General features: G+C 69.2%; 58 protein-coding genes and 2 pseudogenes (2 of these 60 only partly in view). 25 read left to right on the top strand and 35 right to left on the bottom strand.

The annotated features are described in order from the left end of the window. The 3 genes in view from AD72_RS00985 to AD72_RS00995 are tightly spaced (at most 26 nt apart) and all read right to left on the bottom strand, a layout consistent with a single transcriptional unit that may run on beyond the window. On the bottom strand, positions 1 to 863 hold the 5' portion of the coding sequence (locus tag AD72_RS00985) for a hydantoinase B/oxoprolinase family protein (protein ID WP_031464413.1). It extends 790 nt beyond the left edge of the window; the window shows 863 of its 1653 coding nt (coding positions 1–863); its start codon is at positions 861 to 863; the stop codon falls past the left edge of the window. Further along, positions 854 to 2923, bottom strand: coding sequence for a hydantoinase/oxoprolinase family protein (locus tag AD72_RS00990; RefSeq protein WP_031464414.1), 2070 nt, complete (start codon positions 2921 to 2923; stop codon positions 854 to 856). Before AD72_RS00990 ends, AD72_RS00985 begins: the two co-directional genes overlap by 10 nt. A 26-nt stretch (positions 2924 to 2949) precedes the next feature. Then, positions 2950 to 4089, bottom strand: a complete 1140-nt coding sequence (locus AD72_RS00995) for an FAD-dependent oxidoreductase (protein WP_031464415.1) — start codon at positions 4087 to 4089, stop codon at positions 2950 to 2952. Between the two features lie 45 nt (positions 4090 to 4134). Between AD72_RS00995 and AD72_RS01000 the strand changes: the two genes are divergently transcribed. Next, positions 4135 to 5010, top strand: coding sequence for a MurR/RpiR family transcriptional regulator (locus AD72_RS01000; RefSeq protein WP_031464416.1), 876 nt, complete (start codon positions 4135 to 4137; stop codon positions 5008 to 5010). Positions 5011 to 5042: 32 nt separating this feature from the next. Here the strand turns inward: AD72_RS01000 and AD72_RS01005 are convergent, their stop codons facing one another. Further along, positions 5043 to 5993 carry a LysR family transcriptional regulator gene (locus AD72_RS01005; protein ID WP_231644700.1) on the bottom strand — a complete coding sequence of 317 codons (951 nt, stop codon included), beginning with the start codon at positions 5991 to 5993 and terminating at the stop codon, positions 5043 to 5045. Positions 5994 to 6163: 170 nt separating this feature from the next. On the opposite strand from AD72_RS01005, the gene AD72_RS01010 reads away from it, so the two are divergent. Together AD72_RS01010 and AD72_RS01015 are read left to right on the top strand one after the other, a co-directional pair. Then, complete coding sequence (locus AD72_RS01010; RefSeq protein ID WP_031464418.1) at positions 6164 to 6571, top strand: hypothetical protein; 408 nt, start codon at positions 6164 to 6166, stop codon at positions 6569 to 6571. Between the two features lie 28 nt (positions 6572 to 6599). Then, a complete protein-coding gene (locus AD72_RS01015; RefSeq protein WP_031464419.1) occupies positions 6600 to 7460 on the top strand; it encodes an alpha/beta fold hydrolase in 861 nt (286 codons plus the stop codon). Here AD72_RS01015 and AD72_RS01020 read toward each other — a convergent pair. Continuing rightward, a complete protein-coding gene (locus AD72_RS01020; protein WP_051897667.1) occupies positions 7348 to 9486 on the bottom strand; it encodes an FUSC family protein in 2139 nt (712 codons plus the stop codon). The genes AD72_RS01015 and AD72_RS01020 overlap by 113 nt on opposite strands. 139 nt (positions 9487 to 9625) lie before the next feature. Here AD72_RS01020 and AD72_RS01025 point away from each other — a divergent pair, with 139 nt between their 5' ends. Further along, the gene (locus AD72_RS01025) at positions 9626 to 10534 is read left to right on the top strand and encodes a LysR substrate-binding domain-containing protein (RefSeq protein WP_037344465.1); all 909 of its coding nucleotides are present in this window, start codon (positions 9626 to 9628) and stop codon (positions 10532 to 10534) included. 15 nt (positions 10535 to 10549) lie between these two features. On the opposite strand, the gene AD72_RS01030 is transcribed toward AD72_RS01025, so the two are convergent. The 5 genes from AD72_RS01030 to AD72_RS01050 are packed head-to-tail and all read right to left on the bottom strand — an operon-like array spanning position 10550 to position 15782. After that, positions 10550 to 11770, bottom strand: coding sequence for an MFS transporter (locus AD72_RS01030; protein WP_051897670.1), 1221 nt, complete (start codon positions 11768 to 11770; stop codon positions 10550 to 10552). Further along, positions 11771 to 13210 (bottom strand): aldehyde dehydrogenase family protein, encoded by a 1440-nt coding sequence (locus tag AD72_RS01035; protein ID WP_031464423.1) that lies wholly within the window; start codon positions 13208 to 13210, stop codon positions 11771 to 11773. Positions 13211 to 13237: 27 nt separating this feature from the next. Beyond that, positions 13238 to 13828: a maleylpyruvate isomerase N-terminal domain-containing protein gene (locus tag AD72_RS01040; RefSeq protein ID WP_031464424.1), complete on the bottom strand. Its 591-nt coding sequence runs from the start codon at positions 13826 to 13828 to the stop codon at positions 13238 to 13240. Beyond that, entirely contained in the window at positions 13825 to 14658 is an 834-nt protein-coding gene (locus AD72_RS01045; protein WP_031464425.1) for a fumarylacetoacetate hydrolase family protein, read from the bottom strand. The genes AD72_RS01040 and AD72_RS01045 overlap by 4 nt, the downstream gene beginning before the upstream one ends. Beyond that, entirely contained in the window at positions 14655 to 15782 is a 1128-nt protein-coding gene (locus tag AD72_RS01050; protein WP_031464426.1) for a cupin domain-containing protein, read from the bottom strand. The genes AD72_RS01045 and AD72_RS01050 overlap by 4 nt, the downstream gene beginning before the upstream one ends. Before the next feature lie 48 nt (positions 15783 to 15830). Between AD72_RS01050 and AD72_RS01055 the strand changes: the two genes are divergently transcribed. Together AD72_RS01055 and AD72_RS01060 are read left to right on the top strand one after the other, a co-directional pair. Beyond that, entirely contained in the window at positions 15831 to 16586 is a 756-nt protein-coding gene (locus AD72_RS01055; protein ID WP_031464427.1) for an IclR family transcriptional regulator, read from the top strand. Positions 16587 to 16940: 354 nt separating this feature from the next. Beyond that, positions 16941 to 17558, top strand: a complete 618-nt coding sequence (locus AD72_RS01060) for a hypothetical protein (RefSeq protein WP_031464428.1) — start codon at positions 16941 to 16943, stop codon at positions 17556 to 17558. Positions 17559 to 17997: 439 nt separating this feature from the next. On the opposite strand, the gene AD72_RS01065 is transcribed toward AD72_RS01060, so the two are convergent. After that, complete coding sequence (locus AD72_RS01065; protein WP_037344468.1) at positions 17998 to 19881, bottom strand: potassium transporter Kup; 1884 nt, start codon at positions 19879 to 19881, stop codon at positions 17998 to 18000. Positions 19882 to 20004: 123 nt separating this feature from the next. Between AD72_RS01065 and AD72_RS01070 the strand changes: the two genes are divergently transcribed. From AD72_RS01070 to AD72_RS01085, 4 genes are all read left to right on the top strand, one after another. Next, a complete protein-coding gene (locus tag AD72_RS01070; protein WP_031464430.1) occupies positions 20005 to 20715 on the top strand; it encodes a GntR family transcriptional regulator in 711 nt (236 codons plus the stop codon). Positions 20716 to 20829: 114 nt separating this feature from the next. Further along, positions 20830 to 21960 carry an N-methyl-L-tryptophan oxidase gene (gene solA / locus AD72_RS01075; RefSeq protein WP_031464431.1) on the top strand — a complete coding sequence of 377 codons (1131 nt, stop codon included), beginning with the start codon at positions 20830 to 20832 and terminating at the stop codon, positions 21958 to 21960. 18 nt (positions 21961 to 21978) lie between these two features. Beyond that, positions 21979 to 23418, top strand: a complete 1440-nt coding sequence (locus tag AD72_RS01080) for a sodium:solute symporter family protein (protein ID WP_031464432.1) — start codon at positions 21979 to 21981, stop codon at positions 23416 to 23418. Beyond that, positions 23415 to 24581 (top strand): NAD(P)/FAD-dependent oxidoreductase, encoded by a 1167-nt coding sequence (locus AD72_RS01085; protein ID WP_031464433.1) that lies wholly within the window; start codon positions 23415 to 23417, stop codon positions 24579 to 24581. Before AD72_RS01080 ends, AD72_RS01085 begins: the two co-directional genes overlap by 4 nt. Before the next feature lie 62 nt (positions 24582 to 24643). Here AD72_RS01085 and AD72_RS01090 read toward each other — a convergent pair whose 3' ends face one another. The 10 genes from AD72_RS01090 to AD72_RS01135 are packed head-to-tail and all read right to left on the bottom strand — an operon-like array spanning position 24644 to position 32976. After that, positions 24644 to 25855 (bottom strand): acetyl-CoA C-acetyltransferase, encoded by a 1212-nt coding sequence (locus AD72_RS01090; protein ID WP_031464434.1) that lies wholly within the window; start codon positions 25853 to 25855, stop codon positions 24644 to 24646. Between the two features lie 31 nt (positions 25856 to 25886). Beyond that, positions 25887 to 26531: a 3-oxoacid CoA-transferase subunit B gene (locus AD72_RS01095; RefSeq protein ID WP_031464435.1), complete on the bottom strand. Its 645-nt coding sequence runs from the start codon at positions 26529 to 26531 to the stop codon at positions 25887 to 25889. Next, entirely contained in the window at positions 26528 to 27280 is a 753-nt protein-coding gene (locus AD72_RS01100; RefSeq protein ID WP_031464436.1) for a CoA transferase subunit A, read from the bottom strand. The genes AD72_RS01095 and AD72_RS01100 overlap by 4 nt, the downstream gene beginning before the upstream one ends. Next, positions 27273 to 28052, bottom strand: a complete 780-nt coding sequence (locus tag AD72_RS01105) for an alpha/beta fold hydrolase (protein WP_031464437.1) — start codon at positions 28050 to 28052, stop codon at positions 27273 to 27275. Before AD72_RS01105 ends, AD72_RS01100 begins: the two co-directional genes overlap by 8 nt. Next, complete coding sequence (locus AD72_RS01110; RefSeq protein WP_031464438.1) at positions 28049 to 28528, bottom strand: nuclear transport factor 2 family protein; 480 nt, start codon at positions 28526 to 28528, stop codon at positions 28049 to 28051. The genes AD72_RS01105 and AD72_RS01110 overlap by 4 nt, the downstream gene beginning before the upstream one ends. Beyond that, a complete protein-coding gene (catC, locus tag AD72_RS01115) occupies positions 28525 to 28812 on the bottom strand; it encodes a muconolactone Delta-isomerase (RefSeq protein WP_031464439.1) in 288 nt (95 codons plus the stop codon). Before catC ends, AD72_RS01110 begins: the two co-directional genes overlap by 4 nt. Before the next feature lie 8 nt (positions 28813 to 28820). After that, positions 28821 to 29942: a muconate/chloromuconate family cycloisomerase gene (locus AD72_RS01120; RefSeq protein WP_031464440.1), complete on the bottom strand. Its 1122-nt coding sequence runs from the start codon at positions 29940 to 29942 to the stop codon at positions 28821 to 28823. A 27-nt stretch (positions 29943 to 29969) separates the two neighbouring features. Further along, positions 29970 to 30818 (bottom strand): catechol 1,2-dioxygenase, encoded by an 849-nt coding sequence (gene catA / locus AD72_RS01125; RefSeq protein ID WP_031464441.1) that lies wholly within the window; start codon positions 30816 to 30818, stop codon positions 29970 to 29972. 26 nt (positions 30819 to 30844) lie between these two features. Continuing rightward, complete coding sequence (locus AD72_RS01130; RefSeq protein ID WP_051897675.1) at positions 30845 to 32407, bottom strand: 4-hydroxyphenylacetate 3-hydroxylase N-terminal domain-containing protein; 1563 nt, start codon at positions 32405 to 32407, stop codon at positions 30845 to 30847. Between the two features lie 32 nt (positions 32408 to 32439). Then, positions 32440 to 32976: a flavin reductase family protein gene (locus AD72_RS01135; RefSeq protein WP_031464443.1), complete on the bottom strand. Its 537-nt coding sequence runs from the start codon at positions 32974 to 32976 to the stop codon at positions 32440 to 32442. A gap of 114 nt (positions 32977 to 33090) precedes the next feature. Here AD72_RS01135 and AD72_RS01140 point away from each other — a divergent pair, with 114 nt between their 5' ends. Both AD72_RS01140 and AD72_RS01145 read left to right on the top strand, forming a co-directional pair. Continuing rightward, on the top strand, positions 33091 to 33888 hold the full coding sequence (locus tag AD72_RS01140; protein ID WP_031464444.1) for an IclR family transcriptional regulator domain-containing protein: 798 nt from the start codon (positions 33091 to 33093) through the stop codon (positions 33886 to 33888). A gap of 165 nt (positions 33889 to 34053) precedes the next feature. Next, positions 34054 to 34239: a YhcB family protein gene (locus tag AD72_RS01145; RefSeq protein ID WP_231644701.1), complete on the top strand. Its 186-nt coding sequence runs from the start codon at positions 34054 to 34056 to the stop codon at positions 34237 to 34239. Positions 34240 to 34373: 134 nt separating this feature from the next. Here the strand turns inward: AD72_RS01145 and AD72_RS37460 are convergent. From AD72_RS37460 to AD72_RS01150, 3 genes and pseudogenes are all read right to left on the bottom strand, one after another. Next, positions 34374 to 34589: pseudogene (locus tag AD72_RS37460) on the bottom strand (alpha/beta hydrolase fold domain-containing protein); the annotation flags it as partial. Beyond that, entirely contained in the window at positions 34543 to 34800 is a 258-nt protein-coding gene (locus tag AD72_RS38085; RefSeq protein ID WP_343123692.1) for an alpha/beta hydrolase fold domain-containing protein, read from the bottom strand. The gene AD72_RS38085 and the pseudogene AD72_RS37460, both read right to left, overlap by 47 nt. Before the next feature lie 47 nt (positions 34801 to 34847). Continuing rightward, entirely contained in the window at positions 34848 to 35843 is a 996-nt protein-coding gene (locus tag AD72_RS01150) for a TIGR03560 family F420-dependent LLM class oxidoreductase (protein ID WP_031464446.1), read from the bottom strand. A 62-nt stretch (positions 35844 to 35905) separates the two neighbouring features. On the opposite strand from AD72_RS01150, the gene AD72_RS01155 reads away from it, so the two are divergent. The 3 genes from AD72_RS01155 to AD72_RS01165 all read left to right on the top strand — a co-directional run bounded on the left by AD72_RS01155 (position 35906) and on the right by AD72_RS01165 (position 38230). Next, positions 35906 to 36394 carry an Lrp/AsnC family transcriptional regulator gene (locus AD72_RS01155; RefSeq protein ID WP_063890692.1) on the top strand — a complete coding sequence of 163 codons (489 nt, stop codon included), beginning with the start codon at positions 35906 to 35908 and terminating at the stop codon, positions 36392 to 36394. A 72-nt stretch (positions 36395 to 36466) separates the two neighbouring features. Next, a complete protein-coding gene (locus AD72_RS01160) occupies positions 36467 to 37177 on the top strand; it encodes a helix-turn-helix transcriptional regulator (protein ID WP_156365004.1) in 711 nt (236 codons plus the stop codon). 144 nt (positions 37178 to 37321) lie between these two features. After that, positions 37322 to 38230 (top strand): cutinase family protein, encoded by a 909-nt coding sequence (locus AD72_RS01165; RefSeq protein WP_051897679.1) that lies wholly within the window; start codon positions 37322 to 37324, stop codon positions 38228 to 38230. 71 nt (positions 38231 to 38301) lie between these two features. On the opposite strand, the gene AD72_RS01170 is transcribed toward AD72_RS01165, so the two are convergent. Further along, positions 38302 to 38565: a RidA family protein gene (locus AD72_RS01170; RefSeq protein WP_197284849.1), complete on the bottom strand. Its 264-nt coding sequence runs from the start codon at positions 38563 to 38565 to the stop codon at positions 38302 to 38304. Between AD72_RS01170 and AD72_RS37895 the strand changes: the two are divergent. Both AD72_RS37895 and AD72_RS37900 read left to right on the top strand, forming a co-directional pair. Next, a pseudogene (locus AD72_RS37895) lies at positions 38558 to 38602 on the top strand (winged helix-turn-helix transcriptional regulator); the annotation flags it as partial. The gene AD72_RS01170 and the pseudogene AD72_RS37895 sit on opposite strands and share 8 nt — an antisense overlap. A gap of 121 nt (positions 38603 to 38723) precedes the next feature. After that, the gene (locus AD72_RS37900) at positions 38724 to 38954 is read left to right on the top strand and encodes a hypothetical protein (protein WP_255357128.1); all 231 of its coding nucleotides are present in this window, start codon (positions 38724 to 38726) and stop codon (positions 38952 to 38954) included. Here AD72_RS37900 and AD72_RS01175 read toward each other — a convergent pair. Then, positions 38861 to 39784 (bottom strand): NmrA family NAD(P)-binding protein, encoded by a 924-nt coding sequence (locus AD72_RS01175; RefSeq protein WP_031464451.1) that lies wholly within the window; start codon positions 39782 to 39784, stop codon positions 38861 to 38863. The two genes, AD72_RS37900 and AD72_RS01175, sit on opposite strands and share 94 nt — an antisense overlap. A 102-nt stretch (positions 39785 to 39886) precedes the next feature. Here AD72_RS01175 and AD72_RS01180 point away from each other — a divergent pair, with 102 nt between their 5' ends. Further along, complete coding sequence (locus AD72_RS01180; RefSeq protein WP_031464452.1) at positions 39887 to 40453, top strand: TetR/AcrR family transcriptional regulator; 567 nt, start codon at positions 39887 to 39889, stop codon at positions 40451 to 40453. Between the two features lie 19 nt (positions 40454 to 40472). Here AD72_RS01180 and AD72_RS01185 read toward each other — a convergent pair whose 3' ends face one another. Continuing rightward, positions 40473 to 41306, bottom strand: coding sequence for a helix-turn-helix transcriptional regulator (locus tag AD72_RS01185; protein WP_031464453.1), 834 nt, complete (start codon positions 41304 to 41306; stop codon positions 40473 to 40475). 118 nt (positions 41307 to 41424) lie between these two features. On the opposite strand from AD72_RS01185, the gene AD72_RS01190 reads away from it, so the two are divergent. The 5 genes from AD72_RS01190 to AD72_RS01210 all read left to right on the top strand — a co-directional run bounded on the left by AD72_RS01190 (position 41425) and on the right by AD72_RS01210 (position 44985). Further along, on the top strand, positions 41425 to 42501 hold the full coding sequence (locus AD72_RS01190) for an aldo/keto reductase (RefSeq protein ID WP_031464454.1): 1077 nt from the start codon (positions 41425 to 41427) through the stop codon (positions 42499 to 42501). 69 nt (positions 42502 to 42570) lie between these two features. Beyond that, positions 42571 to 43062 carry a VOC family protein gene (locus tag AD72_RS01195; protein WP_031464455.1) on the top strand — a complete coding sequence of 164 codons (492 nt, stop codon included), beginning with the start codon at positions 42571 to 42573 and terminating at the stop codon, positions 43060 to 43062. Between the two features lie 50 nt (positions 43063 to 43112). Next, positions 43113 to 43586, top strand: a complete 474-nt coding sequence (locus AD72_RS01200) for a carboxymuconolactone decarboxylase family protein (protein ID WP_031464456.1) — start codon at positions 43113 to 43115, stop codon at positions 43584 to 43586. After that, positions 43583 to 44626 (top strand): pirin family protein, encoded by a 1044-nt coding sequence (locus AD72_RS01205; protein ID WP_031464457.1) that lies wholly within the window; start codon positions 43583 to 43585, stop codon positions 44624 to 44626. The genes AD72_RS01200 and AD72_RS01205 overlap by 4 nt, the downstream gene beginning before the upstream one ends. Further along, complete coding sequence (locus AD72_RS01210) at positions 44623 to 44985, top strand: GNAT family N-acetyltransferase (protein WP_031464458.1); 363 nt, start codon at positions 44623 to 44625, stop codon at positions 44983 to 44985. Before AD72_RS01205 ends, AD72_RS01210 begins: the two co-directional genes overlap by 4 nt. Positions 44986 to 44989: 4 nt before the next feature. Here AD72_RS01210 and AD72_RS01215 read toward each other — a convergent pair whose 3' ends face one another. From AD72_RS01215 to AD72_RS01250, 8 genes are read right to left on the bottom strand one after another with little or no spacing between them, the layout of a single operon-like run. Further along, positions 44990 to 45826, bottom strand: a complete 837-nt coding sequence (locus AD72_RS01215) for a fumarylacetoacetate hydrolase family protein (protein WP_031464459.1) — start codon at positions 45824 to 45826, stop codon at positions 44990 to 44992. A gap of 8 nt (positions 45827 to 45834) precedes the next feature. Continuing rightward, positions 45835 to 46647, bottom strand: a complete 813-nt coding sequence (locus AD72_RS01220; protein ID WP_031464460.1) for an SDR family NAD(P)-dependent oxidoreductase — start codon at positions 46645 to 46647, stop codon at positions 45835 to 45837. Beyond that, entirely contained in the window at positions 46644 to 47486 is an 843-nt protein-coding gene (locus AD72_RS01225; protein WP_031464461.1) for an amidohydrolase family protein, read from the bottom strand. The genes AD72_RS01220 and AD72_RS01225 overlap by 4 nt, the downstream gene beginning before the upstream one ends. Continuing rightward, positions 47483 to 48670, bottom strand: coding sequence for a mandelate racemase/muconate lactonizing enzyme family protein (locus AD72_RS01230; protein ID WP_031464462.1), 1188 nt, complete (start codon positions 48668 to 48670; stop codon positions 47483 to 47485). The genes AD72_RS01225 and AD72_RS01230 overlap by 4 nt, the downstream gene beginning before the upstream one ends. Position 48671: 1 nt before the next feature. Continuing rightward, positions 48672 to 50015 (bottom strand): aspartate aminotransferase family protein, encoded by a 1344-nt coding sequence (locus tag AD72_RS01235; protein ID WP_031464463.1) that lies wholly within the window; start codon positions 50013 to 50015, stop codon positions 48672 to 48674. A 17-nt stretch (positions 50016 to 50032) separates the two neighbouring features. Beyond that, positions 50033 to 51013, bottom strand: coding sequence for an NAD-dependent epimerase/dehydratase family protein (locus tag AD72_RS01240; RefSeq protein ID WP_051897681.1), 981 nt, complete (start codon positions 51011 to 51013; stop codon positions 50033 to 50035). Continuing rightward, positions 51010 to 52350 carry an MFS transporter gene (locus AD72_RS01245; protein ID WP_063890693.1) on the bottom strand — a complete coding sequence of 447 codons (1341 nt, stop codon included), beginning with the start codon at positions 52348 to 52350 and terminating at the stop codon, positions 51010 to 51012. Before AD72_RS01245 ends, AD72_RS01240 begins: the two co-directional genes overlap by 4 nt. A gap of 24 nt (positions 52351 to 52374) precedes the next feature. Further along, a complete protein-coding gene (locus AD72_RS01250) occupies positions 52375 to 53133 on the bottom strand; it encodes an IclR family transcriptional regulator (RefSeq protein ID WP_051897683.1) in 759 nt (252 codons plus the stop codon). A gap of 133 nt (positions 53134 to 53266) precedes the next feature. Here AD72_RS01250 and AD72_RS01255 point away from each other — a divergent pair, with 133 nt between their 5' ends. Then, positions 53267 to 54280 (top strand): LacI family DNA-binding transcriptional regulator, encoded by a 1014-nt coding sequence (locus tag AD72_RS01255; RefSeq protein ID WP_031464467.1) that lies wholly within the window; start codon positions 53267 to 53269, stop codon positions 54278 to 54280. A gap of 105 nt (positions 54281 to 54385) precedes the next feature. Continuing rightward, positions 54386 to 55660: the 5' portion of a sulfatase-like hydrolase/transferase gene (locus tag AD72_RS01260; protein ID WP_031464468.1), read on the top strand. It continues 189 nt past the right edge of the window; only the first 1275 of its 1464 coding nucleotides appear in the window; it begins with the start codon at positions 54386 to 54388; the stop codon falls past the right edge of the window.

Raw genomic sequence — 55660 nt, forward strand, 5'->3', positions numbered from 1 at the left:
AACACCGTGGCCTCCAGCGCCGGGCGCACCACGTTGATCCCGACCGGGGACTGTGGCCCGGTTCCGGCGAAGTCCAGGGCGATCGACTGCCCGTCCACGGTGACCCGCACCCGGATCTCGGTCGGTTCGCCGCCGTCGTCGGGATCGAGCACATCGGTGAACGTGTAACTGCCGTCCGGCACCTCGGCCACCGCGGCGGCGAGCCGGTTGCGCGCGTGCTCCAGCAGATAGTCGGTGGCCGCGGCCACGGTTTCGGTGCCATAGCGGGAATGCAGTTCGAGCAGCCCGCGCTCGCCGAGCTCCACCGAGGCCAGCTGGGCGAGCATGTCCCCGCGCCGCTCGGCGGGCAGCCGCGAGTTGAGCGCGATGAAGGCCAGCGGGGCGTGTTCGGTTCCCGCCGCGGTGGCGAACCGGACCAGCGGGATGCGCAGCCCCTCCGCGTACAGCGAGGTGGAGTCCCCGGCGTTGCTGCCCGGCACCCGGCCGCCGATGTCCGAGTGGTGCGCGATGTTGGCGCTGTAGCCCACCAGCCGCCCGCCGGAGAACACCGGTTTGACCATGGTGATGTCCGGCAGATGGGTGCCGCCGCCGTAGTAGGGATCGTTGGTGATGAACACATCCCCTTCGCGCACGGTCAGATCCGCGGCGAGCAGGGCATCGATCAGCCCGGTCATCGAACCCATGTGGATGGGCATGTTCTCCGCCTGCGCGACCAGCTTTCCCTCCCGGTCGAACAGCGCGGTCGAGCAGTCACTGCGTTCCTTGATGTTGGTGGAATAGCTGGCCCTGCGCAGCGCCGCGCCCATCTCCTCGGCGATGCTCACCAGGGACGCGCCGATGACCTGCACGGTGATCAGGTCCATGAGTGCCCCTCCAGTTCGATGAGGATGTTGCCGTACTCGTCCACCCGGGCGTGCGCATCGGGTGTGATCACGGTGGTGGTGTCCATCTGTTCGACGATCGCCGGACCGTCGAACCGTGCTCCCGCGCCCAGATCCGCGCGCCGGTACACCGGGGTGCGCACCGGATCCCCGGCGTCGAAGTCGACCATGCGGTGCTCGATCGGTTCGGTGGCACCGGTTTTCCCGGGAAGCCGCGGGATCACCGGCCGGGGGACCTCGGCGGTCGCGGTGAGCGCGAGCTCCACCAGCTGCACGGTGGCCTGTTCGTGCGCGTAGCCGTAGGCCTTGGTGTGCGCGGCATGGAAGGCGGCGGTGAGCTGTGCCAGCTCTGGACCGCCGAGTGCCGCAGAGTCCACGATGGACTGTTCGAGCGGGACGGTGAGTTCGAAGTTCTGCCGCGCGTACCGCATCCGGGCCACCCCGGTGATGGTGCGCGTGGCACCTTCGGGAGCCTGCTCGTCCAGCCAGCCCACCGCCGTGGCCCGCAATCCGGCCAGTACCTCGTTCACCGCGCCCAGCTCCCGCTCCCGCGCCTCGGCGAGCACGGCATGGGTGAACTCGCCGCGGATATCGGTGGCCAGCAGGCCGAGCGCGCACAGGGTTCCCGGGTTCGGCGGCACGAGCACGGTGGACATCCCGACCTCCCGCGCCACTTCCACGGCGTGCAGCGGGCCCGCCCCGCCGAAGGCCACGAGCACGTATCCGCGCGGGTCCTCCCCCGCCTCCACCGAGACCTTGCGCACCGCACCGGCCATGTTCACCGCGGCGATGCGCCCGATCCCGCGGGCCGCGGTGGCGTTGTCCACCCGCATCCCCTGCGCGACCTCGGCCACCGCGCGTTCGGCCGCGGGATAGTCGACCGCGAGCGCCCCGCCGAGGATGAACCGCGGATTGAGCCGCCCGCGCAGCACGTTCGCATCGGTGACCGTCGGCCGTTGCCCGCCGCGCCCATAGGCTGCGGGCCCCGGCTGGGATCCGGCACTGGCCGGACCGACCTCGAGCGCCCCGCCGCCGTCCACCGAGGCGATACTGCCGCCGCCCGCGCCGACGGTGTGAATGTCCAGCGAGGGAGTGCGCACCGGGCGCCCGTTGATGCTGCGCTGCGCGCTCGGGGTGGCCTCCCCGCCCGCGACGAGGCACACATCGGTACTGGTGCCACCCATGTCGAAGGTGATCAGATCGCGGTATCCCGCGGTGCGCGCCAGGTGCACCGCACCGACCACCCCTGCGGAGGGACCGGAGAGCAGGGTGCCGACCGGATAGTTCCGTACCGCGTCCAGTGTGGACAGACCGCCGCCGGAACCGATCACCCGCGGTTCGACCGGAACCCCGAGCTCGGCGATGCGCCCGGCGAGCCGGGAAAGATAACGCTCGATCCGCGGCCCGACATAGGCGTTGACCACCGTGGTGGAGAACCGCTCGAATTCGCGGAACACCGGGGCGATCGCCGCCGAGGAACACACATAGGCCTCGGGGAACAGTTCACGCAGCCGCCGCACCGCCGCCGCCTCGTGCTCCGGATTGCGGTAGCTGTGCAGGAAACAGACCGCGATCGCCTCCGGCGCGTACTCGGCGATGCGCCGCGCGGGACCGGTCAGCGCGTCCTCGGTGAGCGGGACGAGCACCTTCCCGTCCGCGTCCACCCGTTCGGCGACCGGGTACACCTGCTCCCGCGGGACCAGGGTGGCCGGCTTGTCCGCGTCCAGATCGTAGAGCGCGGGCCGCTGCTGGCGGCCGATCTCCAGGATGTCGCGCATCCCGCCGGTGGTGAGCAAGGCGGTGCGCGCACCGTTCTCCTCCAGCACCACGTTCGTCGCCACCGTGGTGCCGTGCCCCAGGTACCCGATCTCGGCGGCGGGTTTCCCGGTGCGCTCCAGGATGGCCCGCACTCCCTCGGTGACCGCGATCGACTGGTCCTCGGTGGTGGAGGCCAGTTTGTACACCTCGAACGCGCCCGTCTCCGTGTCGAGCGCGGTCACATCGGTGAACGTCCCGCCGACGTCGATACCGATCCGCAGCATGCCTTCTCCTCTCGATCGTGCCTCGGTCAGGCGGCGATTCGCTCGATCCCCAGGTGTTCCACGGGCCATTCGGTGCGGCCCTCGCACACCAGATCGGCGGCGGCCTCGGCGAACACCGGGGAGAGTTTGAAGCCGTGCCCGGAGAATCCGCCCATGGCAAGGATGTTCGGGCTGCCCGGAACCCGGCCGATGATGCCGTGGTTGTCCTCGGTGTAGCCCTCCATATAGGTCCGCACGCTCAGCGGTTCGGCGCGCAGCCCGGGAAGACAGCGGGTCACCGCGCGGGTCACCCGCTGCAGATAATCGGTGTCCACCACCGGATCGAGCCGTTCCGGATCCGGCACGGTGGATTTCTCGACATGCAGATTGATCTTCACCCCGTCGCCGACATCCGGGAAGAAGGAGAACCGGTTCTCCCCGCCGCTGCGCCGCATACCGACCGGAAACCGTTGCGGCGCCCAGTATCCGGGTTCGGCACCGGAGAACCAGCACAGCACCGCCCTGCGTACCTCCACCGCGCGGCGCAGCATCGGGAAAGCCTCGCCGATCCACGGCCCGGTGCACACGATGACCTGATCGAAGTGTTCGGTGTGCCGCTGCCCTTCGCGCCGATAGTGCACCGCGACCCCATTGCGGGATTCGCCGACCTCCTCCACATAGGTCCCGGTGTGCACGCGCGCGCCCGCCTCGAGCGCGCAGGAACTCGCCGCCCGGACCGCGCGCGCCGGATGCAGCAGCCCGCCCTCGCGGTCCAGGAAGGCGAGATCGCCCTCGAAGAGCCGGTGCTGGGGATACGCGGATTCCTCGACCAGCTCGCCGTCGACCGACCACTGCCGCGCGACATCGAGCACCGTGCGCACATCGGGGTCCCCGGCCGAACCGACGGTCAGCGCGCCGTACGGTTCGAACAGCCGCTGCCCGGTCCGTTCCTCGAGCTCCAGCCAGGCGCTCCGGGCCGCGCGCAACAGCGGCACATAACGCCCGCCCTCCTTGTAGGCGATCCGGAAGATCCTGGTCTGCCCGCCCGCAGCACCGCGGTCGTGCCCGAGCTCGAATCGCTCGAATCCCGTAGCCTCGATCCCGCGCATCGCGAGCCGGCGCAGTACCTGACTGCCCATGGTGCCCACACCGACAACGCCCACCCGGATCTGCTGAACTGGTGCCATGACGCTGAACGTAGCATTTACTTCGCGTAGAAGAAAGTAGGCGACGTGAACACTTCACCATCGCTCGGCCGGCGCATCGCCCGGGCGGGCCAGCTCGCCGCGGGGGAACGCGCGGTGGCCGACTACCTGACCGAGCACCCGGAGGAGGCGGCGGTCTCCTCGGCCGCCCAGCTCGGCGCGGTCACCGGGACCAGCGATGCCACCGTCATCCGCACCGCGCGCAAGCTCGGTTTCGACGGGCTCGGCGAGCTCAAACGCGCGCTCGTGGAACACGTGGCCCGGCGCCGGGATCCGGCCAAGGTACTCGGCGAACGCGTGAAGCGGCTGCCCAGCGAAGGGGCGACCGTGCTGGACGCGGTGCTCGGCGCCGGGGGAAACCTGCTCGAACAGGCCCATTCGCTGATCCCGCAACAGCAGTGGGCCGAAACCGTACGGCGGCTGTCCACGGCGAGCCGGATCTGGGTGTTCGGCATCGGGCCGAGTGGTACCGTCGCGGAGAACTTCGCCCTCGCGCTGCGCAGGGCCGGGATCGACGCGGATTCCTGGACCGCGACCGGTTTCCGGCTCGCCGACGACCTGCTGCGGGTGCGCGCCGAGCACGCCCTCGTGGTCATCGCCCCGCTGCGGGTGTTCCGGGAGACCGAGATCGTGCTCGGGCACGCGCGCACCGCGGGCGCCTACACCGTGCTGCTCACCGAGGCGTTCGAGATCCTCGAACCCGACCGCGCCGACCAGATCCTGCGGCTGCCCGAATCCACCGCGGGCGCGGCGAACGAACTGCTCGTCCCGCTCGCCCTGTTGCACGGGCTCGCGCTCGAACTCGCCGCGCGGGACTCGGAGACCGCCGTGCACCACCACGAGGAGCTCAACACGCTGCGCTCGGAGATCACCGGAACCCCCTTGGACGGCACCGCGCAGTAGCCCGGGCACTGAACCGGTCCGAGCGTGCGTGATCAGTGCGCGATCGCGGCCGGATCCGCGGTGGCCGGGGTCGCGGAAGGCACCAGGTCCAGCGCGGCGAGCATGCGCGCGGTCTCCACGAACTGGTGCACCGGACCGGCGTCCATGTCGTTGCGCCACGCGATCGCCAAGGGTGACGGTGGCAGATCCTCGACCGGGACGAAGGCCAGCCCGGGACGGTCGTAGAACCGCTGGGTGGAGGCCTGGGTGAACGCGACCCCGCGGTCGGCGAGGATCGCCTCGAAGCACTCGTCCACGCTGCCGACCTCGGCGCCAATCCGGACGGTGTACGGGCCGCGGGACTCGGTCGCGAGCCAGAAATCCCGCCAGTACTCGGGTGCCCTGCGCCCCACGAAGGGTTCGCCGACCACGTCCTGCACCGACACCCGGGGACGCCCGGCCAGGTGGCAGTACTCGGACATGACGAGCACCCGCGGCTCGACGAACAGCGTTTCGATGGACAACCAGTCCTGGACGAGCACCGGCGGCCGCACGAAGGCCACATCGGTGCTGCCGTTGGCCAGTCCGACATAGGGGTCCGCGAAATCGTAGGACCGCATCTCGACCTGCACCCGCGGGAACCGGGTCTGGAAGGCGGCCAGGATCTTCGGGGTCAGTTCGGCGGCCGCGTTCGCCTGGAACCCGACGATCAGGCTGCCGTTCCCGCCGTTGAACGCGGCCTTCCTGGTGCGCGCCGCGAGTCGTTCGGCACCGGTGAGCAGGCGCTCGGCCTCCTCACGGAACACCATTCCCGCCCTGGTCAGGGTCACATGGCGGCTGTCCCGTTCGAGCAGCCGCGCGCCGAGCTGATGCTCCAGCTTGCGGATCTGCACGCTCAGTGACGGCTGGCTGATGTGCAACCGGGCCGCCGCACGCCCGAAGTGGAGCTCGTCGGCGACGGCCACGAAGTAGCGCATCAGGCGCAGCTCTGGCGGTTCGGCCACGCGGTCATGGTAAGCGCGCGGAGCCCGCGGGACCAATTGTTCTGGGCTATCGATCCGTTGCTCGCAGGTATTGGACGCTCGCCGAGCGTGCGGGATTGGATGAACCGCGTCGCACCGCGAATCGGCGGCTCGTGACATTTCCCTTTCATCCGCTCAGAGAGGAGCAGTCGATGACAACGGCTACTCGTGCCCCCTCGGCACGGGCGTGGGCCGAGGCATTCGCCGAGGCCAGCAACACCGACGCGGAAATCAAGGCGCACGGCAAATACTTCACGTGTTCCTATCTGCTCGACGCCGCCGAACGCAGCTACGTGATCCAGGTCGAGTCCGGCAGGGTCACCGGAATCGCCGTCGATCCGGGGCCGCTCGACGTTCCTTACCAGTTCGCGATCCGGGCGAGTGCGCAGACCTGGCGCGAATTCGGCGCCCCGGTCCCGGCGCCCATGTTCCACGGCATCTGGTCGGCCACGTTCCAGCGCGATATGCGCCTGGAGGGCGAGGTGCTCGTCCTCATGCAGAACCTGCGCTGCATCACCCGGCAGATCGAACTGCTGCGCGTCGTCGGTTCCCCGGTCTGAGACCCGGCCGGACACAGAAAGGACCATCATGAGCAAGATCTCCCCGGTCACCGGGCACTACATCACGATCGAGGTCGACGGCCTCGAATACAAGGTCTTCTACCTGGAGAACGGCACCGGCCAGCCGCTGGTCTGCCAGCACACCGCGGGCTGCCACAACCACCAGTGGCGCGACCTGCTCGAGGATGAGGAGATCACCGCGAACTATCGGGTGATCGCCTACGATCTGCCCCGGCACGGCAAGTCCGATCCGCCGGAGAACACCGAGTGGTGGAAGGAAGAGTACAAACTCACCGCCGAGCACTACGTCAATTTCATCCTCGCGCTCTGCGATGCCCTGGAACTGAAGGATCCGCTGTTCATGGGTTCCTCGTTCGGCGGGAACGCCGCGCTGCAACTGGCGCTGCGTCACCCGGACCGGTTCGCGGGAGTGCTCGCCGTCGAGGGCGCGGACTACTCCCCCGGTTTCTACCTCGACTGGTGGCAGCATCCGCACGCCAACGCGGCCCAGGTCTGCGCCAGTGGAACCTGGGACCTGATGGCCCCGCAGTCGCCCGAGTCCGACCGGTGGAAGACCTGGTTCTACTACTCCCAGGGTTCCGAGGCGTTCAAGGGCGATCTGCACTTCTACTCGGTGGACCACGATCTGCGCGATCGGCTGGGCGAGATCGACACCGACCGCTGCCCGGTCGTGATGCTGACCGGCGAGTACGACTACCTCACCACCCCGGAGGACAGCGCCCGCACCGCGAGCCGGATCAAGAACGGCAAGTTCATCAAGATGCCCGAGATCGGGCACTTCCCGATGAGCGAGAACCACGCGCGGTTCCGGGGGCACCTGCTGGAAGCGCTCGAGATGCTGCGGAACCCGGCGGCCGCCTCGGCGTGACCGGCCGCGGCCGGTGGGAGACCGCCACTTCCACCGGCCGCGGACTTCCACTGCGGCACAGCACATTCTCCTCGAGCTCGCGCGCGTGCCGTGCCACCGAAGCGGCGTCCCCGGCATGGCTCGCGTGGTCACCGCGGACGAGCTCGGCCACCGTGCTCAGGTTGTGCGCCAAGGACTTCCCGGTTTCTGCGAGCCGCGGATCCTCGGCAGCGGTGGTGGCGAGGCTGCGCGCGTGATACGCGCTGGTTTCCAGTAGTCCCAGCAGCTGACGGGCGCGGCTGCGCCGGTCGCGCAGCGGGCTGGCCGGATGGATCAGCGGCTGCGCCGAGGCGCGGAAGGCGTCCAGTCCGGTGTCCACCGCCCGGGCCGCATCCAGCAGCTGACCCGGAGGTGTCCCGGCGGGCCGGGCGCACGCCTGGCCGAGGAAGGCGCGCATCCGGTGCAGCACCTCGGCCAGCTGCTCATCGGTGCGGCGCTGGGTGCGCTGCGGCAGCACCAGCAGCGCGGCGAGCAGTCCGCTTGCCGCACCCAGTGCGGTCTCCTCGATCCGCAGCACCAGCACGGCATCGCTGTAGGTACCGAGCAGGGTGTACAGCAGGCCGACCATCGTGGTGATCAACAGCGACATCAGCAAGTACGAGACCGCGGCGAGATAGAAGGCCCCGAACAGGCCGAGGAGCACCAGCGCGAACGTCGTCCACACATGCCCGGCGACCAGCGCGGCCAGGCCGATCCCGGCGAACGCCCCGGCGAAGGTCCCGGCCAGCCGCCGGTATCCCTTGAGCAGCACCTCGCCCACCGAGGAGGTGTTGATGTAGACCACCCAGCAGGCGAGCATCGCCCAGTACCAGCGCTGCGTGGACAGCAGCTCGCCGCCCAGGATCGCCACCGCCGAGCCGATGGTGACCTGCACGGCGGCCCGGGTGCCGGGGTGACGCAGGCCGCTCGGCGTCTCGGCAGCCGCCTCCTCCCGGGCGGGCTGATCGCCGGGTTCCTCTGTTGCGGTACCGAACGCGTGCCGTAGCCGCGCACTGGCCCGGGTCAGCTCGCCGAGGGCGCGGTGACACTCCCGGAGTTCCCCGGCGGGCGAGGTTCCCGGCGTGAGGCCATGCGGCTGGGAGAGCAGCAGGCGCAGCGCGCGCAGTTCGGCGGCGAGCCCTGGATCAGGCGTGGAACCGTTGCGGGACAACAACACTCCCAGCCGTTCGGCCGCGGTCTCCGCTTCGGCGATCCGCCGCTGCACCAGCGGGTTCACGTTTGCGGTGTCCAATCTGGACTGGATCATCAGGGCACACTGGTGCAGCCGGGCGGTGTTCCGGTGCAGCGCGGTTGTCGCGGTGGCACCGGATTCGGCCTCGGCCACCGCGATCATGGCATCCACGACCGCGGCCAGCCGGGCCCGGAAGGAGTGCCGCAACCGGCGCAGCGCGCGCTCCGGGGTGTCCCGGATCAGGCACAGCAGCACCACCGCGGACGAGCCGATCGCCAGCACCACGACCGAACACAGCACCGGCAACTGTTCCGGGCGTGCGTGCGCGAACTGTGCGGTGAAGAAGAACTGGAACGCGATGCCGCCGAGCGCATCGCAGCGCCGCCCGTAACGCCGCACGAACACCACGGTGAAAATCAGCAGCAGCAAGGCGAAATCCGCGATCACCCGGTGCGGGGCCAGTACCGTGCCCAGGGACAGGGCCAGCAGGCCGACCGGTACCGCGGCCGCGAGCGTGATCGCCTTGCCGCCCGGGCGGGGATCGCTGACCGTCGCCCCTGCGGCCATGGCCCCCATCGCGCCGACCAGCACCACCCGCGCGGGGGCACCGGAAAGGCCGAGTACGAGCAGGGTGAGCAGCACCCCGCCGACGGTGGAAACCGCGCTGAACAACCGGATCAGCCCGGGATCGGAGGCGAGGAAGCGGTCCCGGGCTTTGGCTCCGCCGCGCCGTACCGCCGCGAACCGGGCGCACCGCGGGACGGAAATGGTCGATCGGATTCGGGCATGCTCGCGTCTTTCGCGCGCGGCGGTCACCGCGATGCGCCTCCTTCATGGGCCAGGCGTACTCCCCCATCATCGGGCGCGGGCACTGATTTTCAACCGGAATCGGTGCAATAATTCTTATTGTGAATCGCAATGGATCGCTCGACGACATGCTCTAGGGTGGGCGGCAATGTTTCCTCCGGATCAGGTGCGTACCTTCCTCGCGGTGGCCCAGTCGCTGAGCTTCACCCAGGCCGCGACCACGCTCGGGCTCCGGCAGCCGACGGTCAGCCAGCACATCCGCAAACTGGAGGAGACGGTCGGACGTCCCTTGCTGGTCCGCGATACCCGGAGTGTGACGCTCACCGTCGACGGGGAGGCGATGGTCGGATTCGCCCGCTCCATTCTCGCGGCACACGCCCAGGCGGCGGACTATTTCACCGGCGCCGGGGTGCGGGGCAGGCTGCGGTTCGGGGTGACCGACGATCTCGCCCTGACCCAGGTACCGCGGATCCTGCGGGATTTCCGCCACCTCAACCCGGGGCTCACCCTGGATCTCACGGTGTCCCAAGGGATTCAGCTACAGCGGCGGGTGGAGTCCGGCCACGTGGATGTCGCCTTCCTCAAGACCCCACCCGGAGACGGCCGGGGACGGCTGGTGCGCCGGGACCGCCAGGTCTGGGCGGCCGTCGAGGGCAGCAACCTCGGCTGGCACGACGAACGCCCCGTGCCGCTGATCGTCTACCCGGCCCCCAGCCCGAGCCGCGAGCTGGCCGTGCAGAAACTGGAACAGGCCGGGGTCAGATACCGCCTGGCGTGCACGGCGCGCGGGCACAACGCGGTACTCGCCGCCACCCGGGCCGGTCTCGGTGTCTCGATCTTCCCGCGCAGCCTGCTGCCCACCGACCTCGTCGAGGTGCCCGCGAGCACCGGCCTGCCCGAACTTCCCGAACTCGACCTGGTCCTGCTCACCAACCCGCACGCGCCCGCCGAACCGGTGGAAGCCCTCACCACCACCATCCTCGCCCACACCAACCGGATCCGGCCCATCCACGACACCCGGCAGCGAACGGGTGCCCCGGCCGCCGGGAAGGAGTGACCGGACCGCGGCGGATCAGCGGCGCGCCGCCTGTCGTTCGCGCAGCGCCGGGGTGCGCGGGACGAGCGCCAGCAGCACCGCCGCGAGCAGGGACACCGCGGCGAACACGAGGAACCCGGTCAGCGGCGCGCCGCCACCAACGACGCCGCCGATGATGATCGGGCCGACGATGGTGCCCAGCCGCCCGGCGCCGAGGTTCCAGCCGAGTGCCCGCGCGCGAACGGCCGTGGGATAGGAATTGCCCACGAACGCGTTGACCAGGATCTGGCCACCGTGCCCACCGGCACCGGCGAGCGCGATGCACAGCAGCAGCGGCGCCAGCGGCAGTTCGACCGCGAGCAGCAACAGGACCGCGGTCAGCCCGAGGAAGGTGAGCACCACGACCGGCTTGTTGCCCCAGCGATCGGTCGCGGCGGCGATGAACAGCGAGCCGAGCACGGCACCGAGATTGAGCACGAGCAGGAAGACCAGCGCGGAATCGAGCGCGTATCCGGCCCGGTTCATGATCCCCGGAAGCCAGGTGGCCAGTCCGTACCAGGCGAAAAGACCGCCGAAGGTGCTCACCGCGAACAGCACGGAGGCCAGGGCATAGCCGCGCCGGAAGATACCGTCCCCGGCGGGCGGTCCGGATTCCGCGGCGGCGCCCCTGCCGGTGGCGGCGAGGTATTCGGCGGACTCCGGAAGGAACCGGAAGCAGACGGGCAGCCCGATCCCGCCGAGGATGGCGCCGAGGAAGAACACCCACGGCCACCCGAGATGCGGCAGCACCGGAAGGGCGAGCAGCGCGGCGAGCACCCCGCCGAGCGGCACCCCGGACAGCATGAGCGTGTAGCTGACCGTGCGGTACCGGGGATTCGCGTACTCGAGGGTCAGCGCCGAAGCGGCGGGCAGCACGGCGCCGATCCCGAGACCGGCGAAAAACCGGAACAGCGCCAGCGGAACCGGTCCGGCCGCGAACCCGGTCAGCAGCGTGCACACGCTGAACACGGCCACCGCCGCGAGCACGACGGGACGGCGCCCGTAGCGGTCCGAGAGCCAGCCGGAACCGAGAGCACCGAGCAGCGCGCCGGCGAACACCGCGGAGGCGACCCAGCCGAGGTCGGCCGGGCCGAATCCGGAAGCGGAATCCGCGAGCAGCACCGGAACCACGGTCCCGAAGGAGATGATGTCGTAGCCCTCGACGAGCACCATGGACCAGCAGAGCAGGGGAACCAGAATCGAAGCGCGCGGAGCCATCTAGGCCACCGCGTGCACGTAGGTCTTGGTTTCCTGGAACTCGGCGAGCCCGCGCTCCCCGTTGAGCCTGCCGAGCCCGCTCTGCCGGAAACCGCCCTCCTCGAACTGATCCACCACCACCGCCCAGTCGTTGGTCCACACGGTGCCCGCGGCGAGCCTGCGCCCGACCCGCGCCGGACGGTCGGCATCGCGGGTCCACACGGCGGCCGCGAGGCCGAACTCGGTGGCGTTCGCACGGCCGATCGCCTCGTCCTCGGTGCCGAACCGCTCGAAGGTCGCGACCGGGCCGAAGACCTCCTGCTGCACCATCGGGGCGTGCACATCGGGCGGTTCGAGCAGCACGGGCCGGTAGTAACCGACCGGTTCGCCTGGTGCCACCGGGCCACCGCGCACCACCGCGGTCGCCCCCTCGGCGAGGGCGGCGGTGACGAGTTCGTCCACCCGCCGCACGCTCTCCGCGTCGATCAGCGGCCCCATCTCCGTGCGCGGATCGTCCCCCGGACCGACCCGGACCGCCTCCAGCGCCGCAGCCAAGCGGCCCCGCAGTTCGTCCGCGATGCCGCGCTGGGCGAGGATCCTGCTGCCCGCCATGCAGAACTGCCCGGCGAAGGTGGTGATCCCGGCGGTCAGCGCGGGGACCACGGCGTCGAGGTCGGCATCCTCGAACACGATCATCGGGCTCTTCCCGCCGAGTTCGAGGCTGAGCCGTTTCAACAGCGGCGCCGCGTCCGCCATGATCCGGCGTCCGACCGCGGTGCTCCCGGTATAGCTGAGCGCCCGGATGTCCGGGCTGCGCACCAGAAGCCGCGCGATGTCGTTCCCGCTCTCGGTCACCGCGTTCAGCACCCCGGCGGGCAGTTCCGGGATCTCGGCGAGTATCTCGTTGAGCACCCCGGTGACCAGTGCGGTCTGCCCGGGGAACTTGAGCACGGCGGTGCATCCGGCGGCGAGCGCCGGGGCGAAGGCGCGCACCGAGAGCACCACGGGAGAATTCCACGGCGTGATGATCCCGGCCACGCCGACCGGTTCCGCGAGGCTGCGCACGTGCAGCCCCGGGCGCACCTCGGCGGCGCGGCCGGTGTCGGTGAGCGCCAGCGCGGCGTAGTAGCGCAGTTTGCTCGGGGTCAGGCCGAGCTCGAAGCGCGCCTGGCCGAGGGTTTTCCCGTTCTCCTCGGCGAGCAGCCGCACCAGCTCCTCGGTGCGCGCCTCGACGGCATCGGCGATCCGGAGCAGCACCGTGCTGCGCAACCGCCGGTCACTCGGCCACGCGGTGTCCTCGAAGGCCGCGCGCGCGGCCGCGATGGCTTGTGCGCCTTGGTTTTCCTCGGCGTCGGCGTAGTGCCCGAGCACCGCGCCGGTAGCGGGATTGCGCGCGATCCCGTGCCGGGCCGAGCCGACCAGTTTCCCGTTGACGAACTGCCTCGCCCGCAATTCGGACATGGCGACGACCTCCGATCGATTGCGGCGCTACAACCACGCCGGGAGCGAGGACGGGTGGTCCCGGCCGGTGAGCAATCCGGCGAGCAGTGCGCCTTCGCCGCGGCCGAGCCTGCGCTCGAGGGCTTCCCGCGCCAGCGCCTCGAGGAATTCCGCGGGGAAATCAGCGAAACGCGCGGTATCGAGGTCCACCGCGTGCACGGTCACCTCGCGCAACCGCAGCCACGGGATCTCCGTGGCCGCCACCTCACGCCCCTGCGCGGTGACCACCGTCGCGGACCACGCCTTTCCGGGCAGTCCGGCCATGGCCGATTCCAGCTCGGTCGCCGAACGGCGCACGAGCGCCCGCAACTGTTCGGCGGGCAGCCGCGCGGACCGTTCGATCTCCGCACCGCGCTGCTCGGGCCCGGAATACATCGGGTTCGGCACACCGGTGGCGGCCCAATCGACCAAGCGCCCCAAGGCTTCGGCGTTGTGGTGCAGGTGCGCGACGAGATGACCGACGGTCCAGCCGGGCAGTGCCGTGGTCCGCTCGAAATCCGGCTGGGTGAAGCCGTCGATCGCGCGCAGCAACCGGTCCGTGCACTCCGCGAGCCAGGCCTGCAGGTGTTCGTGGTTCACGAGTCCGCCCGGACCCGGTTGTCCAGCCTGCCGATGTTCTCGATCTCGGTGACCACCCGATCACCCGCGCGCAGATACCTCGCCGGAGTCCGGGCATGGCCGACCCCGCCCGGTGTGCCGCTGGCGACCACGTCCCCGGGACGCAGGGACACCATGGTGGACACGTACTGCACCAACCGGACCGGGTCGAACACCAGATCGTCGGTCTGCGCCTGCTGCATCCGTTCGCCGTTGACCTCGGTGCCGATCGCCAGGCGCGGTCGCACTTCCCCGGGCAGCTCGTCCGGGGTGACCAGGACCGGCCCGATCGGGGTGCTCGACTCGAAGTTCTTGCCCTGCAACCACTCCCGGGTGCGGAACTGCCAGTCGCGCATCGAAACGTCGTTGAGCACGGTGAATCCGGCGATGGCCGCGGCCGCGCTCTCCGCGTCGGCCCGCCGCACTGTGGCGCCGAGCACGATGGCCAGTTCGGCCTCCCAGTCCACCGCTTCCGATTCCCGGGGCGCGAGGATGTCGTCCTCCGCACCGATCAGCGTGTCGGCGAATTTCGCGAACAGGGTCGGATACTCGGGCAGTTCCCGGCCCATCTCCAGGATGTGTTTCCGGTAGTTCAGCCCGACACAGACGATCTTGCCCGGATTCGGGGTCACCGGGGCGAGCCGGACATCCCCGGTTCCGTACCGCTTGCCGTCGGCCGCGCGGGCCCGTTCGCGCCAGCCGGGTTCGGCGAGCAGGGCACCCACATCCGGGGCGTCGAGCTCGACGTACTCCGCGCCCTCCACCCGTGCCGCGCGGGTGCGCGCGCCGTCCTGGATCGTGGCCAGCCTCATCGTGTTCCCTCCTGCTCCGCGACCGCGACCCGGTCCTTGTCGAGCCGCTCGTATATCGGGGTGTCCGCGAACCGGAACAGATCGATGCCGTGCTCGGTCTCGATGCGCAGCGGTTGCCAGGAGGGCACGGCGAACAGATCACCCCGCTCCACCCGCCAGCTCGCCGCGCCTACCGTGACCAGTGCCCGGCCGTCGAACACCTGATAGACCGAGGACCCCACCTCCCTGCGGCTCGCCGTCGCGGTGTCCGGTGCCAAACGGTGGAATTCCGCGCGGACGGTGGAAAGCACATCTCCGCCGGTGCTCGGATTCGTGTAGCGCACCGCCGCGTGCCCGGGTTCCGGGGTGACCGCACAACCCTCCGCCTCGAGGGCCAGCTGATCGGCGAGTGCGCGATCGGTGTACTCCCAGCGATAGGCCAGCAGCGGGGTCGCCGGGCTCGGCCCGAGCCGGGTGAGCGGGCGCAGGCCCGGATGCGCCCACAGCCGTTCCGAACGGGACCGCTCCGGGGTCTCCTCGGTGCCCACATCCTCGGCGCCGAACTCGAAGAACGCCGAATCGATCGCGTACGAGAACGGGATGTCCAGCCCGTCGAGCCAGGCCATCGGCGCGTCGCTGGTGTTGCGGTGGCCGTGCCAGTTCCATCCGGCCTGCGGCAGGAAATCCCCGCGGCGCATGGCGACCGGGTCCCCGTTGACCACCGTCCAGACACCTTCGCCCTCGATGACGAAGCGGAACGCGTTCTGCGTGTGCCGGTGCACGGGCGCGTCCTCACGCGGGTTCAGATACTGCACCGCGGCCCACAGGGTCGGCGTGACGAACGGGCGGCCGCCGAGGCCCGGATTCGCCAGCGCCAGGGCGCGGCGTTCCCCGCCGCGGCCGACCGGCACCAGATCACCCGCCTGCCGCGCCATCTCGAGCAGCGCGCGCCAGGCCCACCGATGCGGCACCGCGTCCGGCCGCGGGCTCTCCGGCATGAGCTCACCGATCTCGGTCCACAGCGGAACGAGCAGCTCGTCCTCCAGCCGGTCGTAGAGGCGATCGAGCTCCGGGGTCATGGGCGGCCGGCCGGGCGCATCGCCGCGGGCCAGGCGCACCGTCTTCGCACTGGTTCCTTCGGACATGCCCCGACCGTGGACCATATGCCGCTCCGTGGGATAGATTTTTCTGCTATGGAGAATCCGCCGCCGTATCCGCTGAAGTCCGTGGACAACGCCCTGCACGCCGCGGCCCTGCTGCAGCAGGAAGGCGCGCTGCGGGTGACCGATATCGCCGAGCGGCTGACGCTGTCCCCCTCCACGGCGCACCGGCTGCTCTCGATGCTGGTGTACCGGGAGTTCGCCACCCAGGACGCGGACCGGCGCTACCACCCGGGACCGCTGCTGCGTCAGGTGGACACCATGGAGTCCTCGGTCGCCGTGCTACGCCGGATCGCCGGTGAACCCATGGCCAGGCTGGTCGGACAGGTCAACGAGACCGCGCAGCTGATGGTCGCGGTCGGCGGCGAGGCCCGGTTCGTCCGGACCGTGGAATGCGACCAGGTACTCCGCGTCACCGACCGGGCGGGCCGGGCCAAACCACTGCACCTGACCTCCGCGGGCAAGGCCATGCTCGCCGCGATGGAACCCGAGCGGGTGACCGAGCTGTACCGGACCGATCGGAGCATCGAAACGGCGGCACTGCGGCACGAGCTGAACGCGGTGCGGGAGAACGGTTTCGCACTCAACCATCAGCGCACCGAGACCGGTCTGACCGCGATCGGCGTCGCCATCACCGTGCGTCCCGGCACCCCTTGCGCGGGACTGGCCCTGGCGATGCCGACCGCGCGGTTCCACACCGGGCTGGTGCCGGAACTGGTCACCGCACTGCGGGCCGCGAGCTCCCGGATCGAAGCGGCGCTGCGCGAGACCCCCGATTTCCCGGTGTGACCCGGGCCCGTAGCACCATCCGTATCAGCGCCACCGAAACCGCTCTACTCTCCGTGCGAATTTCTCCGGCAATTCGGTCTACACCGGTACGCGAAGTAGAATCGGTCGAATCACCCCACCGATAGTTCCATCGGAAAACATTCTTTTCACCTGGAGAAACCGGGAAAACGCTCCCCGCGCAGGGGGAAACAACACACTCGATCTTGTCCGGTAAACCGCTCGGCAACTAATGTTCCATTCGTCCTTCGATCCATTAGTGATCCAGGAAAAGGACATCGATCGGCCATTCGGCCGGATTAACCTTCGATACAAGGGGGCTGTCATGGGCGGCCCACGGGGAAAGAGGAACAACTGATGACAACTCGCACGGTTCGCAGATCCCTCGTCGCGATCGCACTCGCCTTCGCGACGGCAGCCGGTGTCGCCGGTACCGCATCGGCGGCGGGCAGCACCGACCGCGCACTCCCACCGGCCAAATCGGTCGACCTCGTCCAGGTCAGCGCCTACGGCGGGGCCATCGCCGATCCGCAGAAATTCGTCATCAGCAATGTCGCCGACCGATCGGGGCACGTGGAGAACATTCCTGCGGGAACGAAATTCTGGCTCAACGGAAACGCACTCGGCAGGCTTTCCGGCGTCAGTAATGATTTGAACTGGAACCTGCAGATCCTGGAAATCAATAACAAACAGTACACCCAGGTTACCCTCAAGAACGACCTCCAGCCCGGCGAATCGCACAGCGTCGACCTCGGCCACTTCAATGTGGCCATCGGTTCCAACGACATTCTCGGGCTCGCCCCCTACGATGTGCAGCCCATTCGCACCAAACAGGAGCTGAACAGCACCGAATGGGCGGTCAACGGGGACTCCTCCGCCCGCTTCGACAACTCGGCGCAGATCAAGTGCCTGGCCAGCGCCCAGCCCATCGCCAGCTGGTGCGACGCCTCCAACAACGTCCAGGCCCCGTGGTGACGAAGCTCATCGCCTGAGCCCGGCAGGACCGGGGTGCCCGGCCGGTGCACCGGCCGGGCATCCTCGCGTGTCCGGCAACCGCACTCGAGAACCGGCCGCCGCGTCAGACTTGCCACGGCGTCGGATTGAAGAGTCCACTGGTGGCGAAACACGAGGGATTCAGCGCCGATGTGTCCGCATTGGACTCGATGAAGGGCAAGCTCAGCGGGTTGAGCGACAAGCTGCCGGAGCCTGCTGACCCGGCTGCGGGGACTTCTCGCGGAATCCGCTGCCGCACCGCGTGCCCAGCGCCCCGACCCCGCCGAGATCATTCCCCGGCTGGTGCTTCAGGACGAGCAGGGCACATTGCGGGACTACACCTACTTCCCCGTCGTGTCCCCGCTGCAGCGGATGCCCGAACCCGTCGGCCGACCGTGTGCGATCCCCGGCTGCGGAACACTCACAGCTCGATGCGGGTACCCATCACGACGGTGCGATCCACCGGAAGCCGGAAATAGCCCGCGGGCGAGGCGGCATTGTGCGCGAGGCCGATGAACAACCGCTGCTGCCAGGCGGGCATGTCCGCACGGTGCCCGCGTTCGATGGTGATCCTGGACAGGAAGTAGAAGGCGGTGTCCGGATCGGCCTCGAGTTCGGGCGTGAGCAGGAAGGCATCGCGCAGCGCGGCCGGGATGTCCTGGTCGTCGTGGAACCCGAAGCGTACGGACAGGTGCACGATCCCGTCGTCCGCGTGGGCGAGCGGGTCGACATCGAGCCGTTCCCCGCGCGGCACGTGCGGCTGGTTCTCCGCGATCACCGAGACGATGACCACCCGCTCGTGGATCACCTCGTTGAACTCGACATTCGCGCGCAGCGCCAGCGGAACGGTCTGTTTGGTGGGATGCGGGAACACGGCGGTCCCGGGGACCCGGGCCGGTGGCCGTGCGTGCAGCCGTTCCACGAAATCGGCGAGGCTGCCCTCGGTACCGGCCCGCCGCGCGGTGATCAGTCGCCGCCCGCGATGCCAGGTGAGCATGATCGTGACGACCAGGGCCCCGAGCAACAGCGGCAGCCAGCCGCCGTGGGCGATCTTGGTGAGGTTGGCACAGAAAAAGGCCAGCTCGGTGCCGCCGAACACGAGGCCGATGAGCACCAGCCACCGGCGCGGCCAGTGCCACGCCGAATGCGCGAGCACCAGGAACAGCGCCGTGGTCAGCAGCAGGGTGCCGGTCACCGCGAGCCCGTAGGCGGTGGAAAGGGCCGTCGAGGATCCGAAGGTCACCATGAGCACGAGCACACCGGCCATCAGGATCCAGTTCACCGCGGGCACATAGATCTGGCCGCTCTCCCGCCGCGAGGTGTGCCGCACCGTCAGCGGCGGCAGCACCTCGAGCCGGATCGCCTGCCTGGCCATGGAGTACGCGCCGGACACGACCGCCTGCGAGGCGATCACCGTGGCCAGGGTCGCCAGCACCACGAGCGGAATCCGGGCCCATCCCGGGGCGAGCAGATAGAACGGGTTCGCCACCGCGGCCGGATCGCGCAGCAGCAGCGCCCCCTGCCCGAGATAGTTCAGCGTCAGCGCGGGAAACACCACGGCGAACCACGCCCGCCGGATCGGTGACCGCCCGAAGTGCCCCATGTCCGCGTACAGCGCCTCGGACCCGGTGATCACCAGCACCACCGAGCCCAGTGCGAGAAACCCGATGAACGGATTCTCCGCGACGAACAGGACCGCGTAGCTCGGGGACAGGGCACGCAGCACCCCGGGATCCCGCACGATCTGCGGAATCCCCAGCGCGGCCAGGGTCAGGAACCACAGCAGCATGATCGGCCCGAACAGCCCGCCGACCCGGTGCGTACCGAACCGCTGCACCAGGAACAGCACGATCAGGATCGTGGCCCCGATCGGCAGGATGGCCGAGCTCACCCCGGGATCGACCGTCTCGATGCCCTCCACCGCGGACAGCACCGAGATGGCCGGGGTGATCAGGCTGTCCCCGAAGAACAGCGCGGCCCCGATCATCCCGAGCAGCATCACCAGCGCGATCAACCGGGTCCGGCCGCCGGCGAGCCTGCGGATCAGCGCGGTCAGTGCCAGGATGCCGCCCTCGCCGTCGTTGCCCGCGCGCATCACGAAGACCACGTACTTCACCGACACGATCAGCAGGATCGACCAGAACACCAGCGAGATCACGCCATAGACATCCGCGGGAACCGGCCGGATCGCGTGGTTGTCCACCGAGAACACGGTCTGCAAGGAGTACAGCGGGCTCGTGCCGATGTCGCCGAAGACGATCCCGAGCGCACCGAGCGCCAGCATCGGACCGGGCCGTGAAGTCATGGGCCGCACACCGGCCAGTTTGCGCGCGGACGCGTGCCATCGGTATGAGGCGCGCAGAACAGTCATTTGACCGGGCAATTGATCTATTGACCGGTCAAATACGGCCCGGCTAGGCTCACCGCCATGGCAGTGCCGGCGTACTTACGGATCCGCGCAGAGCTGGAGCAGCGGATTCAGTCGGGTGCACTGCCGCCGGGGAGCAGGTTGCCGACCGAGGCGGAACTGCAGCAGCAGTACTCGGTCGGCAGGGCGACCGCGCAGCGGGTGCTGAGCGAACTGGCGCAGGCGGGCCTGGTGCGACGGCACCGGCGGCGAGGCACCTTCGTCGCCGACGGTCCGCGCCAGGAGGACCTGCTGCGTCTGGTGAACCCGCTGCTGCGGGGCCCGGAGGTCCCCGGTCCGCACGCGGTGGAGTCCGCGCTGGTGATCCCGGCGCGCGACGCCGATGTGGAACTGCCCGGGGTGGCTGATGACGATCCGGTGCATCAGCTGCGGCGGCTGAAGTTCGACCTGCAGGACAATCCGACCTCGGTCGAGCTCTCCGCGATACCGTTCTCGTTGGCGCCGCGGCTGGCCGATGAGGACCTCGTCCATCTGACCGTCCACGACTATTTCGCCAGAACCGGGATCCCGGCGGCGAAATCCCGGGTCTACCTCGATCCGGTCGCTCTCGACGCGGAGAACGCGGCCCGGTTGCGCCTGCCCGCGGGCCAGCCGGTGATCCGGTTGCGCCGGCTGACCTGGCTGGTCGACGGCAGGCTCGCCGAAGCGATGTGGCACATCCTGCGCCCGGATCTCGTCGAGTTCTTCCTCGAGCAGACCCTCCCCTCCTGACGAACCGAGCCCGATCCCCGGCCGTGGTCCCGGCCGGTGCCCCATCCTGCCCGCGTACGGCCCGCACGCCCCGGCCGCGCGCCCGCCCCCGTATGCCCGAAGGAGTGTGCGCCCATGAACCGAGCCCGTGTCGCCGTCATCGGAACCGGGGTGATCGGCGCGATGACCACGTGGCAACTGGCTCGCCGCGGCCTCGAGGTGCTGGCCTTCGACAGCCACTCCCCCGGCCACGACCGCGGCGCCTCCGCCGGGGAATCCCGCATCTTCCGCACCGCCTACAAGGAAGGCGCGGAGTACGTCCCGCTGCTGCGCCGCTCCGGACAGCTCTGGCGTGAACTCGAACAGGCCTCCGGAACCCGGCTGCTGACCCGGTGCGGTGGGCTGACCATCGGCGGCAGCGAACACCCGGATGTCCGCGCGGTGCGGCGCAGCGCCGAGGAGCACGGGCTCGACCACGAGGTGCTGTCCGCCGACGCGGCCCGCAAGCGGTTCCAGCAACACCGCATCGAGGACGAGGAGGTGATGGTGCTCGACCCGGACGCGGGCGTGCTCCGGCCCGAACCGGCGGTGCAGGCGGCACTGCGGTGTGCTGGGGAAGCGGGCGCGCGGCTGCTGTCCCACCACCCGGTCACCGGCCTCACCGAGACCGCGAGCGGCTGGCGGATCATCAGCGCGGGCCGGGAATTCGAAGCAGACCACATCGTGTTCGCCCCCGGCCCATGGGCGCGCCAGCTGGAACCACTGCGCGCGCTGCCGGTCGAGATCCGGCTGATCGCCGCATGCTGGTTCGCCGCACGGGATGTCGCGCTGCATCGCCCGGACCGGCTGCCCATCGCGATCCGCAGGCACCAGGAGGCGGGCTTCTCCTGTTTCCCCGTGCTGGACGGGGTCGCGATCAAGATCGTCCCGCACCACCTCGGCTGGCCGGTACTGGAGCGCCCCGAGGACCTGCCGCGCACCGTCCCACCCGAATTCGCCCGCGGCGCCGCGGATGCCGCCGCGCGGTTGCTGCCCGGCGTGGTGCCGCACCCGATCCGGATCGGCACATTCGCCGAGGGATTCACCCCGGACGAGCACGCACTGCTCGGACCGCTGCCCGGCGCGCGCCATGCCACGGTGCTGACCGGATTCTCCGGGCACGGCTTCAAACTCGCCCCGGTCTTCGGCGAGATCGCCGCCGATCTCGTCCTCGGCATCGAGCCCGCGCACGACATTTCCCGGCTGGACCCCAACCGATTCGGATAACCCTGTTTGGAGGCAATGATGCCCACAGGTTCGCCTACCCAGCTGATCGGACTGATCCTGACCACCGTGGTGGTGATCGGGGCGGGCGCGGTGCTGTCCGTCTACTTCGGACGCCGCGCCAGCACCTCGCAGGATTGGCTCGCCGCCAATGAATCACTTCCGCTGTTCGTCGTCGTCATCACCCAGTTCGCCGCGTCCACCGGCGGCGGAGTGCTCATCGCACACGTCGGGATCGGCTATCAGGCCGGCTGGTCGGTGTTCATCTACGAAGGCTGCACGCTGATCGGTTTCCTGATCCTGTCCTGGATCGCCCGGTGGCTGCGCGAGCAACGGTTCACCACCGTGCCCGATGTGATCACCCGGCTGTTCGGGAAGAACAAGGTGATCACGGCCATCGCCGCGCTCGCCGCGCTGGCGGTCCCGTTCGGCTGGATCGCCACCCAGTTCGTCGCCTTCGCCCGGCTTTTCGGGCAGCTGACCGGGATTCCGCTGCCGATCCTGGTCGTGGTGATCGTCATCGCCTCGCTCAGCTTCGTGCTGCCCGGCGGCATGACCTCGGTGGCGTGGACGGATTTCATCTTCGGCCTGTTCAAGATCACCATGTCGGTCGTGGTGGCGTTCTACGCGATCGGGCTGGCCGGGGGCTGGACGCACATCACCGAGACCGTGCCCCGGCGGCTGTGGGACTGGGGCGGGTTCACCGCGGTCGGCGGGCAGCAGATCTGGCTCTGGATCGCCGCGATCATTCCCGGAACACTGACCAATCAGCTTTATTTCCAACGGATTTTCGCCACCAAGCACATCGCCGACGCGCGGCGCGGGCTGAACTGGTCCGGCGTGACCATGCTCATCAGCGGGATCTACGCGGGCTGTATCGGGATCGCGGTGCGCTCCATGGCGCCGAATCTGGCCAACCAGGAGGATGCCGCAGGCTGGCTGCTGACCCGCTTGCCGTCCTGGATGCTGATGCTGTTCGCGGCGTTCCTGGTATCCACGATCGTCTCCACCGGCGGCGCCGCGCTGCAGTCGGTCACCGCCAACCTGGTGCGCGATGTGTACCAGAACCTCGCGGGCAAGACCGCGGGGGAACGCCGGACGATCACGCTGTCCCGGGTGATCACCGTCCTGGTCTCGGTGGTGGCCGGGATCCTGGCCATCGCTTTTCCCACCGCGCTTTCCTGGCTGGTGGCCACCTACGCGTACTCGGCGGCCGCGCTCGCCGCGCCGATCTTCCTCGGCTATCTGTTCCATCGCCGGCTGCGGCTGCGCCCCATCGCGGCGATCGCGAGCATGCTCGCCGGGATCCTCGGCTGCGGCATCGCCCAGCTGCTCGACACCACCGTGCCCTATGCGGTGTACGGCATCGCCGTTTCCACCGTGGTACTGCTGGTACTGGTCGCGGCGACAGCCGAGAAACGGGTTCACACCAACACGAACGAAAAAGTGAGGAACGCATGAAGATCGCGGTAATCGGCCTCGGTGTACTCGGCGCGAGCGTGGCTCGTTCGCTCGCACTCGCCGGTGCGGAGGTGACCGTCTTCGAGCGCACCGCGCCGCTGGCGGGAACCACGGGCACCTCGTTCGCCTGGTTCAACGCGCACAGCAAGAATCCGCGCTCGTACCACGACCTCAACGTCGCCGGGATGGCCGAGCACGCCGCACTCGAACAGCGGACGGGAGCGGCGCCGCCCTGGCTGGTGCGGGGCGGGAACCTGGAGTGGGCCGAGGACTCCGCGGGTGCCGAACGGCTCGCCGGGGCCACCGCCGAACTGGTCGAGCGCGACTACCCGGTGCACTGGATCGGCCGCGAGCGGGCCCGCGAACTGGTGCCCGATCTGCGGATTCCCGCTCAGGTCGAGGAAATCGCGTACTACCCGACCGAGGGGCACCTCTACCCGGCACTGCTCATGGCCCGGCTCTGGGGCGAGGCGCGGGAGAACGGGGCGGTGCTGCGCTGCCCGGCCGCCGTGACCGGACTGGCCGCGAGCGGCGGCGGGGTGCGCGTCGAGCTCGCCGGGGAACACGCCGAGTTCGACTCCGCGGTGCTCACCGTGGGCCGGTGGACCGAGGAACTGACCGCCGCGGCGGGCTACCGGGTTCCGCTGGCCGATCCGGACGCCCCGGGCAGTGTCACCGTCGGCCTGCTGGGCTACACCGAACCCGTTCCGGCCCGGCTGGACCGGATCCTGACCACCCCACGGCTGAACGCCCGCCCGGACGGTGGCGGACGGCTGATCGTGCAGGGCCTCGATCTGGACGCCGAGGCCGACCCGGCCGATCCGCCCGCGCCCGATGGCCCGCACGCCCGCGAACTGTGCCGGCGCCTCGGCGAACTGCTCGCCGGAACCGAGGGTGCGCGGCTTGCCTCGCTGCGGGTCGGCCAGCGCCCGATGCCCGCCGATGGGCTCACCGTCGCCGGGTTCCTCGACGAGGACGCGCGCCTCTACAGCATCGCCACGCACAGCGGGATCACCCTCGGGCCGCTGCTCGGCAGGCTCGCCGCCGAGGAACTGTGCACCGGGAACCCGGCCGAGCAGCTGGCCGGATTCCGCCCGCAGCGCCTCATCGGCCGCACCGATCACCCGAAGCTGGAACCGGCCCGGTTCGCCGGGCAGCAGTAGGGCACCGTTCCGGCCCCGGTCACCCGGACCGTGGAGAAACGGGAACAGCCCGGCCGAGTGCTTCAGGCGAGCCGTTCGAAGATGGCGGCGAGTCCTTGGCCCCCGCCGATGCACATGGTTTCCAGGCCATAGCGCGCTTGCCTGCGGTGCAGTTCGTGCACGAGGGTGGCGAGGATGCGGCCCCCGGTGGCCCCGACGGGGTGCCCGAGCGAGATCCCGGAACCGTTGGGATTGAACCGTGGATCGGTTTCCGGGTCGATACGCCATTCCCGGGTGACGGCGAGCGCCTGGGCGGCGAAGGCCTCGTTGAGTTCGAGGATGTCGATGTCCCCGAGCCGCAGTCCGGCGCGCTGCAGTGCGGCCTCGGTTGCCGGGACGGGCCCGATTCCCATGGTCTTCGGCGGCACTCCGGCAAGGCCCCAGGAGACGAGCCGGGCCAGCGGCCGCAACCCCAGTCGCTCGGCCTGTTCCGGGCTGGTCACGATGCAGGCGGCGGCCCCGTCGTTCTGGCCGCTGGCGTTGCCCGCGGTGACGGTGGCCTCCGGGTCCTGGCGGCCGAGCACGGGGCGCAGCGCGGACAGGGTCTCGAGGGTGGTGCCGGGGCGGATGTGCTCATCGGCGTCCACGACGGTCTCGCTTTTCCTGGTCCGCACGGTGACGGGCACGATTTCCCCGGCGAACCGGCCCTGCTGCTGTGCTTCGGCGGCCAAGGTGTGCGAGCGCACGGCGAGGCGGTCCTGTTCCTCCCTGCCGATCCCGTACTCGCGGCGCAGATTCTCCGCGGTCTCGAGCATCCCGCCGGGAACCGGGTGATGCTGTCCGCCTGCGGTGACCCGGCCCTCGGCGAGCGCGTCCGCGAACTGCACTCCCCCGCCCTTGACTCCCCAGCGGATCTGGTGCGAGTAGTGCGCGGCCCGGGACATGCTTTCCGCGCCCCCGGCGAGCACCAGCGAGGCACCCCCGGTCTGCACCGCCATGGCCGCGTAGAGCACGGCCTGCAGGCCGGAACCGCAGCGGCGGTCCACCTGCACACCGGGCACGGTGACCGCCAGGCCCGCGTCCAGCGCGGCCACCCGCCCGACCGCCGGGGCGTCCATGCTCGGATAACAGTGCCCGAAGATCACGTCGTCGATGTGTTCTGCCGCGATTCCGGTACGGGCGACGAGCTCGCGGAGCACGGTGGCCCCCAGCTCCTGGACGGGTACCTCGCGCAGGCCGCCGCCGAACGCCCCGACCGGGGTACGCAGCGGTTCGCAGATCACGGCATCGGGCATCGGTTCTCCTCGTCGGTCCTCGTTCGCGCGGTCAGTCCACGTCGGCGCGGAACCGCACGGGGGCCGCCGTGGCCGCCTCGACCTCGGCCCGGCCGACCCCTGGTGCGCATTCAATCACCTCGAGCCCGTGCGCGGTCACATCCAGCACGGCCAGATCGGTGATGACGCGGTCCACACAGCCCCGCCCGGTGAGCGGGAGATCGCAGCGCTGCACGATTTTCGGCGCCCCGTCCTTGGTGCGGTGTTCGGTCATGGCGATCACCCGCCGGGCACCGTGCGCGAGGTCCATGGCCCCGCCGACGCCCTTGACCATCCGGCCCGGAACTGCCCAGTTGGCCAGGTCCCCGCCCGCACTGACCTGCATGGCGCCGAGGACCGCCACATCCACGTGGCCGCCGCGGATCATGCCGAAGCTGACCGAGGAGGCGAAGTAGGCGGCGCCGGGACGCACGGTCACCGTCTCCTTGCCCGCGTTGATCAGATCGGGGTCCACCTCCTCCTCGCCCGGATATCCGCCGACACCGAGAATCCCGTTCTCCGAGTGGATGATCACGGTGCGCCCGGCTGGAATGTGCGCGGGAACCCGGGTCGGCAGGCCGATACCGAGGTTGACGTAGCTCCCGTCCGGGAGTTCCGCGGCGACGCGGGCGGCGAGCTGATCGCGCGTCAGAGTCACGATTCCTCCCGTGTGGTGCGGAATTCGATCGGCTTCTCGGCCCCGGGCACGTGCACGAGGCGCTGCACGTGGATGCCCGGGGTGTGGATCGAGTCCGGATCGAGGTCCCCCGGCTCGACGAGGTGTTCCACCTCGGCGATGGTGATCCGGGCCGCGGCCGCGCAGTCGGGGTTGAAATTGCGCGCGGCGTGCCGGTAGACGAGGTTGCCGTGCCGGTCGGCTTTCCAGGCGTGCACCAGCGCGTAGTCCGGGCGCAGCGCCCGTTCCAGCAGGTACCGGGTGCCGTCGAATTCGCGGACCTCGCGCGCCGGTGAGGACAGGGCGACCGATCCGTCGGCGGCGTAGCGCCACGGCAGTCCGCCCTCGGCGACCAGGGTGCCCACCCCGGCCGGGGTGTAGAAGGCGGGAATGCCGACTCCCCCGGCGCGCAACCGCTCGGCGAGCGTGCCCTGCGGGGTCAGTTCGACCTCGAGTTCCCCGGCCAGATACTGGCGGGCGAATTCCTTGTTGTTGCCGATGTAGGAGCCGATGGTGCGCCGGATCCGCCCGGCGGCCAGCAGGGTGCCGAGCCCGAAACCATCGACGCCGAGGTTGTTGCTGATCGTCTCCAGTTCCCGGGCGCCCTGCTCGAGCAGGGCGGCGATCAGCACGCTCGGCACCCCGCACATGCCGAACCCGCCGACGGCCATGCTCGCCCCGTCCGGGATGTCGGCGACCACCTCGGCCACGCTCGTGAACGCCTTATCCACGTGGCACCGCACAGTTCTCCAGGTGCTCGCCCAGTGCGGCGTTCACCGAATCCGGATCCTCGGCGTTGAGCAGATGCGCGGTGCCCGGGACGACGATCAGCCGCCCGTCCGGCACCGTGCCGGCGATCTCGCGCAGCATCTCCGGCGGGGTCGCGGGATCCTCGGCCCCGGCGAGAGCGAGAGTGGGCACGGTGATCTCGGCGAGCCGGTCGCGCAGGTCGAACGTGGCGATGGCCTCACAGCAGCCCGCGTAGCCCTCGGCGGTGGTGTCCCGCAGCATGGCGAGCAGGCGTTCGGCCTCGGCGGGGTGTCGCCGGGCGAATTCGTGCGTGTACCAGGTCCCGGCGCGGGAAGCGAGCATGGCCCCGGTTCCCTGTTCCCGCACGGTGGCCGCGCGGACCGGCCAGGACTCCGGGTCGGCGAACCGCGCGGCGGAGGCGCACACGGTGAGGCCGGCCAGGCGATGCCCGGCGCGCAGCGCGAGTTCCAGTCCGATCGCGCCGCCGATGGAGACCCCGGCGTAGTGGAAGCGTTCGATTCCCGCCCGGTGCACCGTGGCGAGCACGGCGTGGGCCAGCCCGGCCATCTTGTACGGACCGGGTGGTGCCGGGGTTCCGCCGTGGCCGGGCAGATCGAACCGCAGCACGCGATAACGCCCGGCGAATGCCGCGACCTGAGCGTCGAACAAACCCGTGTCGGTGCCCAGCGAGGGACCGAGCACCAGCACCGGTGCGTCCTCCGGTCCCTCGATCACTGCCCGCAACTCGGTCATCGGAGCGCTCCATAGGTCTGCTTCGCGGATTCGAGGGCGAACCGCCCGTGGTCCCAGCCCTGCGCCAGCGGGGTGAAGTAGTCGAACGCGACCTGTTTGCTCGCGTACCGCCACTGTCCCGCGATGCGCACCAGGTGATCGTGGTAGCTACCGGCCGCCACGTGCGGGACGCCGTCCTGCACGCAGGGCTGCCACAGGGCGGACCGCACCTGTGCCCGGTCCCCGTCCACGGTGATCTCCAGATTGGTGACGTGGTGCCAGAAAGCGCTCAGTCCGCCCTCGGCGAGCGCACCGAAGAACCGGCGCAGCTCCCCGTGGCCGCGCACCCGGTCCAGGCCACGGAATTCGCCGTCCGGGGCGAACAGTGCGACCAGACCGTCCCAGTCCCCGCTGTCCAGCAGGCGGCAGTAGGTGGCATCGAGGCGGCGGATCTCGTCCAGGTCCTCCAGCCGCCGCACGCGTTCCTCGAGGCTCATGGCTGGGCCGCCAGTTCGGACGGGTGCTGGGCCAGTGGTGTCACCTCGATCTGCAGATACGGGAACAGCGGCAGGCTGGACAGGATCCGGTGCAGCTCGTCCGGGGATTCCACGTCGAGCACGCTGATATTGCTGTACTTGCCCGCGATGCGCCACAGGTGCGGCCATTTCCCGGCACGCTGCAGTTCCAGGGCGCGGGCCTTCTCCCTGGCGATCAGGTCCTCGCGCCGTTGCGGATCGAGATCGTGCGGAATGGACACATCCATGCGGAGGTGAAACAACATGCTTGCCATCAGCTCCTGGTGAAGGCGCGCACGGCGGCGGGATCGAGCTCCACACCGAGCCCGGGTCCCTCGGGCAGGTGCAGCTCGCCGTTCGCATAGCGCAGCGGGGTGGTCAGGATGTCCTCGCGCATCAGCAAGGGACCGAACAGCTCGCTGCCCCAGGTGACGGCCGGGGCGGCACAGGCGAGCTGCAACGAGGCCGCGGTCCCGATCCCGGTCTCGATCGAGGTGCCCGCGTGACAGGGAACGTCCGCGGCCGCCGCGATCTCCGCGATCGCTTTGCTGGCACGCAATCCACCGGATTTGGTGGTCTTGAGCGAATAGATGTCGGCGGCCCCGAGCTTGGCCAGCCGCAGCGCATCGGTCGGGGTGCGCAGGCTTTCATCGGCCATCACCGCGGTCCGTAGTCCGCGGGTGAGTTCGGCGAGCGTCTCGGTCTCCGGGCCGGGAACGGGTTGCTCGACCAGTTCGATGCCCGCCTCGGCCAGCCGCGGCAGCTGGGTCAGCGCGGTGAGCCGGTCCCAGCGCGCGTTCACATCCACCCGCAGCCCCGCGGCACCGGCCAGTTTCTCGGCGATGGTGAGCACGCGTTCCACATCGGCGTCCGGGTCCTGAGCGCCCATCTTGAGCTTGAAGGTGTGGTGGGCGCCCGCCTCGAGTTTGCCGAGCGCCTCCTCGATCACCACCGGCGCCGGTTCGGTGCCAAGGGCCCAGGTGACCGGGATGGACCGGCGCGCGAGCCCGCCGAGCAGGGTGTGCACCGGCACTCCGAGGCTGCGCGCCCACGCGTCGTGCAGCGCGACCTCCACCGCGGTCTTCGCGTACAGGTTGTTGGCCACCACGTCCTGGATGTCCCGCCCAATGGCCTCGATGTCGTCCACCGCGCGGCCGAGCAGGATCGGTGCCATGTAGCGCTCGATGAGGACCTGCATGGTCTCCACCGATTCGCCGCCCCACCACGGGCCGCCGGGGACCACACCCTCACCGACCCCGGTGACCCCGCCCGCGGTGGACAGCCGCACCAGCAGCACCGGCTGGGCGTCCATACTGGCTCTGGCGAACCGGTGGGCGCGCCGCAGCGGCACATCCAGCAGCACCGTCTCGACGCGATCGATCGCTAGATCGCTCATCCTCTCTCCCATCGAGTCGTGCACCGGTCACGCGGGTTCGAGCACGAAGTCGTACTCCGCGCGGTTTCGCCCGTCGGGCTGCGGGACCGGTTCGAGGATCAGCTCCGGTTTGGTGGCCTCGGCGACATCCGAGTCGAGCCAGTCCCCACCGGCGAAGTACAGCTGCGTGGTGATCGGGCGGAAACCGGTGGCGCGCACGAGCAGGTGCAGATGCGCCGGCCGCCACGGATGCCAGCCCGCGGACTCGATCAGTTTCCCGGTGGGACCGTCGGTCGGGATCCGGTACGGCGCCGGTTCGATGGTGCTGATCTCGAAGCGGCCCTGTCCGTCGCAGACCACCACGCCGCGCAGATTGCCGTCCGGGATGTGCGGGGCGAATCCCGAGTAGTAGCCCTCCCGGTCGGCATGCCAGATGTCCAGCTCGGCCCCGGGAACCGGATCGCCGCCGACATCCCGGACCTGCCCGGTGAACACCAGCGGGGTGCCCGGTTCCCCGTCCCGCATCGGAAGTTCGGTCACCGCGGGCAGTTTCTCCGCGTCCGGAAGGTAGTACGGGCCGAGGATGCTGCCCTTGGTGCCCTGCTGGGTGGCGGCGGCCACCGCTTCCACCTCGTGCTCCACGAACACATCCAGCAGCAGCGGCCACTCGCCTCCTTCCCCGACCTCGATCAGCCACTGCTTGGCGGCCTGGAATTCCGGGTAGCTCACCTGTTGTTCGCGGATCGTCCGGTGCACCCCGCGCAGAATCTCGGTCACCACCGCGGAAACCCGTTCCGGCGAGGCGCTCCCGGAGCCGTCCCGGGCGCTCGCGCGGAAGGCCTGGGTCGCCGAGGCACCCGAACCGGCCGCGGTCGGTGAGTTCTCCATCCTCGTCATGGCACGTTCCCTTCCGTGTCCGGTGTTCAGCGCCGCAGCGCGAGGCCGTCGTTGTCGAACAGATCGGGCACCGTCCAGCCGTCCAGGTCGTACTCGGCCATGCACTGCTCGGCGAATCCGCGCATCGCGTCGGCCTGGCCGGAGTTCTCCATGGCCATCACCTGTTCGAACCGGACACCTTCGTGGTTGCCCGCGTAGTTGCGCTCGTAGAGTTCGTGGCGGCCGCCGAACTCGGTGCCGATGGAATCCCAGATCAGTTTCATCAGCTTGACCCGTTCCACCGCGTCGTATCCGTTCGAGCCGCGCACGTACTGGTCCAGGTAGGGCCGGACATCCGCGGAGGCGAAGTCCACCGAGTGCGAGGGCAGATAGATCAGGCTCGAACCGAGGTCCTGCATGATGATCTCGCGCACCCGCGGGTATCCGAGGGTCATGAACCAGCGGTAGGCCAGCCCGTAGTTCAGGTTCGGCAGCAGCGTGCCGTCCTTCCACTCGGTCGGGTTGGCCGCCATCGCGTCGGAGAGCGCCCAGAACAGGTTGCGCCAGCTCATGACCTCGCCGATCCGGGTCTGGATGCCACGGAAATCCTTGGTACCGGTGGCTTCCACGCCCTTGAGCAACAGGCCCGCGATGAAGTCGAGTTTCACCGCGAGCCGGGTCACGCCCTGGAAGGTGAACCGCTCCAGGAATCCGGAACCCGGCACGAAATTGCTCACCTTGTCCGCATCGCCGTAGATGAACACGTTCTCCCACGGGATCTTCACCTTGTCCAGAATGAAGATCGTGTCGTTCTCGTCCAGCCTGCTGGACAGCGGGTAATCGAACGGGGTGCCCATCTGGTTGGCCATGCTGGTGTACGAGTTACGGCAGATGAGTTTCATCCCCGGCGCGTTCATCGGCACCGTGCACACCAGGGCGAATTCGCGCTGCTTGAACGGCAGCCCGTAGTGCGCGATGAAGTTGTAGTGGGTCAGCGCGGAACCGGTGGCCACCACCTTCGCCCCGGACACGATCAGCCCGTCGTCCCGCTCGTCCTCCACGTGCACGAAGACGTCCTTGACCTCGTCCGGGCTCTTGCCGCGGTCCACCGGCGGATGCACGATCGCGTGGTTCCAGTACAGCACCTTCTCCTGCGATTCGCGGTACCAGCGCTTGGCGTTGTCCGCGAACGGTTCGTAGAACTCGGAGTTCGCGCCGAGCGTGCCGAGAAAGGAGGCCTTGTAGTCCGGGCTGCGGCCCATCCAGCCGTAGGTGATCCGGGCCCATTCCGCGATGGCGTCGCGGTCGGCGAACAGATCGTCCACCGAACGCGCCGCACGGAAGAACGGGAAGGTGAACCCGCCGTTCCCGGTGTCGGTCGGCGTGGTCAGCACATCCTTTTTCGCCGGATCGTGCAGCGCGTCGTAGAGCCGCGCCGCCATCCGCACCGGATTGCGGAACGCCGGATGCGTGGTGATGTCCTTGACTTTTTCCCCGTAGAGATTGATTTCCCGGCCGTCACGCAGGGATTCGATGTACTCCTCACCGGTGAACGGGCGGGCGGTACCCGCGGAACTCTCCTTGCCCACGGGGATTTCCTGTGCGGTCATACTGTGCAACTCCTTTGGTGCGAACGGGATTTCTACCGGGATGCGACGAACCACGGCGTGCTCGGGCAGTCGCCGGATTCCAGCCATGGCACGGTTTCGTAGATCGGCCCGAGATGCCGGAACCCGCCGAGATAGAACACCAGCGGATCCTGCTCGGTGATCGCGAAGTGCTCCACCCGGCCGAGATAGAGCACGTGGTCGCCGCCGTCGTAGGCGCGCCACGGAGTACAGGAGATGGTGGCCAGCGCCCCGGCCAGTTCCGGAGCCAGGCGCGGATCCGGGTACCGCCAGCCGATCTCACCGGCCATCGGTTTGCCCGCGAAGTGCAGCGCGAGCTCGTCCTGCGGTTCGGCGAGCACGTTCACCGTGAACGGCGCGCCGTCCAGGTGAGCGCACACCTTCGACCGGCGGTCCAACGAGACCAGCACCAGTGGCGGGTTCAGCGAGACCGCGCTGAACGCGTTCACCGTCGCCCCGTGCGGCGCACCACCGGCGTCGCAGGTGACCACTGTGACGCCGGTGGCGAAATGCCCGAGACAGCGCCGGAGTTCACGCGTGTCGACCGTCATTGGCCTTCACCTCCTGTACACTATGTGTACGATATGAACGAATAGTGTACGAGGCAGAATCATGCGGTACCGCCTGTCCCGTGTCAAGGAGGACCGCGCGGGGAGGCTGAGAGAATGACGCTCGTGAACGAGGAGAAGAACGGGCAGAACCACATTCAGGGTCTGGAGCGGGGACTCGCGGTATTGCAGGCGTTCAACTCCGAACGGCCCAATCCGACGGCCACCGAACTGGCCGAGGCGACCGAACTCTCCCGCCCGGTGGTGCGCCGCGTTCTGCTGACCCTGCAACGGCTCGGTTATGTGACGACCGCGGGCGGGCGCTGGACGCTGACCCCGCGGGTGCTCTCCATCGGCCAGCACTACACCACCACGCACGTGCTCACCGAGCTGGCACAGCCCTATCTCATGCAGCTCGCCGAGCAGACCGGCGAATCCGCCACGCTCGCCACCCTGGACAGCAACGAGGTCACCTACATCGCCCGGGTCCCGGTGCGCCGGGTACTCAGCGTGACCGTCGCCCCGGGCACCCGCGTACCCGTGCACGCCACCTCACTCGGGCGCGTGCTGCTGGCCTGGGAACCGCCCGAGAAGGTCGAGCAGATCATCAGCGAGAACGGGCTCCCCCGGCTGACCCCGTTCACCGTCACCGAACCGGCTGCCTTCCGTGCCATTCTCGCCGAGGTGCGCGAACAGGGCTGGTCCATGGTGATCGACGAGCGCGAGGTCGGGCTCATCTCGCTGTCCGCCCCGATCCGCGATCACCGCAGGCGGGTGGTCGCCGCGCTCGCCTCCTCCACCTCCACCGGGCGCGCGACCCCGGAGGGGCTGCGCGCCGAGGTGGTGCCGGTCCTGGTGGACATCGCGGCGCGGATCAGCACCGAGCTGGGGAACCAGGAAAACCCCGTGGTGTAACGCGATCGGACCGCTCAGCGCACGCCGTGGACGCCCTTCGGCGAGCCAGTCCACGATCCCGGCCAGGTAGTCGGTTCCGCCGTACCCGAGGGTCGAGCACGCCAGCGCGCAGATGCCGCCCGTAGCCCGGCCGGTGGTGCGCTCCGGCATGGCATGCTGGCAGCCATGAACACGCTCCTGCTCGCCAACCGTGCCGTGCTGGTCGCCGCCGACCTCGAGGCCAAGGGTGTCGTCAGCACGATCGGCAAGATCGCCGCCTGGCTCGTGGTCATCCTGATCCTGATCGGCCTGGTGGCCGGGGTGATCATCGGCTACTTCATCGGCCGGGCGGTGGGCCGCCGCTCCCGCTGACCGCCCGTCACGGGTCCGGGGCTTCGCGCGGGGCCAGCACCTGGTCCGCCAGGTTCCGCTCGCTGATCCGGGCCTGCGGGAACAGCGGATCGAAGCCGTGCACCGCGCCCGGAACCTGGACCCAGCTCGGTGCTGACCCCGGCCGCGCTGAGCCGTTCGGCGTATGCCCGGCCCTCCTCGCGCAGCGGGTCCACCCCGGCCACCACGACACAGGTGGTCGACAGCCCGCCGAGTTCGGCCGCGCGGATCGGTGCGGCGTACGGCTCACCGTGCTCGTGACGCTGGTGTCCACACCCGGACAGGTCAGTGACTGGAAGACCCCCGGGCGACCGCGATGCGCTCCGGATCACCGCCGAGTTGCGCGGCGTTGGCGGCGATCCAGACCAGGGCGGCGTAGGCGTCGTCGGCCGCGGCCGGAAAGGGGTGCTCGGGCGAGGCGGTAGTCGACGGAGAGGACGACGGCCTCCGTGGCCGAGGACGCGGGAACCTCCATGCCGTGGGCACGGACCCTGATGACCGGGCAGCTTTCTCTCGAGAATCTCGCCGCGCGCTGGACACCACCCCGTCCGCCTATCGGCGGGCTTTCCGCGCGCCCCTCGGGCCCGCGGTCACCAGGCCTGCGGGATGATCTCCTCAGCGAACCGGTGCAACGGCTCGTGATCGTAGGCCACACCCGGAATGTAGACCACGACATAGTCGATCCCGGCCTCGAACAGGGTACCGATCCACTCGGTGATCGCCGCGCTCGAACCGATCAGGAACGGGGTGTCCGGCGGGCTGCCCGCGATGGCATTGGTGTGGAACCCCTCGACATCCCAGCGGCCGCGGGCCTTGCCGGTGGCCCGCTCCGGATCCGCGCCCTCGGCGATCGGGAAGGCGCTGATCGAGGTGGACTTGGTGATCGTGCCGAAGTCGCGGCCGATCCGGTCACAGTGGCGCCGGAGAACATCCAGCTTCTGCCGGATCACCTCGGGCTTGCCGCGGCCCAGATTGCACGCGTCGGCGTACCGGGCGACCAGACGCAGCGTGACCTGTTCGCCCGCACCGCCGATCCACAGCGGAACCGGGTTCCCGCCGGCGCTTTTCGGTTCGTTGACCGGGTTCTCGACCTGGTAGTGCGCACCGTGGAAGGCCACCTTGTCCTCCCGGAAGAGCCGGTGCACCAGTTCCACGGATTCCCCGAAGGCGGCCATCCGCTCCCGGGTTTCCCGCCAGGGATAGCCGTAGGCGGTCCACTCCTGCTCGTACCAGCCCGCACCGAGTCCGGTGTAGAGCCGGCCGCCCCCGGCGACGTGCGCGGTGGAGGCCATCTTCGCCAGCAGGGCCGGAGACCGGTATCCGTTACAGGTCACCATCTGCCCCACCCGCACCCGCCGGGTGTCGCGCAGCAGGCCCGCGGTGCTGATCCAGGCTTCGAAGGTGGATTCGCGGGTCACCTCGGGCACGGTGTGCATGTGGTCGAAAAGCCAGACCGAGTCCCAGGGACCGCGGTCGGCGGCCTGCGCGACCGCGGTCATGGCCTCGTACTGCTCGACCGGATCGGCGATCTCGGTGAGGTCGAGCCGCCAGCCCTGCGGGGCGAAAATGCCGAATCGTTTGGTCATACCGCTATCGTTCAAGGAACAACGGGTTCGAGAAAGAGACAATCGAAGGTAGCAGGAACAAATTGGTTGCCAAACAAAGGCAGAAGCGCCAGTTCACTTACGGACCGCGAAGCGAGCTCCTCGACGAGGTCAACGTGCGGCTGCTGACCGAGCTGCACAGCGATCCGCGCATCGGCATGTCCGCACTGGCCCGCCGGGTCGGGATGAGCGCGCCCGCGGTCACCGAACGCGTGCAGCGCCTGGAACGGGCCGGGGTCATCGACGGCTACCGGATGGCGGTCGATCCCGCCGCACTCGGCCTGCCGGTCACCGCCTTCGTCCGGGTACGGCCCGCCGCCGGGCAACTGGCCAAGGTCGCCGCACTGGCCACCGAATCGCCACAGGTCAGCGAGTGCCACCGGATCACGGGCGAGGACTGTTTCCTGCTCAAGGTGCACGCCGCCACGGTGGAGCTGCTGGAGGAGGTACTGGACGGCTTCCTGGTGCACGGGCAGACCACCACCTCGATCGTGGTGTCCAGCCCGGTGCCGCCGCGCCCGCTGCCGGTATAGCGCTTGCAGGTTCCGGCAATCCCGCACCCTTTTCCGGGCATTCCCCGGTCCACGGGGCAATACGCTCCGGCTGTGGAGACGCGTTGTTCGCGCGGCGACCTCATGGAGGGAAAGCTGCCGGGACTCGCCAGGGACACCGCCGGGATCCGGATCATCGATTCACCGGCGGTGCTGCTCGAACGGGTCCAGTGGGCCCAGCACCAGGCCGGCGATCAGGTCCGGGCCATCAACCGGCCGCCCTATATCGGGGACCGGGACTATCGGCTGCGCCAGCACAGGACGAAGACCGCGAGGCTGCTCGCCGGGGTGCGCTACCGCACGATCTACCACAGCTCGGTGTACGCGGACCCGTTCGTCGGCAAGCACCTCCTGGAGACCGCCGAACTCGGTGAGCTCGGCCGGATCCTCGACACCCCGCCGATGATGCTGCTGCTCAGCGACGACAACTGCGCGATCATGCCGCTGCTGGTCCAGGAAGGCGGGCTGACGGTCGCGCTGTACGTGGAGCCCTCACCGTTTCTCGCCATGCTCAGCGCCACCTTCGAGGCGTTCTGGTCGCTGAGCGTTCCGGTGTCCGGGCAGGGATGCGCCACCGAACTCGACGAGGCCGACCACCGCATCCTGACCCTCATGTCCGCGGGGGCGACCGATGGCGTCATCGCCGACCGGCTCGGGGTCTCGCGCAGCACCATCGCCCGCCGGATCGGGGCACTGATGCGCCGCCTCGGGGCGAGCACCCGCTTCCAGGCCGGACAGCAGGCCGCGCGCCGCGGATGGATCTGAGCACGCCGGTTCGTCCGCATTTGACACAAATGTGGCAGAGCCTATGCGGAGCGCAGCCCCGGACGTAGCTTGTCGTCGTATCGCGTCCCGCGCCGCAATTCCACCACGAATTGTTTCTCTCTGCCGATGAAAGGTGCGTAGTTGATGAGAATTCGGATCAAAGCGGCTATCGCGGCCGCCGTGGCCGTCGTCTCGGCCGGTACCGTGATGACGACGGCGAACGCCGAAACCCGGGTCACCGAGGGCTGTCCGGGAACCATGGTCTTCGGGGTCGGTGGTCGCGCCGATCCGGATGCCGCGTTCTACAAGGACATCCCGCTGCCCGCGGGATTCGCACTGCAGCGGGTGCACTATTCGGCGGAGTTCTTCCCGGTCACCGGGCTCAAGAGCTATGACGACTCGATCGCCGAGGGAATCGGGAACCTCAGCCGGGATGTGTACGACTTCCACGGGCGCTGCGGCGGTTCGCACATCCTGATCACCGGCTACTCGATGGGCGCCAGGGTCGCCGGGGACACGCTGCACAACATCGGCGTGGAGAACAAGATCCCGAAGAATCAGGTCGACGGCGTGCTCTACGCCGATCCGCGGCGGGTCGGCCCGAACGGAACACCCGGTGGAATCGAGGGAAATATTCCGACACCGATCAAGGGCATCACGATGAACGGCCCGCGCGGATTCGCCGGAATCCCGGTGCACGAGATCTGCAACCAGAACGACGGCGCCTGCCTTTCCGCCAATCCGTTCACCAACTTCCTGCAGTTCGCGAACGGAATCCAGGGTGCGGTCGCCGCGGGTGCGCACAACTACCCGCAACCCAACCCCGTCGCCGACCGCGGCAATTTCGACACCGTGCGACCGCAGGCGCCGGTGATCCAGTACGGCCCGCCCCTTCCGGTGCAGATCCCCACCCCGTGGGAACTGTTCAACGGCAAGATCCCGGGAACCCAGGGCCAGGCCGCGATCCAGCAGTTCCGCGACCGGCTCGGCACCGTGCTCTCCCCGGAGGCCGAGAAGAAACTCGACGAGGTGCCGTTCCTCGGCATGGCCTGACCAGGCAGACCGGATCCGGTGCGGGGGCCACTATCGGTGGCCCCCGCACTCATGCGTTGCCCGCCGGACCGTCACTCGAGCACGGCCGTTGCTTCGACCTCCACCAGCACATCGGGCTCGAACAGATACTCGACCCCGATCAGCGAGGCGGGTGGCATCGGTTGCGGCAGGCCGATCCCCGCGGCGAGCCGGTCGACATCCGACAGGAACTCGGTGATCTGCTCCGGGGCCCACTTCGTGACGTAGAAACTCAGCCGTACCACATCGCCGAAACCGGCGCCGCACCGCGAACTGCTCGACCAGGTGCTCGACAAGTGGTCCCGGCAGGTGCTCAACGCGCTGTGTGAACGGCCATGCCGATTCAACGAGCTGCGCCGCGTCATCCCCGCGGTGACCCAGGAATCCCTCACCGCCGCACTGCGCAGGCTGGAGCGCGAATGGCATCATCGAGCGGCTGCTCGTCAGTACCCGCCCGGTCGCCGTCGAGTACCGGATCACCGAGCTCGGCAAGACTCTGCGCCATCCCGTCGACGTCCTGCTGGAGTGGGCCGAGGCGCAGCTGCCCGCGATCGAGGCGGCACGTGCGAGGTTCGACGGCGGACAGCCCTGGATACGGCGGATCCCGGGATCTCAGGCGGCGGTCCGCAGGTACCGCCGCGCCCAGTCCGCGAAGCTGGTGAGCGGGATACCCAGATCCCTTGCGTACTGCGGACGGCCGGGCTGACCGGCCACGTTCAGCCACTCGTGCGAGGCGCCCATCGGCGGCATTCCGGCGGCGACGGCTTCCGGTTCGGTCATGTCCGGTGCGGACAACGGTGTGCCGAGAGCGCCGGAGAGGATCTCGGCGATCTCGGTCATCGACAGGTAGTCGCTCGCCAGTTCCAGCTCGACCCGGTCGAAACGCCGCGGCGCGGCAATGGCAGCGGCGGCCGCCCGGCCGATGTCGTCCACCGCGACCAGGGACAGCCGGGTTTCCGGGCGCAGCAGGCTCACCAGCCCGCCCGCGATGCCGCGCGGGAACAGATACGCCATGGACGGCAGGAAGTTCTCCATGAAGAAGCCCGGTTTGAGCAGTGTCCAGTGCGGGAAACCGGCGGCGCGAACCCGGTCCTGGATCGCGGTCTTGGCACCCATGGTGGGCTCCATCGAAGCCCAGCGGCCCTCGGCCCAGCCGGGCGTCTCGGTGTGCCGGCCCGCGCCGCTGACGGAGGTGTGCACGAACTGCGGCACACCTCCGTCTTTCGCGGCCTCGATGAGGTTGATGCCCTGAGTCACCTCCCCGTCGAAATCGACCCCCTCGGCGCTCATCTCGGGCATCTGCACGGAGAACACGGCACGAACGCCCTCGGCGGCCCGGCGCACCGAATCGCGATCGCGCAGATCGCCGGTGACCAGTTCGGCGCCCAGCGCTTCGACGGCCCTGGCCCGTTCGGTGGCCGGATCGCGCACCAGGGCGCCGACGGGAACATCCGCCGCGAGCAAGGCACGGGCGGTGGCGCCGCCTTGCCTGCCGGTGGCACCGGTGACCAGAACGGGCGCGGAATCTTCGGGCACAGCAGCACTCCTCGGGTGATCCAGCTAAACGGCGGGTCCCGCCGTTTCCACTCCGCTAGGATATGGCGGGGCCCGCCACTTAGCAACCTCGGAGGTGTCACCGTGCCCGAACACCAGCGCGCCGACGCCCGGCGCAACTACGCGCACATCCTGGCCGTGGCCGAGAAAGAGGTCGCCGCCCGAGGCGCCGCCGCCTCCCTGGAGCAGATCGCCCGCACCGCGCGGGTGGGTTCGGCGACCGTGCGCAGGCACTTCCCCACTCGCCGCGCGTTACTGGAGGCGGTCTCCGCGAACCGGATCGAGGCGCTGTGCACCCGCGCCCGCGAGCTGACCGGCGCCGGCGACAGCCGCGGCGCACTCCTGGAATGGCTGGGGGAGGTCGTCACCTACTCGGTCTCCGCCCGCGGGCTGGCTGCCGCGCTGGCCTACGACGACACCGAGACCGATCCGGTGCACGGGAACAGTTGCGCGGCGGCACTGGTAGAAGCGGGAAACCCCTTGCTGCGCCGCGCCGTGCGGGATGGCGCGGTGGCCTCCGGGGTCACCCTCACCGACCTGATCACCCTGGTCGTCGGTATCGCACTGGCCACCGAGCACCACCGGGAGCCCACCGCAGCGGCCGACCGGTTGTTCCGGCTGGCCGTGGCCGGACTGAGCCCACGGGCCTGATCCGGAGCCGAACCGGCCATCAATCGGCGAGCAACCGCTCCAGTGCCGACTGGCTCTCCTGATCCGCGGCACGGTAGAGCACCAGTAGCTGGTCCGGGTCCTGCAGCGGCCGCAGCGTCTCGAACTGCACGGTGAGCACACCGGCCTCGGGATGGCGCATGGTCTTGCGCCCGCGGCCGCTGACCTTGACGTCGCGCTCGGCCCACAGGCGCGCGAAATCCTCGTTGCCCGCGGTGAATTCGGCGATCAGGTCGATCAGCCCCTGGTCGTCGGGATGCGCGGCCCATGCGGCGCGCAGATGGGCGATCCCTTCCCGCACCACGCGTTCGCGATCGAGATAGAACTCGCGTACCCGCGGGTGCATCAGGCACAGCCACATCGAATTGCGCTGGGCGGGTGCCAGGGTCTCGAGGTCCACCAGCAGCCGCGTCGTCTCGGTGTTCCAGGCCAGGATGTCGTAGCGGTGGTTCAGCAGCATGGCCGGTAGCGGGGACAGATCGGCGACCAGCTGGGCCAGCGGCGGTGCCGGAGTGGTGGCGAGCTTGTCCGTGTTCCGCGGGCGCTGCTGGGCCAGATCGAAGAGGTAGACGCGCTCGTCCGGGGTCAGGCGCAGCGCCCCGGCCAGCGCCTCGACGACCTCCGCCGAGGGGCGCAGCCCGCGCGCCTGTTCCAGCCGGACGATGTAGTCGATGCTGATCCCGGCCAGTTCGGCGACCTCCTCGCGGCGCAGTCCCGGGGTTCGCCTGGTCCGGTTGCGGGACGGCAACCCCAGATCGCGCGGATCCAGACGTTCGCGCCGGGTCCGCAGGAAGGCGGCGAGCTCCTGGGTCTTGTCCACCGTGGCGGTCGTCATGACCGGTGCAACAGTCCGGGTAGGACTGGTGTTCCCAGGAAGTTCTCTCCCTTACCCGCGCCGTGCCGCGAGCGCAGACTCGCTGTCGGCAACGGAGAACACGCACAGGAGGAACCCCATGTCACTCACCCTGGACAGCTACCGGCTGCTCGGCCGCTCCGGGCTGCGGGTCTCCCCGCTGGCACTGGGCACGGCGACCTTCGGCACCGAATGGGGCTGGGGCGCCGAGCGGGACGAGGCGCGCACCCTGTTCGACACCTACGCCGAACGCGGCGGCAACTTCATCGACACCGCCAGCACCTACACCGACGGCAGCTCCGAGCGCCTGCTGGGCGAATTCACCAAGGACAACCGCGAAAGCCTCGTGCTGGCGACGAAATACACCACGCAGCGCCGGGCGGGCGATCCCAACTCCGGTGGCGCGCACCGCAAGAGCCTGTTCGCCTCGGTGGAAGCCAGCCTGCGGCAGCTGAACACCGACTACCTCGACCTGCTCTATCTGCACGTGTGGGACTTCAGGACACCGGTCGAGGAGATCCTGCGCGGACTGGACGATCTGGTCCGCCAGGGCAAGGTCCTGTACGTGGCGATGTCCAATGTTCCCGCTTGGGAGGTCTCGCGCATGCAGGCGATCGCCGAGCTGCGCGGCTGGTCACCGCTGGTCGCACTGCAGATCGAGTACAGCCTCATCAACCGCGCCGGCGAACGGGACCTGATCCCCATGGCACGGGCGATGGGCCTTGGCGTGACCCCGTTTTCCCCACTGGGCGGCGGGGTGCTCTCCGGCAAGTATCGCCGCGCCGACCTCACCGCGCCGGGCACCGATTCCACCGAATCCGGGGAGAGCAACCGCAAGGGCTTCAACGCCGCCCTCGGCATGGTCACCGAACGCAACCTCACCATCGCCGATACCGTCACCGCGATCGCCGCCGAACTGGGCCGCACGCCCGCACAGGTCGGGCTCGCCTGGACCCTGCACAACCCGGGCGTGACGGCCCCGATCATCGGCGCCCGCACCCTCGAACAGCTCCAGGGCAACCTGGGCGCACTGGAGGTCGACTTCACCGCCGATCAGCTGGCCCGCCTCGACGAGGTCAGCGCGATCGACCTCGGTTACCCGCACGATCTGCTCGCCGGTGAACACATCCGCACGGTGACCACGGGTGGCCTGCGGATCGAAACCCGGAATAGTTGACACATCATCTACCTTGGAGGCAGTATCAATGTGATACGTCAACTAAACTGCGAGACCGGAGGAGCGACCATGCCGAACACCGAACACGCCGCGGCCGAGCGTGACCGGCTGCGCGCGCGATACCTGCGACCGGCCGGTCAGCGCCCGGCCTCGACGGCGCGCGGGCTGCACCACACGGCACTGCTGTCCGCCGATGTGGAAACCACGATTCGCTTCTATCAGGACCTGCTGGAGTTTCCGCTGACCGAACTGATCGAGAACCGGGACTACCCGGGCTCCTCGCATTTCTTCTTCGACATCGGGAACGGCAATCTGCTCGCCTTCTTCGACTTCCCCGGCCTGGACCTCGGCCCGTACGCGGAGGTACTCGGCGGGCTGCACCACATCGCCATCTCGGTGGAACCCGGACAGTGGCACCGCCTGGTCGCCAAGCTCGATCAAGCCGGGATCGAACACGAGACACACAGTAAGGTCTCGGTGTATTTCCGTGATCCGGACGGTGCACGCATCGAGCTGATCTCCGATCCGCTCGGCGAGATGTACGGCGACACCGTCCTGTGACCGTGGCCGGTTCCGCGGCGCGGGAGGAGAGCGACGACGGGTGAGGTGAGATGCGACCGTTCCTGGACAAGGTCATGCCCGAGGCGTGGCAGGCCGCGCAGAGCTATTCGACCGCGATACGCGAGGCCGCTCTCCAGCGGGGACTGAGTGTCCAGGAGACCGAGTTCATCAAGGTCCGGTCCTCGCAGCTCAACGGTTGCGCCTTCTGCCTCGACCTGCATGCCAGGCAAGCCCGCCAAGCCGGGGTCACCCAGCAGAAGCTCGACATGCTCGCGGCCTGGCGGGAATCCGGCAACTACACCGATCGCGAGGAAGCGGTGCTGGCGATCGCGGAAGCGGCCACCCTGCTGCCGCTGACCGAGGATGCGCAGGCCGACCTCGTCGCCGCCCGCCATGTCCTCGGCGATGAGCAATTCGTCGCGGCCGAGTGGATCGCGGTCACGATCAACGCGTTCAACCGCGTCTCCATCCTCAGCGAGCATCCGGTGCGCCCGCGCGATTCCGAGGGAAAGGTGATCCGATGAGCAATCTCGACGAGAATCCCCATCTGTCGGTGCTCGATCCCGGACAGCCGTGCACGGCGGTCGAGATCCTCGAGCCGCGCCTGGTCCCGCTGGGCGGGCCGCGCGCCATGACCGTGTACCGGACCTTGCCGCAGCGGAACCGCTCGCTGGTGGGTGCCTGGTGTTTCCTGGATCATTACGGGCCCGACGATGTCTCGGCGACCGGCGGTATGCAGGTGCCAAGACATCCGCACACCGGACTGGCGACGGTCTCCTGGCTGTTCACCGGCCGCATCGACCATCTGGACTCCGGCGGGAACGCGGCCGCGGTACTGCCCGGCGAACTGAACCTGATGATCGCCGGGCAAGGCATCACCCACCAGGAGATCAGCAGTGCCGACACCCGCACCCTGCACGGTGTCCAGCTCTGGTACGCCCTCCCCGAGGCGACGCGGTTCACCGAGAACCGGTTCGAGCACTACACGCCCGAGCCCGTCCGGACACCGGGCCTGACCGCCCGGGTCTTCCTCGGCGAACTGCTCGGTTCGGCGTCCCCGGTGGCCACCCGCACGCCCGAGCTGCTCGGTGCCGAACTGCTGCTGGAGCCCGGCGCTTCGGTGACCCTGGATGTCCGGGCCGACTTCGAATACGGACTACTCGCCGAGACCGGGAACATCGCGGTCAACCGGACCCGGGCGGAGCACCGCAGCCTCGCGTATGTGCCGCCGGGCTCGGACACACTCACGGTCACCGCGGGGCCCGAGGGCGCACGGGCCCTGCTGCTCGGCGGGATCCCGCTCGGCGAACAGATCGTGATGTGGTGGAACTTCGTCGGCCGCAGCCACGAGGAGATCGCCGAATTCCGGCGCCGTTACCAGGCCGAGCTCGGGTTCGAAGCCGCGCACCCGGAAGATTCCGGCAAACCCCCGCTGTTCGGGCGATTCCCGCCCGGCCAGCAGCAGCCGCTTCCCGCGCCCGAGCTGCCCGCGGTACGACTGCGGCCACGCAGCCAGAACCACACCGGTGCCGAGAACACCCCCGGACAAGGAGAGCGGTCATGACCGAAAATCGCTTCGAAGTACAGGAACGGCCCGAAGAATCGCGTTATGTGCTCATCGATCTCGAGGCCGCGGATCCGGCGGGGAACGTCATCGGCGAGGAGTCCTACGTCGACGTGGAGAACTCCGGAAACACCGAGCGCGTGCTGTTCCACACCGGCGTCTCCGAGGACTACGGCGGCCGGGGACTCGCCTCCTTCCTGGTGCACGATGTCGTCGAGGACGTCATCGCCAAGGGATACGCCGTCGTCCCGGTCTGCCCCTATGTCGCCGCGTGGCTGCCGAAGCATCCCGAGTACGCCGAGCATGTCGTCAAGCCCGCTCCCGCGCATCTGCGCGCGGTGGACGCACGACAGGGGTGACCGGTCAGGCCGGGCGCAGCCGCTGCCGCTGTTCGCCGAGCCCGTCGATCGCGCAGGACATCACGTCACCCGCGGCCAGGTACGGGAACCGCCCGGACAGTGCGACGCCTTCGGGGGTGCCGGTGTTGAGCAGGTCGCCGGGTTCGAGCACCATGACCTGGCTGAGCCGGTGGATCAGGGTGGCCACGGAGAAGATCATGTCGGCCGTGCTGGAGTCCTGCCTCGGCCTGCCGTTCACCGCCGAGCGCAGCCGCAGCGCCTGTGGATCGGGGATCTCGTCGGCGCTCACCAGCCAGGGCCCGAGCGGGTTGAAGGTCTCGCAGCTCTTGCCCTTGGACCACTGCCCGCCGCTGAGCTCGAGCTGAAACGCACGCTCGGAGACGTCGTTGGAGACGGTGTATCCGGCGACGTGGTCGAGTGCCTGTTCCGGGGATTCCAGGTACCGGGCCCGGCTGCCGATGACCACGCCGAGTTCGACCTCCCAGTCGGTCTTGGTCGATCCGCGCGGCAGCAGCACCTCGTCCTCCGGCCCGACGACGGTGTTGGGGGCCTTGTAGAACACGACCGGTTCGCTCGGCGGGGCGGCACCGGATTCGGCGGCGTGCGCGGCGTAGTTCATGCCGATGCAGACCACCGCGCCCGGCCGGGCGATCGGTGCGCCGATCCGCTCGCCGCGGATGTCGATCTCGGGCAGCTCCGCCTCGGCGATCCGGGCGACGTCGAGCGCGGCCAGGAAACTCGCGTCCACCTCGGCGGTGACCGGCCGCAGGTCGAAGTACCGGCCCTGCCTGGCCACGACGGGACGTTCGGCTCCCACTGGGCCGATGCGCAGGAATTTCATCGCTCACCTCACGGTTTCTCGGGCAGGCTGGATCGATAGGGCGGCAGATACCGCAGGCGGGGCAGCTGCTCGGCGAGTGCCCCGCCGTCCACGGTGATGGTGGTTCCGGTGACGTAGCGGCTGGCCGCACCGCAGAGATACAGCACGGCGCCGAGCAGATCCTCCGGTGTGCCGAACTCCTGGCGCAGCGGGATCCGCTCCCGCCAAGCTGCGAAGAGTCCTTCGAGATCCCCGGGAAAAGCCTCGGCGATTCCGGTCTCGATCATGCCGGGCGCCACGGCGTTGCACGTGATCCCGTGTTCGCCGAGCTCGCAGGCGAGCGACTTCGTGATCAGTTCGACCGCGGCCTTGGAGGCGTTGTAGTGCGCGAGCCCGGCCTCGGCGACCGTGGCGTTCTTCGAGGAGATCTGCACGATCCGGCCCTCGATCCCGTCCGCGATCATGTGCTCGGCCACGCGCTGCGCGGTGAAGAAAGCGGCATCGGTGTTCACCGCGAACACCGCGCGCCAGTCTTCCGGGGTGATCTCGTTGAACCGCTGCATCCTGGCGATGCCCGCATTGTTGACCAGCACGTGCAGTGGCCCGGCTTCCGCGCGCACCCGGTCGACGAGCCCGGCGATCCTCCCGGTTTCGGCGAGGTCGAATCGGTAGGTGCGGCACGGTTCGCCGACGGCCTCGCGGGTCTCCTCCAGCGATTCGGTGTCCACCAGGCAGAGCCGCGCGCCCGCCCTGGCCAGCCCGACGGCGAGCGCGGCCCCGATCCCCCGGGCCGCTCCGGTCAGCAGTACGGTCCTGCCATCGAGGGAGAACGTTCCGGTCATGACAACCCCAGCAGGGCAAGGGAATCCCGGCCGATCACGTCCTCGACGCGGTCGGCTTCGAGCGGATCGAGCCCGGGAATGCCCGGGACCGCGGCGATCCGCCGCAACCCCTCGATCGAGTCGTGCACCGTGGTGAACGGGTAGTCCGAACCGAACAGCAGTTTGTCCCACACCCCGTACTCCTGCACGAGCCGCAGTGAGTGCCACAGCTGGAAGGGCCGGTAGTGCAGGGCGGAGATATCGGCGTACACGTGCCGGTGTTTGCGGATCACCGCGATGCACTCGCCCTCATAAGGATGACCGAGGTGGGCGAGCACCATCCGCAGCTCCGGATGCCGGATCGCGACCGCGTCCAGGTGCACCGGCCGCGCCCACTCCAGCGGGGCGGCCGAGACGAAGGTGGTTCCGGTGTGCACCAGTACCGGAAGGCCATGCCGCTCGGCATAGCCGAACAGTTCGTCGTAGGCCGGATCGGCGGGATCGAATCCGGCGTACATGGGCATGAGCTTGATCCCGCGCAAACCGAGTTCCTGGTGCCCGTACCGGAGTTCATCGGACCAGCCGGGCTGGGTGGGGTCGATCGACAGGTAGCCGATCAGCGTCCGCGGATGCTCCCGGACGTACTCGGCGACCGCCGTGTCCTCCACCCACAGTCCACTGCGCCGCGCCTTGCCGCCGAACACGATCGTCCGGGTGCCCTCCGGGGCGCTCGCGGCGTACTCCGCGTACCGCACCGTGAGGTCGACCTCGCCCTGATGCGCCCGTGCCGACTCGGCGCGGAACGGATCGCCGATGTGCCCGGGGCAGCCGAACAGATGCGAGTGCACATCCACGATCACGAGCGGTTCCGCCTTTCCCAGCCCTCGGCGAACATGTTCCAGAATCGGTGACTCGGCGGATGTTCGGCGAACACCTCGTCCACCAGCTCCACCCCGAAACCGGGCGCCGAGGGCAGGCCGATGGCCCCGTCCCGCACGGGCAGTACACCCGGGAGGGCGTCGAAGACGTGCTCCTCCACCAGCCCGTCGAAGGTTTCCAGGATCCTGAGGTTCGGGATACCGAGTACCGAGTGCACCGAAACGGTCGTGCACAACGGAGAGTTCGAGTTGTGCGGGGCCACCTGCATGGCGTGCATCTCGGCGAGTGCGGCGATCTTGCGCACCTCGCTCGGCCCGCCCGCCATCGACAGATCCGGTTGCACGATGTCCACCGCGTTGCTCGCGAACAGCTGCTTGTATTCGTTGCGGTTGTGGAAGTGTTCGCCGCCCGAGATCGGCATCGCGGCCCGTGCGCGCAGTTCGGCATAGCGCTCGATGTGCGTCCACGGCAGCGGTTCCTCGAACCAGCCGAGGTCGAACTCGGCCAGATCGGCGGTCAGCCGCGCCGCGGTCGGGAAGTCGAAGCGGGCGTGCCCTTCCACGAACAGCTCCACCTCGGGGCCGACCGCCTCGCGAACCGCGGCAACCAGATCCAGTGCGGTGTTCCGCTGCGCACGGGAGAGCGAGCCGAGCCCGGCGCCGAACGGATCGAACTTCAGCGCCCGGTAGCCGCGGGAAGTCGTTTCCCGTGCCTTGGCGGCGAACCCTTCCGGGGTCCGGTCCCCGGTGTACCAGCCGTTCGCGTACACCGGCACCGTGTCCCGGCAGGCACCACCGGTGAGCCGGTAGGCGGGAACACCGAGTGCCTTGCCCATCAGGTCGTAGAGCGCCTGGTCCACTCCGGACACCACGATCCCGCCGATGTCCCCGCCGCGCAGATAGTCACCCTGATACATGCGCAGCCAGATCTCCTCCACGTCGAAGGGATCCGCGCCGAGCAGGTGCCGCTGCCCCATGGATTCGGCGAGCGCGCAGGTTTCCCTGCCCCGGAAGGGATGGGTGATCTCGCCGATCCCGGAAAGCCCCGCATCGGTGTGCACGCGGACATAGGAGAAGTCCCGCCATGCCGTTCCCAGGCTCAGGGTCTCGACCTTGCTGATCCGCCCGGCCACACCGGCGGGCCTGGTCTGGTTCACCGTCAGCATGTCAGCGCGCACCACCCATCGTCGAGGTGTCCGCCAGGTCCGCCGAAGCATCCGCCGCCAGGCTCGCCCGTACCGCGTCCCTGGTCGCGCTGAGCAGTTCGTCCACATCGGCATCGGTGTGGGCATAGGAAACGTGGCTGCGCTTGAGGTTCAGCGGCAGTTCGAAGATCCCGCGCTCGATCAGCTTGCGGCGATACCCCACGAACAGCGCGACATCGTTGCCCAGCAGATCGGTGTAGGTGCTCGGCGCGGGGCCGTCCAGGAAATAGCTGACGAACACCGAGCCGTAGCCGTGCGCGATCGCGGGCACCCCGAGCTCGGCGAAGACCTCGGTGAGCCCGGAGCGGATGGCGGCGCCGAGCCGGAACACGTGCTCGTGCACCGGTTCGGTGCGCAGTTTGCGGATCGTGGCCAGTGCCGCGGCCACCATCGCGGGATGCCCGTTGTAGGTACCCGCGAAGAACGCGGGCGCACCGGGAATCGTGCTGAACTGGCTCATCAGCTCGCGGCGCCCGCCGAGCGCGCCGATCGGGTACCCGTTGGCCATCGCCTTGCCCATGGTCGTCAGGTCCGGGGTCACCCCGCAGATCGACTGCCAGCCACCGAGCGCGTGCCGGAATCCGGTGATCACCTCGTCGAAGATCAGCACACTGCCCGCCCGCTCGGTCTCGGCGCGCAGGGTGCGCAGGAACTCCTCGGCGGGTAGCAGGCAGCCGACGTTGTGCGGCACCGGTTCGAGGATCACCGCGGCGATCCGGTCGCCGTACTCGGCGAAGGTCCGGCGTACCGCCTCGGCATCGTTGAACGGCAGCACCAGGGTGGCATCCAGTACCTCGGGAAGGATCCCGGTGGAGATCGGATCCTGCGCACCGATCCGTTCCGGCGCGGAGATCACGTTCAGGCTCACCGAATCGTGCCACCCGTGATAGCAACCCTGGAACTTCACCACGAGCCGGCGACCGGTGACAGCACGGGAAACCCGCAGGGCGTGGAAAGTCGCCTCACTGCCGGTCGAGGTCAGCAGCAACTGCTCCACGCTCGGCACCAGTTCGGCGATCGTCTCGGCCAGTTCCACCTCGGCCTCGGTCACGCCGACCCCCGCCAGGTCGACACTGCGCGCCGCCTCGGCCACCGCGGCGGACACGTCCGGATCGTTGTGCCCGAGCAAGGGCGGCCCGAACGCGGCGTGATAGTCGGTATAGCGGCGCCCGTACTGATCGGTGAACCGGGCACCCTCCGAGGCCGCGATGACCAGATCGGTGAGTCCCGGGATGCGCCGCTGGCCGGAATTGACCCCGCCGGGGATCACGGCGCTGGCGCGGTCGGGAACGGAATTCGTTGACATGCTTGGTCACTCCAGCTTCAGTTCAGTTGATCGATGATGGTGCGCACGTCGTATCGGGGGCGGTAACCGGCGAGCCGCACCGCCTTGGCGGTCTCGATCCGCACGTCGAACCGCGGCCCGGGCAACCGGACCTCCCGGTACCGGACACCGATCCGCTCGGCCAGCTCCGGCACCACCTCGTCGTAGCCGAAGGCGACAGGCCCGGAGAGGTTGACCGTCTCGCCGACCACGGCCGGTTCGCGCAGCAGGCAGTCGAGTCCGTGCACGAGGTCGCGCACATCGCAGAATTGGAAGCGATACGGCCTGTCCTGCTCGTCCCTGGCCAGCACGAGGCAGCCGTCCTGGTCCGGAACCTGTGCGTCCAGCGCGGCCACGGCTTCGGCGCGCCCGAGACCGGAGAGCAAGGCACGCAGGCCGGATCCGAAGAACAGCCGTCCCGACCAGCCGTCCGGGCGGGTGATCTCCTCCGCCGCGGCAACGAGGGAGAACCGGGCGACGGTCACCGCGAGACCGGTGCGGTGGTAGTAGGCGGCGAGGCGTTCGTCCAGCTCCTTGGTCAGGCCGTAGAAGCTGTACGGGGACAGCGCCCGGTCCTCCGCGATGGGTTCCCCCGCCTGCAGCGCGGGATACACCTCGTCACTGGAGGCCAGCACCACCCGCTCGATCGCGCCGCCGCGTTCGGCCAGGGCCTCGAACAGCAGATAGGTCGCCCGCACGTTCGCCTCGAACAATCGGTCGTTCGCACCCGGTCCCCAGTCCATGGCCGCGGCGAGGTGCACGGCCGCGCCGATTCCCTCGACCGCCTCGGCCACCACGGCGGGATCGGTCAGGCTGCCCTCGATCACGGTCACCGCCCCGGGAAGCGCGGCACGGCCCGGATCCCCGGGCAGTACCACGGCCCGCACCGGCCTGCCCTGGTCCAGCAGCGTGTCCACCAGCCGGGAACCGACCCGTCCGGTCGCACCGGTCACCAGTACCGGCGATCCCTGTGTCGTCATGCTTCGTCCCTTTGCTTCTCGATCTCCCGGACCGGTTGCCCGGAGGAGAGCTCCTCGTGCCCGGTCTCCCGGGAGAACAGGACCGCGAAGAACGGGATCACCGCGGTCACCACCATGAACAGCGCGACCGGCCAGGAGGCGCCGTCGGTGAGCGCGACGAGCCCTGCGGCGATGAACGGGGTCGGCCCGCCGACGAACGCGCCGGTGAGCTCCCTGGCGAGCACCACGCCGCTGTAGCGGAACCGGGTACTGAACATCTCCGAGTAGAACGCCGGGAGCGTGCCGAACATCGCCGCGGCGCCGAACGAAAGACCGATCACCATGCCGAGCGCGATCAGCACCGAATTGCCCGTATCGACCAGCCAGAAGAACGGGAAGGCGAACACCGCGGAGAACGCCGCGCCACCGAGATAGACCTTGCGCCTGCCGATCCGGTCGGAGAGCGCACCGAAGAACGGCATCGTGAGCATGCCGACCACCGCGGCGAGCAGCAAACCCACCAGTGCCACGCTTTTCGGCAGGTGCAGTTCGGTGACCACATAGGACAGTACGAACACCTGGAACACATAGGCGCCGCCCTCCAGGAAGAACCCGGCGCCGATGGCGAGCAGCAGTTCCTTGCGGTAGTGCCGGAACACCCCGAGCAGCGGCATCCGCGCCGCGGAGCTCGTCGAGCGGACCTCTTCGAACTTGGGCGTCTCGCTGATGTGCAGCCGGATGTAGAGGCTGGCGCCCACGATCACGATGCTGATCAGGAACGGCACTCGCCAGCCCCAGGAGGCCAGATCCTCGGGCGGCAACCAGGAGAACAGCGTGAACACCCCGGTCGCCAGGAACAGCGCGAGGAAGTTGGCCGCCGAGATCAGGCCGCCGTAGTAGCCGCGGCGCCCGGGCGCGTGTTCCACCGAGAACACCACGGCGCCCGCGTACTCCGCGCCCGCGCCGAGCCCCTGGACCAGGCGCAGCAGCACCAGCAGCACCGGGGCCAGCCAGCCCGCCGCCGCGTAGGTGGGCAGCAGGCCGATACAGAAGGTGGACAAGCCCATCAGCACTAGGGTGATGATCAGGACCGGTTTGCGCCCCTTGCGATCGCCGAGATTGCCGAAGACCACGCCACCGATCGGCCGGGCAAGGAACCCGACCGCATAGGTCGCGAACGCGGCCAGGGTTCCGGCGATCGGGGAGAAATCCGGAAAGAACAGCCGGTTCAGGATCAGCGCGGCGGCCTGTCCGTAGACGATGAAGTCGTACCACTGCAGCACATTTCCCAGAACCGTCGCCCACATGACCTTCGCCATCGAGGGCTTCGCGGCCACACTGCCGTTACTCGTTCCCATGGGACTGTCCCTTTCTTCGCGCGCTCAGCGACCGCCGAGCCGCACCGCCACCGCGGCGGCCTCCGCGGCCACCCGTTCGCCGATGACGGAGTCCTGTTCCGCCGGAAGCCGGTCGCCCGGCCCGCTGACCGAGATCGCGTACCTCGGCGCCCCCGAGCGGTCGGTGATCGCCGCCCCGATACAGCGCAGGCCGAGCGAGGATTCCTCGTCGTCCACCGCGTACCCGGTCTCCCGCGCGGTGCGCAGATCACCGAGCAGCGCGGTCCACGTCGTCCGCGTGTGCTCGGTCAGCCGCTCGCTCATCGCGCTTTCCGCCAGGGCCTTCGCCGCCGCCTCCGGCATCGCAGCCAGCAGCGCCTTGCCCAATGCCGTGCAGTTCCAGTGATCGCGCTCCCCGACCGCGGCTCCCTTGCGGATCGGCCGTGGGCTCTCCAGTGCGTGCACCACGATCAGCGTCTCGCCCGCCCGCACCCCCAGGTTCACCGTCTCGCCGAATTCCTCGAGCAGACGGCGCATCCCCGGTTCGGCCGCGGCCAGCACATCCTCGCCACCCGCCCAGCCGTTCGCCAGTTCCAGCAGACCAGGCCCGACCCGATAGGCGCGGGTGCCCGGATCGCGCTCGACGAGGCTGTAGTGCTCGAGCGCGGTCAGGTAGCGCAGGGCCGTCGCCTCACTCAGCTCCGTGGCCCGCGCGGTCTCGGCAAGCGTGCCACCGGCCGTCGAGACGACCCGCAACAACGCCGCGACCCGGTCCACCGCCTGCACACCACTCAAGTCTTTCATTGACTGAAAGGTCCTTTCAAAATATCGTTGCTGGACAGTACGTCCCTCACTCCGGACCCGTCAAGCTTCGGCACGGCCGCCGCGCCCCTGTACAGTCGGCTGCGATGTCGATCGGCTGATCGGGGATGAGGTCGTGGCCAGTCGGTTGCGGGATGTCGCGGAGCTCGCGGGTGTGTCGGTGAAGACCGTCTCCAATGTGGTCAACGGCTACCGGTTCATCTCGCCGGCCACGAAGGCCAAGGTCGAATCGGCGATCCGGGAACTGGACTATCGGCCGAACGTGTCGGCGCGCAATCTACGCCGCGGCCGCTCGGGGATGATCGCGGTCGGGGTGCCCTCGATCCGCAACGCGTATTTCGCCGAGCTCGCCCAGTTGCTGGTGAAGGAGGCGCAGTCGCGCGGGCTGACCGTGCTGGTGGACTGCACCGACGGGGTCGCCGAACGCGAGCGCCTGCTCACCGAAGGGTTCCACGCCGATTTCGTGGACGGACTCATCCTCTGTCCCTGGCAGCTGACCAGTGCCGACCTCGCGCTCCGCAAGGACCGCACCCCGCTCGTGCTGCTGGGCGAACGGCTGCACGAGGCCGCGGACAGCGTGGGCGTGGACAGCCGCGCGGCCGCCCGCGCGGCGACCGGGCACCTGCTCGACCAGGGCTGCCGGAAGATCGGCCTGGTCACTCCCCCACCGGAATCGGTGAGCCCGGTCGTCGCGGAATTGCGCAGGGACGGTTACAGCCGCGCACTGCGGAAAGCGGGACAGCGCGTCGACCCCGATCTGATCGCCTGCCCGCCAAGCGACGAACACGGCGACCTCACCGGCGTGCTGGAACCGCTGCTCACCGCTGGGGCCGACGGCCTGTTCTGCTTCAACGACCCGCTCGCCCTTGCCGCCATGCGCGCGGTGATCGCCTGCGGCTACCGCGTTCCCGAGGATGTCGCCGTGATCGGGATCGACGACGTCACCGCCGGGCGGTACACGACCCCCTCACTGTCCACGGTCGCCCCGGACAAGGAGGGGATCGCGCGGGCGGCGATGGACATCGTGACCCGGCGCATCCAGGCCGAGCCCGGCGCGGAACCCGATTCGCCACGGCGCGTCGAGGCCGCCTTCGAAGTGATCGCGCGGGAGAGCACCCGGCGCGACTGACCGGAACCGCATCGGCGGCGGGGACCTTTACGCGCGATCTACAACGTTGTAAATTGCGGGCACCGAACGCTCGCCGCCATATCCGGTGGCGCCCTGGAGGGCCGAATGCCTGCAGAAAAACCCGGGGCGGCCGATCGCCCCAACATTCTTTTCCTGTGCACCGATCAGCAGCGGTTCAACGCGCTGCGGGCGGCGGGCAACAGCGAGATCGAGACCCCCGCACTCGACCGCCTCGCCGATCAGGGGGTGCTGTTCGAGAACTGCTACGTGCAGAGCCCGGTGTGCGCGCCATCCCGGGCGAGCCTGATGACCGGGCAGTACGTGCACGCGCACGGCCTGTGGGCCAACGGCGTCGGCATCGACCGGAACGCCAGGCTGTTCACCAAGGAACTGGCCGAGGCGGGCTACGACACGGGACTGGTCGGGAAACTGCACCTGGCCGCGTGTTTCGGCGGCCGCACCGAGCCGCGCATCGAGGACGGACTGCGGGTGTTCCGCTGGGCACACGATCCCTACCCCGGATCATCCGAGAACCACTACCACCGGTGGCTCAGGACGGCCTGGCCCGACCTCTACGCGCGGGCCGTCGATCCGGCCGACCCGCTCGGTTTCGACGAAATGCCCACCGAGGCGCACTACACCCGCTGGATCGGCAACGAGACCGTCGAATTCCTCACCGAAGGGCGCGAACGGGGAAAACCGTTCTGCTTCATCGCCAATTTCTTCGACCCGCACCACGGTTTCGGCGCGCCGAAGGAATACCTGGACCGCTACCGCCCGGAAACGCTGGCACCGCCGATCACCCGGCCCGGCGAACTGGACGGGAAACCGGAGATCCTGCGCGAGGCCTCCCGGGAATCCTATGCCGGCCACGAACGCGGATACACCGACTACACCGCCGGGGAACTACAGGCCACCCGCGCGGCCTACTACGCCATGGTGAGCCTCATTGACGACGAGGTCGGCCGGATCCTGGACACCCTCGAACAGCAAGGGCTCGCCGAGAGCACGCTCGTCGTGTTCACCAGCGACCACGGCGAGATGCTCGGTGACCACCAGCTGATGCTCAAGGGACCGATGCTGTACGAGCAGGCGGTGCGGGTACCGCTGATCCTGCGCTGGCCGGGAAAACTGCCCGCGGGACAACGGCGGGCCGAACTCGTGCAGTGGCTCGACCTGCCCAGCACGATCCTGGACGCCGCCGGGGTGTCCGGGCTGCCGCGCGCACAGGGGCAGAGCCTGCTGCCCCTGGCCGCCGGGACCGGGGAGGCGGCGCCGCGCGGCTGGGCCCTTGCCGAATACCGCAACAGCGGGCACCCCTACGACCCGCCCGTGCACACCACGATGCTGCGGCACGGCAAGTGGAAAATCGTCGTGCAC

This window comes from Sciscionella sediminilitoris (assembly GCF_000737195.2).
Classification (GTDB): Bacteria; Actinomycetota; Actinomycetes; order Mycobacteriales; family Pseudonocardiaceae; genus Sciscionella; species Sciscionella sediminilitoris.

Coding starts and splice junctions, on each gene's coding strand:
- catA (WP_031464441.1), bottom strand. CDS start 30,818: ATGACGAGGATGGAGAACTCACCGACCGCGGCCGGTTCGGGTGCCTCG.
- AD72_RS01185 (WP_031464453.1), bottom strand. CDS start 41,306: ATGACGACCGCCACGGTGGACAAGACCCAGGAGCTCGCCGCCTTCCTG.
- AD72_RS01140 (WP_031464444.1), top strand. CDS start 33,091: ATGACGCTCGTGAACGAGGAGAAGAACGGGCAGAACCACATTCAGGGT.
- AD72_RS01195 (WP_031464455.1), top strand. CDS start 42,571: ATGCCGAACACCGAACACGCCGCGGCCGAGCGTGACCGGCTGCGCGCG.
- AD72_RS01030 (WP_051897670.1), bottom strand. CDS start 11,770: ATGGCTCCGCGCGCTTCGATTCTGGTTCCCCTGCTCTGCTGGTCCATG.
- AD72_RS01190 (WP_031464454.1), top strand. CDS start 41,425: ATGTCACTCACCCTGGACAGCTACCGGCTGCTCGGCCGCTCCGGGCTG.
- AD72_RS01085 (WP_031464433.1), top strand. CDS start 23,415: ATGAAGATCGCGGTAATCGGCCTCGGTGTACTCGGCGCGAGCGTGGCT.
- AD72_RS00990 (WP_031464414.1), bottom strand. CDS start 2,923: ATGCTGCGGATCGGTATCGACGTCGGCGGGACGTTCACCGATGTGACC.
- AD72_RS01055 (WP_031464427.1), top strand. CDS start 15,831: ATGGAGAATCCGCCGCCGTATCCGCTGAAGTCCGTGGACAACGCCCTG.
- AD72_RS01165 (WP_051897679.1), top strand. CDS start 37,322: ATGAGAATTCGGATCAAAGCGGCTATCGCGGCCGCCGTGGCCGTCGTC.
- AD72_RS01065 (WP_037344468.1), bottom strand. CDS start 19,881: ATGACTTCACGGCCCGGTCCGATGCTGGCGCTCGGTGCGCTCGGGATC.
- catC (WP_031464439.1), bottom strand. CDS start 28,812: ATGTTGTTTCACCTCCGCATGGATGTGTCCATTCCGCACGATCTCGAT.
- AD72_RS01090 (WP_031464434.1), bottom strand. CDS start 25,855: ATGCCCGATGCCGTGATCTGCGAACCGCTGCGTACCCCGGTCGGGGCG.
- AD72_RS01135 (WP_031464443.1), bottom strand. CDS start 32,976: ATGACGGTCGACACGCGTGAACTCCGGCGCTGTCTCGGGCATTTCGCC.
- AD72_RS01120 (WP_031464440.1), bottom strand. CDS start 29,942: ATGAGCGATCTAGCGATCGATCGCGTCGAGACGGTGCTGCTGGATGTG.
- AD72_RS01145 (WP_231644701.1), top strand. CDS start 34,054: ATGAACACGCTCCTGCTCGCCAACCGTGCCGTGCTGGTCGCCGCCGAC.
- AD72_RS01070 (WP_031464430.1), top strand. CDS start 20,005: ATGGCAGTGCCGGCGTACTTACGGATCCGCGCAGAGCTGGAGCAGCGG.
- AD72_RS01015 (WP_031464419.1), top strand. CDS start 6,600: ATGAGCAAGATCTCCCCGGTCACCGGGCACTACATCACGATCGAGGTC.
- AD72_RS01210 (WP_031464458.1), top strand. CDS start 44,623: ATGACCGAAAATCGCTTCGAAGTACAGGAACGGCCCGAAGAATCGCGT.
- AD72_RS01080 (WP_031464432.1), top strand. CDS start 21,979: ATGCCCACAGGTTCGCCTACCCAGCTGATCGGACTGATCCTGACCACC.
- AD72_RS01200 (WP_031464456.1), top strand. CDS start 43,113: ATGCGACCGTTCCTGGACAAGGTCATGCCCGAGGCGTGGCAGGCCGCG.
- AD72_RS01215 (WP_031464459.1), bottom strand. CDS start 45,826: ATGAAATTCCTGCGCATCGGCCCAGTGGGAGCCGAACGTCCCGTCGTG.
- solA (WP_031464431.1), top strand. CDS start 20,830: ATGAACCGAGCCCGTGTCGCCGTCATCGGAACCGGGGTGATCGGCGCG.
- AD72_RS01010 (WP_031464418.1), top strand. CDS start 6,164: ATGACAACGGCTACTCGTGCCCCCTCGGCACGGGCGTGGGCCGAGGCA.
- AD72_RS01025 (WP_037344465.1), top strand. CDS start 9,626: ATGTTTCCTCCGGATCAGGTGCGTACCTTCCTCGCGGTGGCCCAGTCG.
- AD72_RS01230 (WP_031464462.1), bottom strand. CDS start 48,670: ATGCTGACGGTGAACCAGACCAGGCCCGCCGGTGTGGCCGGGCGGATC.
- AD72_RS01250 (WP_051897683.1), bottom strand. CDS start 53,133: ATGAAAGACTTGAGTGGTGTGCAGGCGGTGGACCGGGTCGCGGCGTTG.
- AD72_RS01050 (WP_031464426.1), bottom strand. CDS start 15,782: ATGTCCGAAGGAACCAGTGCGAAGACGGTGCGCCTGGCCCGCGGCGAT.
- AD72_RS01045 (WP_031464425.1), bottom strand. CDS start 14,658: ATGAGGCTGGCCACGATCCAGGACGGCGCGCGCACCCGCGCGGCACGG.
- AD72_RS01035 (WP_031464423.1), bottom strand. CDS start 13,210: ATGTCCGAATTGCGGGCGAGGCAGTTCGTCAACGGGAAACTGGTCGGC.
- AD72_RS01060 (WP_031464428.1), top strand. CDS start 16,941: ATGACAACTCGCACGGTTCGCAGATCCCTCGTCGCGATCGCACTCGCC.
- AD72_RS01240 (WP_051897681.1), bottom strand. CDS start 51,013: ATGACGACACAGGGATCGCCGGTACTGGTGACCGGTGCGACCGGACGG.
- AD72_RS01220 (WP_031464460.1), bottom strand. CDS start 46,647: ATGACCGGAACGTTCTCCCTCGATGGCAGGACCGTACTGCTGACCGGA.
- AD72_RS01245 (WP_063890693.1), bottom strand. CDS start 52,350: ATGGGAACGAGTAACGGCAGTGTGGCCGCGAAGCCCTCGATGGCGAAG.
- AD72_RS01205 (WP_031464457.1), top strand. CDS start 43,583: ATGAGCAATCTCGACGAGAATCCCCATCTGTCGGTGCTCGATCCCGGA.
- AD72_RS01105 (WP_031464437.1), bottom strand. CDS start 28,052: ATGACCGAGTTGCGGGCAGTGATCGAGGGACCGGAGGACGCACCGGTG.
- AD72_RS01130 (WP_051897675.1), bottom strand. CDS start 32,407: ATGACCGCACAGGAAATCCCCGTGGGCAAGGAGAGTTCCGCGGGTACC.
- AD72_RS01235 (WP_031464463.1), bottom strand. CDS start 50,015: ATGTCAACGAATTCCGTTCCCGACCGCGCCAGCGCCGTGATCCCCGGC.
- AD72_RS00995 (WP_031464415.1), bottom strand. CDS start 4,089: ATGGCACCAGTTCAGCAGATCCGGGTGGGCGTTGTCGGTGTGGGCACC.
- AD72_RS01150 (WP_031464446.1), bottom strand. CDS start 35,843: ATGACCAAACGATTCGGCATTTTCGCCCCGCAGGGCTGGCGGCTCGAC.
- AD72_RS01110 (WP_031464438.1), bottom strand. CDS start 28,528: ATGAGCCTCGAGGAACGCGTGCGGCGGCTGGAGGACCTGGACGAGATC.